The organism is Janthinobacterium sp. PC23-8 (assembly GCF_002250505.1).
In the GTDB taxonomy this organism is placed as follows: Bacteria; Pseudomonadota; Gammaproteobacteria; order Burkholderiales; family Burkholderiaceae_D; genus Janthinobacterium.
Window position 1 is genome coordinate 490,030 of record NZ_NJGY01000003.1, and the last position, 57,025, is coordinate 547,054.

Below are 57,025 nucleotides of genomic sequence, written 5' to 3' on the forward strand. Positions count from 1 at the left end.
GCTTGATCTGCATCTGGCGGTTCGTTTCGATCACATTCAACAGCAATTGCTTCATGGTGGCCGCGCGATCGAGCAGCACGGCTTCCTGCGGCATTTTTTGCGTCAGCAGCGACAAATGCATGGTCAGCGCCGTCAGGGAGGAGCCCAGGCTGTCATGCAACTGGCGCGACAGGGCGCGCCGTTGATTGTCCCAGCTGGAATTGATGTGTCCCAGCAATTCGCTGAGATCGGCGGCACGCGCCGCATCGGGGTGGGCCGCTTGCTTGCTCTGATCTGTGTGTGCGGACATGGCGCCCCATGAGTGTTAAAAGATTACGACCGGAATGACGGGATCATACATGAGGATCTCATTGCAGGGCGCATGGCAGGAAAATTTCTATCTTTCCGACAACTGTGATGGCTTGCGGTTAACAGCATGCCGCGCGGCATCCCTTGTACTGTGCGCCGTGCGTACGCTTGCGCACATACCAAGCCGGCGGCGCCTGCCATAGTAAGACGGTGCGCAAGCCATGCAGCAGATGCGGCAACTGCCGCTATTGCGGCTCGGGCGCAGGACCGGCCCCCACCAAACGAAAGGACATGCCATGAATATCGATACCATTGTTGATCAAGAACACTGTGCCAAAAGCTTCCGCGACATCGTCAACGCGCCGATCAGCGCCTTGCGTGGCGTCAGCGCCAAGGATGCCAAGGCCCTGACCGAGGCTTTCGGCGTGACGACGGTGCGTGAGCTGGCCAATCTCAATTTCGTCAAATGGGCCAGCGCGCTGGCCATCCTGGCCGACGAAGAAGGCATGACGGTCGAAGAAAAAGCCAAGGAAGAGCTGCTCGACGACGCCGTCGAAATGACCTTCCCGGCCAGCGACCCGATTTCCGTCGACGCCGGCATCACGCGCATCGAAGTGGCGCCTGAAAAGGTCAATGCGCACAGCGACCACCAGCATGCTGGCAAGCATGAGGAAACGGCCGGCAAGAAGGCCAGGTAAGCGGCGATGGCGCAATAAAAAAACCGGGATGCCGCTTGCTGTGCGGCATCCCGGTTTTTTCATGTGCAGCCAATGGGTTCAGGCGATCGAGGTGACGCCGTGCTTGCTCACCAGCGTCGCGGCCATGTCGTGCGGCGCGCAGCAATAGCGGTTCTTGCCGGAGCGCTTCGCTTCGTACAGCGCCGTGTCGGCAGCGCTCAGCAGCGCGTCGACGGTGGTGGCGTCGTCCGGATAGATGCTGATGCCGATGCTGGTTGACAGGCGCAAGGTCAGGTCGTTGATGAAATACGGCTCGGAAATGACTTCGATCAGCTTGGCGGCCGGTTCGTGCGCGTCGCCCTTGCCGGCCAGGTTGCCCAGCACGATGACGAACTCATCGCCGCCGATGCGCGCCACGGTGTCTTCCTTGCGCGAGGCGTTGACCAGGCGCGCAGCCACCAGTTTCAGGATCTCGTCGCCATACGCGTGGCCGTAGCTGTCGTTGATGGTCTTGAAACCATCGAGATCGAGGTACAGGATGGCCGACTTGCCGCGCACGCGCGCCGAATGCTGCAAGGTGTGTTCGATGCGGTCCTCCAGCAGGCGGCGGTTGGGCAGGCCGGTCAAGGGGTCGTGCAGCGCCAGTTCCTGCTGCTGCTTGCTGTAATGGGCCAGTTCCTTGTACAGCAGGCGCACTTCGAGCATGTTGTGGATGCGTTTGTGCACTTCCATCAGGTCGAAGGGTTTGCTGATGAAGTCGCGCGCGCCCGCTTCCAGGGCGGCGATCTTGAAACTCGGCTGCGCCGTCAGCGCCAGTACCGGCAGGTAGCCGCCCTGTTCGATTTCCTTCAGGCCCTTCATGACCTGGAAACCATTGAGTTCCGGCATCTGCAGGTCGAGCAGGATCAGGTCATAGCAGTGTTCGCGGTGCAGCGGACACACCTGTGCCGGGCGCAGGGTGGCGGTGACGTTGCTGTAGCCGGCGTCGCGCAGGATTTCAAGCATCAGGTCGACATTGTCGGGGGAGTCATCGACGACCAAAATCTTGGCTTTCAAAATCTCATCTTGGCTAGGCATGGGTGTTCCCGGTGAATTCTGTAAGGTCATCGCATGCATCGTCCGCAGCGACCGAGGCCAGCAGACGAACGCGACGATGGTAACCGCTCGCATCAAGACAGGGCGCACGACAGCGCAACGGGCCGGTTCAGCCTTGCCCGGCAAGCGGGCGCGCCTCTGCTTGTGGATAGCGGTGCTGGTACACCTCAGTGTAGCAAACCGCTTTGAAGTTGCTTGTAGGACAGTGCCGCGTCTGGAAGTAGGAAGTCGAAACCATATTCATGCATTTTTAATCTGCATTATTTGTTTCTTTTCATCACTCTCTGCGCCTTGTTTTTCTGCCTTTTCCGCCATGGTGCTGGTGCTCGGCGTGAGCAGCCGCGCCACTGCCGCCAGCAGCGCGGCCGGATCGAGTGGCTTGACCAGATAGCCCTGGAAGCCGCTGTCGAGCGCACGCTGGCGATCCTCGGGGCGGGCAAACGCCGTCAGGGCCAGTGCGGGCAGGTCGCCGCCCTGGTCAATGCCGCGTGCGCGCAGGCGTGCCAGCAAATCGAAGCCATCGACCTCGGGCATGCCGATGTCGCTTACCAGCACGTCGGGCCGGGCGCTGTCGAGCACGCGCAAGGCTTCCACCGCGCTGGCGGCGCTGGCCACGTCGGCATGGGCGTCGCGCAGGATGCGTTCGGCCAGTTCGCGCGCATCGGCCTCGTCGTCGACCACCAGCACCCTGACGCCGGCCAGGTCGCACGCTTCGATATCGGTATCGGCCGGGCGCCGGCCTGGTGCGAGGCTGTCGGCCGGCAGGCGCACGGTAAACGTGGCGCCCTGCATGTCGCCGGGGCTGCTGGCCGTGACGGTGCCGCCGTGCTGCTTCACCAGGTGCTTGACGATGGCCAGGCCCAGGCCCAGGCCGCCATGCTTGCGGGTGGTCGAGGCGTCCGCCTGGCGGAAGCGGTCGAAGACATGGGGCAGGAAGTCGGCGCGGATGCCCACGCCGTTGTCGGCGATGGTCAGCACCAGGCGCGTACCCTCGCGCGCCACGCCGAGATCGACCTGGCCGCCCTGCGGCGTAAACTTGAGCGCATTCGACAGCAGGTTCCAGATCACCTGCTGCATGCGGCCGGGGTCGCCCGTCATGGTGCCGGCGTTGGCGGCGATCTGCGTCTGCAAGGTGATGTGCTTGGCATCCAAGGCCGGACGCAAGCTGTCGATGGCCGAGGCGATTACGGTGGCCGGCACGATGGTCTGCATTTCCAGCATGACCTTGTCGGAGGTGATGCGGCTCATGTCGAGCAGGTCTTCGATCAAATGGGCCTGGGCACGGGCATTGCGCTCAATGCTGTTCAGGCCGCGGTGCAGGTCGGCCTGGTCGCGCGTGCCGCGCCGCAGCACCTGCGCCCAGCCCAGGATGGCCGACAGCGGCGTGCGCAATTCGTGCGACAGGGTGGTGAGGAATTCGTCTTTCAGCTGGTTTGTGCGTTCGGCCTCGGCGCGCGCCTCGCGTTCGCTCTCGAGCAGCACCTTGCGCTCTTCGGCGGCGCGCCGCGCCTCCACATACAGACGGGTGTTGTCGAGCGCGACGGCGGCCTGGGCGGCGATGGCCGCCACGATGCGTTCGCTGCGCTGGCTGAACATGCCCGGCTGCGCATGGCCGAGCAGCAGCCGGCCCAGCAACTGGCCCGAACGCGAGCGTACGGGCAGGCTCAGGCAGCTACGCAGCAGCGGCGCGCCGTCATCGCCGTCCTCCTTGCTGGCGTCGGGCGCGGTCTGCAAATCGTTGTGGCGCATGGCCGGGCCCACGCGCAGGTCCGAGGCGATCGCCGCAGCCTGGCGCGCCGTCACGCCGCTGACGGCTTGCGCCACCTTCAGCAAGGGTTCATCGCCCGCGACATCGGCCTCGTGTTCGGCGTCATAATAAAAGGCGCCGAAGCGCGCGCCGCTGATGCGGGTGGCGGCATTGACCGTCTCCTGCAACAAGGAGGGCAGGTCGAGCGTGCTGGCCAGGGTCGTGCCTGTGCTGTTGAGCAATTCAAGCACCCGCGTTTCATCGCGCAGCGCCTCTTCCACGTGCTTGACTTCATCGACGTCGGTGCTGGTGCCGAACCAGCGCAGCAGCTGCCCGCCGCGGTGCACGGGATTGGCGCGCGTGAGGAACCAGCGGTACTGGCCGTCGCTGCCGCGGATGGGAAATTCCATTTCGAACGGCGTGCCGTCGTGCAGGGCGGCTTTCCAGCCGGCCAGCATTTGCGGCAGATACCGTGGATCGTAAGCGATGTCCCAGCCTTTGCCGGCCATCTCCCCGGGCGTGGTGCCCGTGTAGTCGTGCCAGCGCTGGTTGTACCAGGCCATGGTGCCGTCGAAATTGGCGATCCAGGCCAGTTGCGGGATGGAATCGGCCAGCGCGCGCAAGTCTTCCTCGCTCTGGCGCAAGCTGTCTTCGGCGGCCTTGCGCTGGCTGATATCGTGGATATGGGTCGTGAGGCCGTCGGCGCTGGCAAAGATACGTACTTCCAGCCAGCGCTCCAGCGGCGCGTACAGCAACTCGAAACTGCAGCTTTGCCGCAGCGCCATGGCGCGCCGGTATTGTATTTCCAGCTCGGTGCCCAGCATGTCGGGACAGGCCAGCCACAGGTTGCTGCCGGCCAGGGCGCCGCCGCTGCCATTGCTGTGCCGGGGCGCCAGCATCTCGGCGCCACGCGCATTGATATAGCGGATATTCCAGTTGGCATCGAGCACGCTGAAGCCATCGGTAATGCCTTCGAGCACGGTCGCGATGCCGGAGTCCGACAGGCTCAGTGGTGCTGCGGGAGGAGGGGGCGGGTTTTGCTTGCGGTCATGCTTAACCATCGGACATCCTGCGTGCCAGGCCGCCACGTTGAGCGCCTTGCCTTGCCTTGCCGGCCAGGCGATGCGGGCTGCCGTCGTTGAGTTCAAATAAATCGGTCATGATGGAACGCCGCCATGGAATAGTGCAGTGCCAGTTGCGCGCCGCATCCTGATATCTGGCGCAAGCACGCCTGACAGTCATTGTAGCCCCAAGATCCGATTCCGCCCCACACGCTTGCTCTTGTCATATTTTCAAGGCTGTGGGCAGACCGTCAAGCCCTCTGGCGGCAAGATTTTCCGGGCCGCCGCCGCCGGCGCCGCAGATAGCACTGGACAGGGCGCGATGCAGTCCCTATAATCCCGCTTCTTTCGAGGCAGCAACTTCTCGAAGCACCGGCAGCCTTCCGTGACAGCGGAATACTGCGGTGCGAAGGCGTCAACTTTTCAGGTGAGAAAAGAGGCGGGACTTGCAGTGCGGTACTTTGCAAAACCCGGCTAAGCGATTGAAAAATCGAACTTTTCAAAGCGAAACGAATACGCTATAATGTTTGCCTGCGCGGCTGTAGCTCAGCTGGATAGAGTACTTGGCTACGAACCAAGGGGTCGTGGGTTCAATTCCTGCCAGCCGCACCAGAATTTCAAAAATCAGATCTTGTCTGGTTTTGCAGTAAAAAAGTTTCAAGCTTCGTGTGTGAAGTGCAATCAGTTTTGCGGCTGTAGCTCAGCTGGATAGAGTACTTGGCTACGAACCAAGGGGTCGTGGGTTCAATTCCTGCCAGCCGCACCAGTATTATTTCAAGCTTGATTCGTCAGGTTTTGATTGAAGGTTGTGACTTCATGCAGTATGGTGAAGAGTAAGTTTTGCGGCTGTAGCTCAGCTGGATAGAGTACTTGGCTACGAACCAAGGGGTCGTGGGTTCAATTCCTGCCAGCCGCACCAGAATATCGGGGATCAGATTGTATAATCTGATCCCCTTTTTCTATTGCCGCGCCGTTTATTTCCCTTCCTGTCGATACTGCTGGCGAAACGCACGCGGCGTCATGCGCTTGTCGGCGCGGAACTGGCGGTTGAAATGGGCCAGGTTGCGGTAGCCGGCTTCCTGGGCGATGGCGGCAATGCCGTGCGGGGTCTGGATCAGTTGCTGGCAAGCGCGGCCGATGCGCAGCCGCGCCAGATAGGTGCCGGGCGTACACAGCGCATGGCGCTTGAAAAAGCGGTGAAACGCGCCCAGCGACAGCGCCGCCCGCCGCGCCAGCTCCTCCAGCACGATCTGTTCCCGAAAATGCAGGTGCATGAAGTCGAGCACGGCCGCCATGCGCTGCTGCTGGCCATCGGCCGCGATCAGCTGCGGCGCGCCAGAGGCAAGTGGCCGCGCCTGCGCGTCGCCCGCCAGTTCCAGCAGCACATTGAGCAGCAGCGGCAGGCGCTGTGGCTGCGGCATCGCTTGCAGTTGCAATAGCAGGGCGGCGCTGCGCGCCGCCACTTCCGGCGTAAATTGCAGCGCCGGCCCGGCGCGCTGCGCCAGGTGCCGCAAACCATGCAGCTCGGGCAGCACGCTGGCCAGTTGCGCAATCCACTCCAGCGAAAACCACACCACCACCGCCAGCATCGGCCGCGTGTCGTCGATGCGTTCGCTGGCCGACCAGGTATGCGGCAGGTTCGGCCCCACCAGCACCAGGTCGCCCGGCTCGAAATCACCGAGATGGTCGCCGATATAGCGCTGGCCGCGCGCGTTGACCGTCAGGGTCAGCTCGAACTGCGGGTGGTAGTGCCAGAGAAACGGAATGGTGTCGAGCTCGCGCCACAGCAGGCCCCAGGACTGGCCGGCCGGGATCGTTACCTGCTCATATAAAGGTGTCATTGCAACGTTTTTTCTGGCGGGATAGTCACGATAGTATCAGTATTGGCCATTGCCGGCGCATCGGCGCAGGACTTTTCATCGCACAATCGGTCTCGCCACATCACCACATCACAACAGGAGACAGCGATGCAAGACCGCTACCACTATGGCGACGAGCGCCCGGGCAACCCTTCGGTGGCCTATCTCGAACAGGAGCAATTGCGCGATATTCAAAAACAGCTGCCGCTGCGCGTGCTGTCCGAGCGTGACTTTTTGCACTGGCAAACTTATGGCTACGTGATCGTCAAGGATGCCGTCAGCCCCGGGCAAGTGCAAGCCACCACGGATTTCCTGTGGCAATTCCAGGGCCTGGACCCGCATGACCGGGCCACCTGGAACCACGCTCAACTGCGCGACCATGCGATGAAGGAACTCAATGGTTCGGGCATGGTCGAGGCCTATCATAACCAGACCCTGTGGGATAACCGCCAGACCCGGCGCGTGTACGACGCCTTTGTCGATATCTGGGACCGTGAAGATTTGTGGGTGACCATTGACCGCGCCAACCTCAATACCCCGAACACTGGCAAGCGCCACTTCGGCGGCTTTATCCACTGGGATGCCGACACCACGCTGGAGCCCTTGCCCGTCAATGTGCAGGGCGTGCTGGCGCTGTCCGACACCTCGCCCGAGAGCGGCGGTTTTCAATGTTTTCCACAGTTGTTCCAGCATTTCATGGCTTGGCGCGAACAGGCGCCAAAAGACCGCAATCCGTGGCAGCCCGACCTGGACAGCGTGCCGTATCCGATGCAATTCATCGCCATGAAAAAGGGAGAATTGCTGATCTTCAACAGCCTGCTGGCGCACGGCATCCGCCCCAATACCTCGCTTGACCAGGTTCGCCTGGCGCAATATATTTCCTTCACTCCGGCCCAGGACAGCAATCAGGCCTTGCGCGACTGGCGCGTGCAAAGCTGGCGCGAGCGCAGCGCGCCGCAGGGTCATGCCTTTCCCGGCGACCCTCTGGAGCAGGAAAAGCTGCGCTACCCGCAAGCCGCATTGAGCGAACTGGGCGAAAAAATCCTCGGTGCGCGCACTTGGTAAACAACGTGCCTGACAGATAGACAATGTTCGACAAATGCAGGATCATGCTCCGACCTGCCATCGAACGAGGAAACGCATGAGTATCATTACCTGCATCGAAGACTTGCGCGTGCTGGCGCAACAGCGTGTGCCGCGCATGTTCTACGATTACGCCGATTCGGGCTCCTGGACCGAGTCGACTTACCGCGCCAATCAAAGCGACTTTGCCAGGATCAAATTTCGCCAGCGCGTCGCCGTCAACCTGGAAAACCGCAGCCTGGCGTCGACCATGGTCGGCCAGCACGTCAGCATGCCGGTGGCCCTGGCGCCCACGGGCCTGACGGGCATGCAGCATGCCGATGGCGAGATCCTGGCGGCGCAGGCGGCCGAACAGTTCGGCGTGCCGTTTACCCTGTCGACCATGAGCATCTGCTCGATCGAGGATGTGGCGGCCAACACCACAAAGCCGTTCTGGTTCCAGCTGTATGTGATGAAGGACCGCGAATTCATCAACCGCCTGATCGACCGCGCCAGAGCGGCCAAATGCGGCGCGCTGGTGCTGACGCTGGACTTGCAAGTGCTGGGCCAGCGCCACAAGGACTTGCGCAACGGCCTGTCGGCGCCGCCGAAACTGACCATTCCCAACATCCTCAACATGGCCACCAAGCCGCGCTGGGTGGCCGGCATGCTGGCAACCAGACGCCGCGGCTTCGGCAATATCGTCGGCCACGCCACCTCGGTGTCCGACATGTCGTCGCTGTCCGCGTGGACTCAGCAGCAGTTCGATCTGAGCCTGTCGTGGGCCGATTTGGAATGGGTCAAGCGGCGCTGGGGTGGCAAGCTCATCATCAAAGGCATCATGGATGCCGAAGACGCGCGCCTGGCGGTGGCCAGCGGCGCCGATGCGCTGATTGTTTCCAACCATGGCGGGCGCCAGCTCGACGGCGCGCAATCGTCGATCGCAGCCTTGCCGGCCATCGTTGACGCCGTCGGTTCGCACATTGAGGTGCATATGGACGGCGGCATCCGCTCGGGCCAGGATGTCCTGAAAGCGCTTGCCCTGGGCGCGCGCGGCGTGTATATCGGCCGGCCTTTCCTGTACGGCCTGGGCGCCATGGGCCGTCCCGGCGTGACCAAATGCCTGGACATCCTGCGCAACGAGCTGGACCTGACGATGGCTTTCTGTGGCCAGCGCGATGTGCAGCATGTCGACCAAAAGATTTTGTTGCCGGGGACGTTATAAGGCGGCGCCGGTATTTCCCGGTTGCCCTTGAAAGTAACAAGCACCAGACTTGAAATGGAGCCGCATGAGCTATACCAAAACGATGACCACCGCGCGCTTGCTGCTGCGCCCGCCGCAGCCGTCGGACGCGGCCGCGCTGCAGGCCATGCACGCCGATCCCGAAGTGATGCGCTACTTCAGCGAACCGCCGTGGCAGGACCCGCAACGCGCCGCGCGGCAAATCGCCGACGACAGCGCCGCCTTCGAAAAAGAAGAGTTCTTTCGCTTCGCCATCACTTTGACAGCAACCGGCGAGTACCTGGGCAGTTGCACCCTGCATGCCCTGCATGCGCAAAACCGCCGTGCCGAACTGGGCTACGCGCTGGCCCGCCCGCACTGGGGCCAGGGCTATATGCACGAAGCCTTGAGCGCGCTGCTGGAATACGCGTTTGTGGAACGCGACCTGAACCGCCTGGAAGCCGATATCGACCCTTTGAATCACGGCTCGGCCCATGCCCTGTTGCGCCTCGGTTTCAAGCAGGAGGGCTATCTGCCCGAGCGCTGGATCGTTGGCGGCCAGGTCAGCGATTCGGCGCTGTATGGCTTGCTGCGGCGCGAGTGGCAAGCGCGGCGCGCCGCAACGTGACACGGCTGAACCTCCTGCTGATCGAAGACCATGCCGGCATCGCCCGCCAGGTCGCCACTTTCTTCGACGGCCTGCACTGGCAGCTCGACCACGCCGCCACCGGTGCGCTGGGCGTGCAGCTGGCCACCGGCAATATCTATGACGTGGTGCTGCTGGACCTGAACCTGCCCGACATCGACGGTTTGCAGGTATGCCGCGCCATCAAGGCTGGCGCGCCCAGCAATGTGCCGATATTGATGTTGACGGCGCGCGACGCCTATGAAGACAAGGCGCGCGGTTTCCACGGTGGCGCCGACGACTACCTGACCAAGCCGTTCGACCTGCGCGAGCTGGCCCTGCGCTGCGAGGCGCTGGCGCGGCGCAGCCAGCTGCATGTACACCAGGAAATGCGCGTCGGGCCGCTATTGCTGCTGGCGCGCGAAGGCCGGGCCATGTATGGTGAAGTTCCACTGGCGCTGACGCACAGCGGTTTCAAAATCCTGCTGCTGCTGTGCCGCGAACATCCGCACGCCGTCTCGCGCTCGGCCTTGAGCGCGCACCTGTGGGGCAGCGAACCGCCTGACAGCGACGCCCTGAAGTCGCATATCTACGCGCTGCGCAAGCAGCTCGACGCGGCGGGCTGCACCGGCCTGCTGGTGACGATACCGCAGCTTGGCTACCGGCTGGCGATCGAGCTTGATAGCCGGGCAGGGCAGTGATGGTCACGACCATACGGCGCGGCCTGTTTGCGGCGCTGGCCGGCTTTGCCGTGCTGCTGTGCCTGTGCTACACGGGGCTGGCGGTGGTGATTTCCTATGTCACCGAAGACATGCTGGTGCAGCGGCTGCTCGAACGCGAGGCCGCTGCGATCCAGGCCCGCTGGCCGGCGGCAGCATCGGGCAACGACCTCATTACCGTCTACCGTCATTATGGCGACCTGCCCACCGCCGTGCGGCAACAATTATCGCCTTCGGCCCCGCGCGCCGAAGTATTTACCGGCACGGGCCAGCATTACCATGTGTTGGCGCTCGATCTGCGGCGCACTGGCGGGCCTGAACGCTGCTATCTGCTGGCCGACGTCGCACCCATCCTGGTGGTGTCGCGCCTGGTGCGCGAGGTCGGTGGCGTGCTGGCCGGCGTGGCGCTGGCGCTGGTGGGCCTGGCACTGCTGCTGGCCTGGCTGCTGGCGCGGCGCCTGGTGTTGCCGCTGCAAACACTGGCCCAGGAAGCGCACGCCTTGCTGCCCGGGCAGGCGCCGCAGTTCAGCGCGCACGACCGGCCGGACGAAATCGGCTTCCTGGCGCGGCGGCTGGAAAGCGCCTTTACCGGCTTGCAAACGGCCTTGCGGCGCGAACAGGCGTTTGCCCGCGATGTCAGCCACGAATTGCGCACGCCGCTGACCCTGATGCGCAATACGCTGGCGCTGGCCCCGGCGCGGCCGCTGCTCGCCGATGAGCAGGCCCAGCTGCGGCAGGGCGTCGCTGAGCTCGGCAATACCATCGAGTTGCTGTTTGCGCTGGCGCGCGCAGAACAGATCCCGTTTGAGACGGTGGAGTTGCGCGGCTGCCTCGAACAATCCCTGCTGCGCCTGCTCGAACAATATCGCTGGGACGCCAGTCTGCTGACGCTGGACTTGCCCGAGCGCTTGCCGGTGCATGGCCATCGCCAGTTGGTCTATCTGTTGCTCAATAACTGCCTGGCCAATGCTTTGTTTCACGGCGGCCCCGCCTGCCATTTGACGATTTCCTACGAGCATGGCTGCCTGATCATTCACAACACGGTGCCGGCCGGGCAGGCGACGCGCGTGCAGGGTTTTTCGCACGGACAACATCTGCTGCTGCGCCTGGCGCAGGCGATGCACTGGGATATCCGTTTTGATCCTGGCGCGGCGTACTACCGGGTCGCCATCACGCCGCTTGCGGCATAAAAGCCGGCCGATTTCACCGCGATTTCACCGCACGCTCCGTATGCTGGCCACATTCAATTGACGGAGAAAGCCATGAAAATCGTCGTGTCCCTGCTGTTACTGCTCGCCGCTTGCCTGCCGGCCGTGGCCCTGGCCCAGGTGCACACCCTGCAGCACAAGGACATCAAGCGCCGCTATATCGTCTATGTGCCGCCGGCCTACCACAGCGCGCCGCAGCAAGCGCTTCCTGTCGTGTTCAATTTCCATGGCGGCGGCATGAGCATGGCCGAGCAGATGCTGTACACGCAGATGAACCGCGCGGCCGACCGCCATGGCTTTATCGTAGTCTATCCGCAAGGCGTCAAGCAGGACTGGAACGTGGGTTTTGGCATGGACTACCTGACGGGCACGGACGATGTCGGCTTTACGCAAGCCGTGCTGGACAAGCTGAAACACGATTACCGCATCGACGGCCAGCGCGTCTACGCCACCGGCCTGTCGCGCGGCGGCTTCTTTGCCCTGCGCCTGGCGGCCGAGCTGCCACAACAGTTCGCCGCCGTGGCCTCGGTGGGCGCGACCATGCCCGAACCGGTGGTCAACCACCATGCCGATCCGCACAAGGTCGGCGTGCTGCTGATCCATGGCACGGCCGACCAGGTGGTGCTGTATCAAGGCAAGGCCGGCGACTACCTGTCCGCTGACGAAACCTGGCGCTACTGGGCCAGGGTCAATGGCATCACATCGGCCATGCCGCCGCCGCGCCTGCTGCCTGGCATGGCAGGTGACGACCTGAAGTTGAGCATGCTGGAGCAGGGCAGCGGCCAGCACAGCGTGGCCCTGATCGCCATCGACGGCGGCGGCCATACCTGGCCCGGTGCCGATGCTTTTAATATTGGCCTGCCGATCGGCAAGACCTCACGCAGCCTCGATGCCAATGAGGTGATGTGGGCGTTTTTCAGCAGGCATCGCGCAAACTAAATCAGCCCTTCCTCGCGCAAGGCTTGCTGCACCGCCGGCCGCGCCTGCATGCGCTGATACCATGCGCGCAGATGGTCGAGCTGGTCGAAGTGGATGTCGGCCTTGTAGTACGAGGTCAGCCATGGAGCCTGGCCCCAGCCCGTCAGCGCGAACAGGTAGGCGTCGGCTACGGTGAATTGTTCGCCCATCAGCCAGGGCTGGCCGGCCAGTTGCCGGTCGATCCAGGCATAGCGCTGTTCCAGCTTGGGCCTGGCCATCTCCACGTACTTGCCGGCCTGGGCAGCGTACAGCAGCGGAATGAATCCCTTGTGCACTTCGGTGGACAGGAAGTTCAGCCATTCCTGCAGGCGGTAGCGCTCGAAGCTGCCGTTGGGTGGCGCCAACCCGGCTTCCGGACGCAGGTCGGCCAGGTATTGCATGATGGCCGGCCCTTCGCGCAATACTCGTCCGTCACCTAGCGCCAAAGCCGGCACATAGCCGTGTGCGTTCACGTCGTAAAAGCTGGCGCCGTCGTCGCTCACGTGCCGTTTGTAATCGACCTTGACGAGGGTGGCGTCCAGGCCCAGTTCCCTGATGACGATATGGGTGGCCAGCGAGCAGCTGGCGGGGATATGGTACAACTTCATGATGGCTCCGGTAGTGGCGGGCTCCAGGTGAGCGCGCCTGGTTGCCCATTATAGGCATCAAGGATAAAAAAGGAAGAAGGCACTATAATGTAATGTAGGTACATTTTTTATACTTGATGCGAGCCGGTAGCCATGAAAGAAAGCGTGACGGGATGTTCGATCGAGGAAGCGATGCGTTTGCTGGGCGGGCGCTGGCGCCTGCTGCTGGTGTCCTACCTGATCGACGGTCCCAAACGTTTCAATGCGCTGCGGCGCGACGTGCCGCATATTTCGCAGCGCATGCTGACGCTGGACTTGCGCGCGCTGGAAGAAGCGGGCCTGGTGGCGCGCACGGTGTACCCGGAAGTGCCGGTGAAAGTGGAATACGCGCTGACGCAAGACGGCCAGCGCCTGCTGCCGGTGGTGGCTGTGATGAAGGAGTTCGGCTTGTGGCTCAAGGCCAGGGAGCAATGAGGCACACGCCGGGACGGTCACGCGTTATAGCGGTGCCTCCATCAACTGGTATTTTTTCACCACGCCGGCCCGGTTGAACAGTATCGACAGCTCTTTTTTGTTGTCCGCGCTGCTGAGCACCAGATTTACATAAGGCAAGGAGTCGACCAGCTTGGCCATGCCCAGCTGATACAGCCACACTTCATGGCCATCGGCATAGGAGGTGATGGCGGCCTTGCCGAACGCCGCTTCGATATCGGCCCTGGTCGACTTTCCCGGAATGATTTCCTGCGCCGCCAGCGCTGGCGTCAGTGCGGGCAGCTTGCCGTTGCCGCTCGAGGCACAGCCGCTCAAGGCTGCGGCCAAGACCGCAGCCAATGCCATCAAGGCCGCCAGGTGCGTGCCGCGCTTCATGGTTGCACCGCCAGCGCGGTAGTGTTCAGGTCATCGTCCATATAGTCGAAGCGCAGCAAGGTGTCGTCGCTCCAGCCCTTCTCGTAAAGCAGCTTGAACTTGACCGTGTAGACGCGCTCGCGCAGGTAAGGCCAGTCCTCATGGCTGGCCATCAGGGCCGAATCGGTGCCGTGCAACATTGCTGCCGGCAATACGCTGCGCCGCTGGCCGTCGATCAGGGTGACGCTGAACAAAGGCCGGTCGGCAAAATAAAACAGATTGATCGGCAAGCTGCGGCAGGGATCGGCCAGTTTGACCACCAGCATGTTGATCGGATGATGGACGTAGGCGAGCAGGTCGGCCGCCATGGCGACCTTGCATTCGAGCAGCAGGTCGCCCAGGCGGCGCGTGTCCTGCGGCAGGCCGGGACTGCGGATGTCGGCGCGCCAGGCCAGGCTTTTGTCCTTCCGGTTGGAACGCACGCTGGCATTGTCGCCGGCCGCACCGGCGTCCATCGGCAGCACAAACGTGTGGTCCGCCGCCAGCGCGATCGCTGCCTGCGTGTGCTCGCCCGCCAGCTGCAGCGCCAGGCTGTCCATGGCCACTCCGGCCCGGCGCGGCAGCACCTTGAAGCGCAATACGGCGCCTGGCGCCAAACCGTGCTGCTGTTCGAATACCTGCATGCCGGCCAGCATGTCGCGATACGATTTTTGATCGCGGTCGGTGGCCGCCCCCTGTACCTCGACCACCGGCATGCCGGGATCGGCCTGGCTTGCCGTCACGAACGAGAAACACAGCAGCAGCACCGGCATCCATCCGTATCTGATTGGGTCACGCATGTTTTCACCTTGTATGAAAAGGGCTGTCCAGGCCGGGGAAGTGGCAAGAAAATGGACTGCTGCCATTGTATTTGCCACAATCTTTGGCCAAGCTTAAGCTTGCCGGCCTTATACTTCTTGCATGCATATCCTGATCATAGAAGACGACCTTGACCTCGGCGCCGGCCTGCAGCAGGCGCTCAGGGTGGAAGGTGTCAGCAGCCAGTGGCTGCGCCGTATTGCCGATGTGCCGCTGCCGTCCTGCATCGAGGCCGACTGCGTGCTGCTCGACTTGTCGCTGCCCGATGGCGCCGGCCTGGACCTGCTGGCGCGCTGGCGCCGTGCCGGCGTCACCGTGCCCATCATTATCATGACGGCGCGCTCCGCGCTGGCCGATCGCCTGGCCGGCCTCGATGGCGGCGCCGACGATTTTGTCGTCAAGCCTTTCGATACCGCCGAACTGCTGTCGCGCTTGCGCGCCGTGCTGCGCCGCTATGCGCGCCAGGCCAGCGAGGTGTGGACCTTCGGCGCGCTGCAGATCGAGCCGCGCAGCTATGCGGCCAGGCTGGACGGGGTGGCGCTGGAATTGTCGCCGCGCGAGTTTCACCTGATGCTGGCGCTGGCGCGCGAGCCCGGCGTGGTGGTGCCCAAGGGGGTGCTGGCGCAGCGCCTCGCACCGTTGGGCGACGCGCTCGACTTTGGCGCGGTGGAAGTTCATATGTCCAACCTGCGGCGCAAGATCGGCGCCGGGCGCATCCGCACCGTGCGCGGCATCGGCTACCTGTTCAACGCATGAGGCGCCTGTTGCGGCCGACCCTGCTGCGTCCCACCCTGCTGCGTCCCACCCTGGTAAGGCGCGTGATGCTGGCCACGCTGCTCGCCTTCATGCTGGTGTGGCTGGTGCTGATGGGCCGGCAGCTCTACATGGCGACCGACACGCAGGCGCTGGACCAGAACCTGCACGAGCTGGGCAGCAGTTTGCTCGGCTCGATCGCGCCAGTCGACACGCCGGGCGAGGCGCGCGCGGTGGTCGCCGCCACGTCCACCCTGGTCAATGACAGCTACCGCAAGCTGCAGGCGCCCGGCGTGGTGCTGATGGAACTGGCCGATGCGCAGGGCCGGCGATTGTTCCTGTCGCCCGAAGCCGGGCAGGCCACCGTGCATGGCGTGGAAGGCACGATCAGCGATGGCCTCGCCAATGGCCGGCGTTTGCGCATTTATCGCGGCCACAGCGAACGCTGGACGCTGACGGTGGCCGTGCCCATGCTTGACCCCTGGTGGGTTGCGTCGACGATGACCGGCGGCCTGACCATGGACATGCTGATTGCCTTGCCGTTGGTGCTGCTGCCGCTGTGGCTTGCGGTGTCGCGTGGCCTGCGGCCGCTGCACAGATTATCGGCGCAGATCGGCGCGCGCGACGGCGACGATCTGTCGCCGCTCGGCGTCGCACCTCATTACGCCGAACTGCAGCCGCTCAGCAGCGCCCTCGATCACCTGCTGGCCCAGCTGCGCCACAAGGTCGAGCGCGAGCATGGCTTCGTGCAGGACGCCGCCCATGAGCTGCGCACGCCGCTGGCCGTGCTGTCGGCGCAGGCCCATGTGCTGGCCATGGCCGATGATGCGCCGCAGCGTGCGCAGGCCGGGCACAGCATGGCGCAGGCGATCGCCCGCGCCTCCCACCTGATACGCCAATTGCTCGACCTGGCGCAAATGGACCGCCAGGCCACGCTGACGCCGGCGCGGCAGGATGTGGCGCAGTTGCTGCGCCAGGAGCTCGCCACGCTGGCGCCGCTGGCCTTTGCGCGCGAGATCGACCTGTCGCTCGAGGCCCCCGACACGCTGTTTTATGCGCTCGACACGCAAGCCTTCCAGTCCATCGTCCACAACCTGGTCAACAACGCGCTGGCCTATGTGCCGCGACAGGGCCAGTTGCGGCTGGAATTGCTGGCGCTGGCTGACGGCTTGCAGCTGTCGGTGGCCGACGATGGTCCCGGCATTGCCGCTGACCAGCGCACACTGGTTTTCGAGCGTTTTTACCGCGGCAGCGGCCAGGCGGCGCCAGGCGCGGGCCTGGGCCTGGCCATCGTGCGCGAGGCTGCAAAGCGCTTGCACGGCACGGTGGTGCTGACGGACGGCATCGATGGCAGGGGCTGCTGTTTTACCGTGGCCATCGGCGCGGCTGGCTGACACCTCGGAGCTAAGGCATGGCAGCCTGCGGCGCCGCCAGCAAGCGTTCCACCGTCGATGGTGCTTCGCGCAAACGATATTTGCTGACGATGCCTTGCGGGTCGAACAGGATCGCCAGCTCCCGTTCGCTTGTCACGGCGTCAACGCCGCTGGCAAGCGGGCCGATGACAGGAAGCGCGCCCATGAACATGGGCAGGCCCACCTTGTAGCGATAGACCCAGATTTCGTGGCCGCTGCGAAAGCGCTCGATGGTTGGCGCGCCCAGGGCCTGGGTGACATCGGCCTTGTTGCTGGCGCCGACAGTCAGGGCCGCTTGCGCGGTGTGGGCGGTCAGTGGCCTGGCGCCACCGATGCCGAGCGAGGCGCAGCCGCTGCCGCCCAGAGCCAGGCCGGTGGCCAGCGCCAGAGCGGCCAGGGAGCGGGGCTTCATGACGCCGCCCCTGCCTGGGCCGGTGACGTGGACGGCACCTCATCGTCGATATATTCCAGTTCGACCAGGGTGTCGTCGGGCCAGCTGCTGTCCGAAATCTTCAGGGAATAAGTCCGCTCGCCCAGCAGCGGATAAAAATCGTAGAACAGATGAAAAATCGTCGGCACACTGTTTCCGTATAACCAGTTCGAAAGCAAACTCTGGCGACGTTGGCCATGGACCAGGGTCACATTGAACAAGGCGCGCTCGCCGTAGTACAGCCAGGCGCCAGGAAACACGGTACAGACATCGACGGCCGCATCGAGCACGTGATAGAGCGGCGGTTTGTAGCCGACCAGCAAAGTGGCTGCCCGGTCAATCTCGCATTCCAGACGCAGGTCGCCCAAGCGGCGTGTACTGGGCGGCAAGCCGGGCGTGCGCACGTCCGGCGCCCAGGCGAAACTGCGGGCGTGCCGGTTCGTCGTGACCTGGGCGTCGTCTTGCAGCGCTTGCGCATTGCGTGGCAGGGTAAAGGCCAGGTCGTCGTCCAGTACCAGCGGCAGCTTGTCGCCCTGGATCGCCAGCCTGGTGCCGGCCACCTTGACGCCGGGACGGCGCGGGTAGAGGCGAAACCGCAACTGCGCATCTGGCGCCAGGGCATGATAGCGTTCAAACGCGTCCATCCCCTTGAGCATGCGCCGGTACGGCTGCTCGTCCGGATCGGCGAGGCCATCGACCTGTACCACCGGCATCGGTGCATCAGGCGGCGGGGCCGGAGGCGTTGCCGGAGCGCCGTATGCCAGTGACACGGGAAACAGCGCCATCAGCCAGGTCATTTGTCTCGGCTTCATTGAATTATCCTTTGTTAAACGGATATTTTATTTTCAACGACCTGTGGCCTGGCTTAAGATGCGCTGCCTTATACGTGGGACATGCCTGTCGCCATCTTTTGCCGCTTCCCGCGCATGCGTCCGCCATGCTCGACAGGCTGGCGGCGCAGCCGCAGATGCTGCAGCGCGTGGTTTCACGCCACCACATTGACCGGCGTACCGTGCTCGAAGGCCTCCACATTCTCGATCAGCATGTCGGCCAGCAGCTGCATCGCCTCGCCGCTGGCCCAGGCCGTGTGTGGCGTCAGAATGAAGTTGGGCAGGCGCAATTGCAGCAGCGGGTTGTCGGCTTGCGGCGGTTCTTTTGACAGCACGTCGAAGCCGGCGCCGGCGATCACGCCTGTGGTGAGTGCTGTGGCCAGCGCCGCTTCGTCGACCAGGCCGCCGCGCGCCGTGTTGATCAAGAGGGCCGTCGGTTTCATGCTGGCCAGCTCCCTGGCGCCGATGATATTGCGCGTCTTGTCGCTCAAAGGCAGGTGCAGGCTGACGATGTCGGAGGTGGCCAGCAGTTCATCGAGCGACACTTCGATGACGCCTTCTTCCTTGATCGGCGAGCGTGTATGCACGGCCACCTCCATGCCGAAGGCGCGCGCCAGGTGGGCCACGGATTTGCCCAATGCACCGTAGCCGAGCAAGCCCAGACGGCTGCCGTTCAGGTCGCGGATCGGGTGGCCGAACAGGCAGAAACGCTCCGACGCCTGCCACAGGCCCGCTTCGATGTCTGCCCGGTAGGCGAGCAGCTGGCGGCGCAGCGCCAGCATCAAGGCCAGGGTATGTTCGGGCACGGTGGCGCGCGCGTAGTGGCGGATATTGGCGACGACAATGCCGCGCGCGCGGCAGGCCGGCAAGTCGATGATGTCGGTGCCGGTGGCGGCCACGGCGATCATTTTCAGGTCCGGCAGTTGCGCCAGCTCGGCTTCCCGCAGCGGCACTTTATTGGTGATGGCGATGCTGGCGCCGCGCAAGCGTTCCACGGTCTGCGCGCTGCCTCTGGTGTGCGCGTGCTCGCGCCATTCGTGGGCAAAGGCGGGCGGACGGACCCTGGCGATCAGGCTGTCGCGGTCGAGAAAAACGATGCGCTGTGGCGATGATGGTGGCGATTGCTGCGGTGCGGTCATGGCTGGGCCTCGGTCAGGGCGGCGCGCGCAGGAGCAATATTGATTCTCGTCTTCATTTGCGTGGCCGGGTGGTTGGTAAACATGTCGGCAACCCATTCGACAAACACGCGCACCTTGGCAGACAAGTGGCGGTTCGGCGGATAGATCACGTGGATCGGCAGCGGGTCGGATTCCCACTCCTTGAGCAATTCGACCATTTTGCCCTGTTCTATCAAGGGCGCAAGCATGAAATGCGTCATTTGCACGATGCCCAGGCCCGCCAGGCCGGCGGCGGAGTAGGCGTTCGAGTCGTTCAGGGCGATATTGCTGGGCATGGCGATCTGGATGCGCTCGCCGTTGCGCGTAAAATCCCACTCTAAGGTGCGGCCCGTCTTGGCCGAGAAAAAATTCACGCCGCGATGGCGCGACAACTCGTCCGGGTGCTGCGGCGTGCCGTAACGGGCCAGGTAGGCGGGCGAGGCGCAGGTGATGAAATGGAGCACGCCGACCCGGCGCGCGATCAGGTTCACGTCGCCCAGTTCGCCGCCGCGCACGGCGCAGTCCACGCCTTCCTCGACCAGGTCGACGGGGCGGTCGCTGCAACCGAGTTCGAGCACGATATCGGGATAGCGCGCGAAAAAATCGGGCAGGGCGGGGATCAACAGTTCGCTGGCCAGCGCCGTGGGCGCATCGACCCGCAGGCGCCCGCTGGGGTTCAGTCGCGTGCGCGACAGCGACTCTTCGGCTTCGCGCACGTCGGACAAGATGCGCACGCAGTGTTCGTAATAGGCGGCGCCGTCCGAGGTAATGCTGACGTGGCGCGTGGTGCGGTTCAGCAGTTTGACCGACAGGCTCGCTTCCAGCGACGAGATCAGGGTCGACACGGTTGCCTTGGGCAGTTGCATGTTTTCCGCCGCGCGCGTAAAGCCGCCCGCATCGACCACCTGGATGAACACTTCCATGGCTTGTAGCTTGTTCACTTGATTTCCTGACACTTTCCTTGGGATTGTTCTGAATTCTGAACAATCAATTCATCATTGCCTACTTTATCAGATTGTAGAACAAGTCTATAGTTGTTGTACTGCAGCATAAATACCACGTTGCAGGAACAGCAGTCACCAGTTACAGGAGAAACATCATGGGTCATCGGAATGGAAACTTTGCAGTGCTCGCGCTCTTGGTGAGCTCGCTTGCCCTGGCTTCGATGGTATTTACGGACGCTTACTCGCAGGCGGCGCAAGCCGAAGCGAGCGGCTACAGCGCCCTGACCCATGAAGTCGGCGGTACCTTGCTGTGCGTCAATGACGCTGGTCTCGACATGGCCGCAGCGCCGGTGGTGGCGCAATGAATGCGCCCGCCAGCACGGCCGGCCTGGCGCTTGCCGCGTCGCTGAAGATACGCGATATCGAAGTGCAGGGCGAACTGGGGCCGCTGGCGGCGCGCCTCTATACGGCCGGCGTGCCGGGTGCGAAAAAGTCCAGCCTGATCGTGTTCTTCCATGGCGGCGGCTTTGACGACGGCGACCTGGAAGACGCCGACGATTTCCTGCGCTGCCTGGTGTTGGGCAATGCCGATCAGGTGGTGCTGGCGTCGAATTACACGCTGGCCAGCGTGCGCCCGTTCCCGGCCGCCGTCGAAGACGCGCATGCCGTGCTGGTGTGGGCCAGGAAAAACAAGGCCAGGCTGGGCTGGAGCGGCAAGCAGATGCTGGTGTCGGGCATCGAGGCCGGCGCCAACCTGGCCGCCGTGTGCGCCATGATGTCGCGCGACCGCGGCGGCCCGGCGCTGGCCGGTCAGGTGCTGATCATGCCCATGCTCGACCCCGGCCTGTCGACCTGCTCGATGCGCTCGCTGCCCGCCTGCCCGGAACTGGTGGAAGTGGCCGATGCCTGCGCCGCCGCCTACCGCGGCTATCTGCCGAATGCTGCCGACCGCAGCCATCCGTATGCGTCGCCGCTGCAATCGAGCCGGCTTAAAAATTTGCCGCCGGCCCTGATCGTGTCGAGCGAAGACGACCCATTGCGCGACGAAGCTGAACAATACGGCAGCAAGCTGATTGCCTGCGGCATCAAGACTACCGTGCGGCGCATGCCTGCGGCGCCGCTGCAGGACGCTACCGCGCGCAATGAATGCGCGTGCAAGGTGCAAGTGCTCGGTGAAATCGCCAGCTTTGTCGCTGGCCTTGCCCAGGAGGCCACATCATGATACCGCCAGCCCGGTTGCACTAAAAAACTACACTTAACGGTTTACTTTTTAAATTCCGGTTGTTACACTGCTTAGTGTAGTTCCCTGAATGCCATTTTCGTCCGCGCTGTGCGTTCGCACCGCCGGCTTTGTCGACCCCGCCCGCTTTTATTACGCAGGCGGCCCCTTTATCTTTGACCGAGCGCCATCTAGCGCCATTGCAACTTTATTCACTTTGATCAGCTGGGTGGCTTCCTGTCGCCCATACCATTAGAAATTTTCATAAAACAGGGAAATAAAATGAAAAACGCTCAACAAATTTCTGTCCTGCTCAAACCGCTGGCCGCCTCGCTGGCCGTTGCCGGCCTGGTGGCGTTCAGCCTGGCCGGCTGCGATTCGGCCAACAGCAAGGTGCCCGACGCGCCTGCGGCCGGCGGCCCGCCCGTTTCGACCGCCGCCGTGATCGAAAAACAGATCACGGAAACCCAGGAGTTCTCGGGCCGCCTGGAAGCGATCGAGCGCGTGGAAATCCGCTCGCGCGTCGGCGGCTTCATCACCTCGGTGAACTTCAAGCCGGGCAGCGAAGTGAAAAAAGGCGACGTGCTGTTCGTCATCGATCCACGGCCGTTCCAGGCTGAAGTGTCGCGCGCCGAAGGCGCCGCCGCGTCGGCCCGCGCCAAGGCCGAACTGGCCAAGCTGGAATGGTCGCGCGCCGAAAAACTGCTGGCCGAAAAAGCCATCCCGCAGCGCGAGCTCGATGAAAAGGCCTCGGGCCTGAAAGAGCTCGACGCCAATGTGCGCGCCGCCCAGGCCTCGTATGAAGCGGCCAGGCTGAACCTGTCGTACACCCAGGTGCAAGCGCCGATCAGCGGCCGCGTCTCGAAGGCTGAAATCACGGTCGGCAACCTGATCGACGCCAGCGCCATCCTGACCTCCGTGGTATCGACCGAGCGCATCTACGCCAGCTTCGACGGCGACGAAGACACGTACCTGCGCGTGGCCGGCACGGCGCAAAAGGGCGCCCCCGTACTGGTCAAGGTGGGCCTGGCCAACGAGAGCGGTTTTCCGCATGAAGGCAAGCTCGAATTCGTCGACAACCAGCTCGACCCGGCCACCGGCAGCGTGCGCATGCGCGCCACCTTCGCCAATGCCGACCGCACCCTGGTGCCCGGCCTGTTCGCCCGCATTCAGCTCGATACCGGCAGCGGCGCGCAGGCGCAAGGCACGGCGCTGCTGATCAGCGACCGCGCCGTCGGTACCGACCAGAGCCGCAAGTATGTCTATGTGATCGGTGCCGACAACAAGGCCGAATACCGCGCCGTCAAGCTGGGCCCCAACGCCAATGGCCTGCGCGTGGTGCGCGAAGGCTTGAAAGCGGGCGAGAAGATCGTTGTCAACGGCCTGCAGCGCGTGCGCCCCGGCGCGCCCGTCACGCCGCAACTGGTGGCGATGGACTTCGACCCGACGGCGCCGGCCGCCGCAAAGCCGGCAGCAAAAGACGCCAAGGTTGCCGCCAGCGCGGAACCGAAATCGGCAACCACCTCCAAGGAATAAACCATGAACTTTTCACGCTTTTTCATCGACAAGCCGATCTTCGCGGCGGTGCTGTCGATCGTCATTTTCGTGGCCGGGATGCTGTCCATCTTCGGCCTGCCGATCTCGGAATACCCCGACGTCGTGCCGCCATCGGTGGTGGTGCGCGCGCAGTATCCGGGCGCCAATCCGAAAGTCATCGCCGAAACCGTCGCCGCCCCGTTGGAGGAGCAGATCAACGGCGTCGAGAACATGCTCTACATGTCCTCGCAAAACACGTCTGACGGTTCGATGATGCTGACCATCACCTTCAAGATCGGCACCAACGTCGAGCAGGCCGAGACCCAGGTGCAGAACCGCGTGCAGCGCGCCTTGCCGCGCCTGCCCGAAGAAGTGCGCCAGATCGGTGTCACCACCGTCAAGTCCTCGCCCAACCTGACCATGGTGGTGCACCTGGTCTCGCCCAACAAGCGCTATGACGACATGTACTTGCGTAACTACGCGGTGCTCAATATCAAGGACCAGCTGGCCCGCCTGCCCGGCATGGGCGACATCCAGATCTTCGGCGCTGGCGACTACGCCATGCGTATCTGGCTCGACCCGCAAAAAGTGGCGGCGCGCGGCATGACGGCCAATGATGTGGTGGTGGCGATTCGCGAGCAGAACGTGCAGGTGGCCGCCGGTGTGATCGGCGCCTCGCCGGCGAAAAACTCGCCGTTCCAGCTGACCGTCAACACCCAGGGCCGTTTGCAGTCGCCCGAGGAATTTGGCGCCATCATTGTGCGCACCAATAGCGACGGCGCGGTGACGCAGCTGAAAGACGTGGCGCGCGTGGAAATGGGCGCCAACAGCTACTCGCTGCGCTCCTTGCTGAACAATAATCCGGCCGTCGGCATGGGCATTTTCGAAGCGCCGAACGCCAATGCGCTGCAATTGTCGTCCGACGTGCGCGCCAAGATGGACGAGCTGAAAAAAGACTTCCCGCAAGGCGTGGAATACCGCATCGAGTACGACCCGACCCAGTTCGTGCGCTCGTCGATCGAGGCCGTGATCCATACGCTGCTGGAGGCCATTGCCCTGGTGGTGCTGGTGGTGATCATCTTCCTGCAAACCTGGCGCGCGTCCATCATTCCGCTCCTGGCCGTGCCGGTGTCGATTGTCGGTACCTTTGCCGTGATGCTGGGCTTTGGTTTTTCGATCAATACCCTGTCGCTGTTCGGCCTGGTGCTGGCCATCGGTATCGTCGTCGATGACGCCATCGTGGTGGTGGAAAACGTCGAGCGCAATATCGAGGAAGGGCTGTCGCCGCGCGACGCCACCATCCAGGCCATGAAAGAAGTCAGCGGCCCGATCGTCGCCATCGCCCTGGTGCTGTGCGCCGTGTTCGTGCCGATCGCCTTCGTGCCCGGCCTGTCGGGCGAGTTCTACCGCCAGTTCGCGCTGACCATCGCCATTTCGACCGTGATCTCGGCATTCAGCTCGCTGACCCTGGCGCCGGCCCTGTCGGCAGCCCTGTTGAAACCGCACGACGCGCCGAAAGACGCACTCACGCGCGGCATGGACAAGGTGTTTGGCCGTTTCTTCGCCTGGTTCAACCGCTTCTTCGGCCGTGCTTCGCACCGCTATGAAGCCGGCGTGAAGGGTGTGCTGGGCCGCAAGAGCGCCTCGCTGGGCGTGTATGCGCTGCTGGTGATCGCCGCCGTGTTCGTGTTCAAGGCCGTGCCGGCCGGTTTCGTGCCGGGCCAGGACAAGCAATACCTGGTCGGTTTTGCGCAGTTGCCCGACGCCGCCTCGCTGGACCGCACCGAAGACGTGGTGCGCCGCATGTCCGACGTCATCAAGTCGGTGCCTGGCGTGGAATCGACGATTGCCTTCCCGGGCCTGTCGATCAACGATTTCACCAATGCGCCGAACGCCGGCATCGTGTTCGCCACCCTGAAACCGTTCGACCAGCGCACCACGAAAGAGCTGTCCGGCGGCGCCATCGCAGCCGAGATCAACAAGCGCCTGGGCGGTATCCAGGACGCCTTCATCATGGTGTTCCCGCCGCCGCCGGTCAATGGCCTGGGCACCATCGGCGGCTTCAAGATGATGATCGAAGACCGCGGCAACCTCGGTTACGACGCGCTGTACAACGCCACCCAGGCGCTGGCCGCCAAGGCCTATCAGACGCCGGAACTGGCGGGCGTGTTCTCGGGTTACCAGATCAACGTGCCGCAGCTGTTCGCCGATGTCGACCGCGTCAAGGCCAAGCAATTGGGCGTGCCGCTGGCCACCATCTACCAGACCTTGCAGATCAACCTCGGTTCCTTGTATGTGAATGACTTCAACCAGTTTGGCCGTACCTACCAGGTGCGCGTGCAGGCCGATGCCGAGTTCCGTTCGCATGCGCAGGATATCGCGCAGCTGAAGGTGCGTAGCGACAAGGGCGAAATGATCCCGCTGTCGTCCCTGATGCGCGTGAAAGACAGCTATGGCCCGGACCGCGTGCAGCGCTACAACGCCTATGCCGCAGCCGATTTCAATGGCGGCCCGGCGCCGGGCGTGTCGAGCGGCCAGGCGCAAGCGGCGCTCGAACGCATCGCCAAGGAAGTGCTGCCGCAAGGGATTTCGTATGAATGGACCGAGCTGACCTACCAGGATATTTTGTCCGGTAACACGATGATTTATGTGTTCCCGCTGTGCGTGCTGCTGGTATTCCTGGTGCTGGCCGCCCAGTACGAAAGCTGGACCCTGCCGCTGGCCGTGATCCTGATCGTGCCGATGTCGATTCTGTGCGCACTGCTGGGCGTGAAACTGACCGGTGGCGACAACAACGTGTTTACCCAGATCGCGCTGTTCGTGCTGGTGGGGCTGGCATCAAAAAATGCGATTCTGATCGTCGAGTTTGCCCGCGAACTGGAAGAGCATGGCCGCACCGTTGTGCAAGCGGCGCTGGAAGCTTGCCGTTTGCGCCTGCGTCCGATCCTGATGACGTCGATCGCCTTCATCATGGGCGTGGTGCCGCTGGTGTTCTCGCACGGCGCCGGTTCCGAAATGCGCCATGCCATGGGCGTGGCGGTGTTTGCCGGCATGCTGGGCGTAACCTTCTTCGGCCTGTTCCTGACGCCCGTGTTTTATGTATTGCTGCGCACCCTGGCGCAGCGTTTCGAGAAAAAACCAGCCGCCGCCAAGCGCCCCGCCGCGCCGGCGCTGCACCTGGAAGGAGATGTATTGTGAAAAACCATCTGAAACCATTGTTCAAGCCAGTGCTCGGCGCGATGGCCGCCGCCATTCTGCTGGCAGCCTGTGCCGCGCCCGACTTCCAGCAGCCGCAGATCGCCACCCCGGCCGCCTTCAAGGAGTCGCAGGTTCCGGCGGTACAGACGGCGCTTGACGGCAGTCGCTGGACCCAGGCGCAAGTCAATTACGCCGAGCGCCAGGCGCGCGGCGAATGGTGGCTGGCGTTTAACGACAGCACCCTGACCGACCTGATTGCGCAAGCCACGCAAGCGAACGCCAACCTGGCCGTGGCGGCCGCCCGCGTCAGGCAGGCCAGGGCGATCGCCGGCATCGCCGAAGCGGACCGCATCCCGCAGGTGGGCGTCAATGTGGGCGGCCAGCGCAGCCGCGCATCGAATCTGTCGCTGGGCCTGCCCAACGGTACGCCGGTGGCAGCCACCAATGTCTACCAGGCCAACCTGACGGCCAGCTATGAGGTCGACCTGTTCGGCCGCGTGGCGGCCAATGTCAGCGCCTCGCGCAGCGATGCGCTGGCGGTCGAGGCGACCTACCGCTCGGTGCTGCTGTCCTTGCAGGCCGACGTGGCGCAGACCTACTTCCAGCTGCGCGCCCTGGATGCCGAACTGGCGACTCTGGACGAGACAGTGCGCCTGCGCGAAGAAAGCGTGCATGTGAACCAGCGCCGCTATGACCTGGGCGATATCGGCGAATTCGACCTGTCGCGGGCGCGCACCGAGCTGTCCACCGCGCGCGCCGAAGCGATCGGCCTGCAGCGCCAGCGCGCCACCGGCGAGCATGCGCTGGCGGTCCTGCTGGGCAAGCCGGCGGCCAGCTTCACGGCTGCCGCCAATCCGCTGCAGGACAGCGCCTTCCTGCCGGCGATCCCTGCCGGCATGCCGTCAACTTTGCTGGAACGCCGGCCCGATATCGCCTCGGCCCAGCGTGCCATGGAAGCGGCCAATGCCCGCATCGGCGTGGCCAAATCGGCCATGTTCCCGGCCCTGATGCTGAACGCCTCGGGTGGCGGCGCGGCCGATACGTTCTCGGACATCTTCAAGTGGAGCAGCCGCTCCTGGCTGCTGGGCGCCTTGATGTCGATGCCGATCATCGATGGCGGGCGCAACAAGGCGGCGGTGACGCGCAGCGAAGCGCAACTGGAAGAATCGGTGGGGACCTACCGCCAGAGCGTGCTGGTGGCATTTGCCGAAGTCGAGGACAACCTCGCTGGCCTGCGCATTTTGTCGGGCCAGACGCGGCAGATCGACGAAGCGGTGGTCTCGGCGCGCCGCTCGGCCGACCTGGCGCAGAAACTCTATGACGCCGGCCGTTCCAGCTACCTGGACCTGCTAGACGCGCAGCGCAACCTGTCGGCCATCGAACGCAGCGCCGTGCAACTGCGCGGCAACCGCGCCGTCACCACCGTGGCGCTGATCCGCTCCCTGGGCGGCGGCTGGGGCGAGCCGCCGCCGCAGGTGGCGGCGAACTGATGACCAGCTGATCCCGGCCCCGGCAAGGGCGTTTTTTCCGGAAACGGCGCATTGCATCGCAATGCGCCGTTTTTTTTAATGAAGTGCATCCGTGCGTGGTGGCCGCGCAGGTGCTGCTGCAATCCAAGCGCAGTGTTATGTAGCGAAAATGCTACTAATCAATTCCCTGTACAAGAATCACGATCTGATGATTGTCAAAAAAATGTTGTTTTGTTATGATTGTTTGTCACCATGACATCAATGCAGCAATCGGCTTGAACCTCGATAGCGCCACTACGCGCGACGATCAAATGTTGCGCGATGTCCCACTCGGCCTGATCCCCGCCACGTGAGGCGCTCTGATCGCATGCGGCGTCACCCGCTGCGATGCATGCAATACATTCTCGGCCCAAGCCTCGCTGTTAAAAACCAAAATAACCGCAGCAGAACCTACTTTGAATCGGAAAAAGCATGCAATCTGTCTTCAACAAGATGGGCGTAGCCAAGCGCCTCTACATTGGCTTTCTGCTGATCGCCGCCATTCTGATCACGCTGTTGACAGTGGCGTATCTGAATTTCTCCAAATTGAACCAGGCCAATCAATGGAACGAGCATACCTACCAGGTGTTGCAGTCTGTCGAGCAGATTGAACAGGGGCTGATCAATATGGAAACCGGCGCGCGCGGCTATGCGCTGAGCGGGAATCCCGATTCACTCGCGCCGTACAAGGATGGCGCCGCTCAGTTCAAGACCGCCGCCGCAAAAGTACAGTCACTGACCGCCGATAATACGCAGCAGCAGCAGCGTGTTCAGGCCTTGCAGGAGATGCAGGAGCGCTGGCACGCCACCGCTGCCGAACCCCTGCTGGCCTTGCGTGCGGCAGTCACTGCGGGCAGCGCGCAGATGGAGCAAGTGGTCGCCTTCGAGCAAGCGGCCAAAGGCAAGACGCTGATGGACCAGATGCGCACCAACCTGACGGCCATGAGCGGCGCCGAGCAGACCTTGCTGGTAGCGCGCGCCAGGGATGCCGCCACGCTGCAGGAGAGCACCCGCTGGACGCTGGTCGGTGGCGGCATGCTGTCGGTGGCGTTGTCGGTGGCGCTGTCGTTGTTGTTGGCGCGCATGGTGTTGCTGCCCTTGCGCGCGATCCTGGCCGCGACCGAGGATCTGCGCTGCGGTGAAGGCGACCTGACCTATCGCCTGCCGTCGCTGAGCGCCGAATTCGGCGAGATCGCCGCCTCGCTCAATGGCTTTATCAAAAAGCTGCACGATATCATCGACGAGGTGCGCAATGGCACGCAGGGCATCGCCTCGTCCAGCCAGCAGATCGCCAGCGGCAACCTGGACCTGTCGGCGCGCACCGAGCAGCAGGCCAGCTCCCTGGAAGAAACCGCCTCCTCGATGGAGGAACTGACCTCGACCGTCAAACAAAATGCGGACCATGCGCGCCAGGCGATGGAAATGTCGGTCAACGCCGCCAATGTCGCCGTCAAGGGCAGCACGGTGGTGGCCGAAGTCGTCACCACCATGGGTGCCATTGACGATTCGGCGAAAAAAATCGCCGACATTATCGGTGTCATCGATGGTATCGCTTTCCAGACCAATATCCTGGCGCTGAATGCGGCCGTCGAAGCGGCGCGCGCCGGCGAGCAGGGGCGCGGCTTTGCCGTCGTCGCCACCGAGGTGCGCAATCTGGCGCATCGCTCCGCCACCGCTGCCAGGGAAATCAAGGAGCTGATCGGCGACTCGGTCGAGAAGGTTGCGCTCGGCAGCAGGCTGGTGGTGGTTGCCGGCGATACGATGGAGCAGATCGTCGGCAACGTGCGCAGCGTCAGCGAACTGATGACGGCGATCAGTGCCGCCATTGCCGAGCAGGAGGCGGGCATCTCGCAAATCAACCAGGCGGTCACCGAAATGGATGACGTGACGCAGCAAAACGCGGCGCTGGTGGAAGAGGCCGCAGCGGCGTCGCAATCGATGCAGTCGCAGGCGGCGCAACTGGCTGAGCTGGTCGGTGTTTTCAAGGTGAGCGGTGCGGCCCGGTCGGCAACCGTCGCCCCAGCGCGCAAACCGCTGCCCGTGCCGCTGCTGGCGTGACAAGGGCGCCCAGCAAATTCCCGGCGTCATGCAAGCAGGCCCGTTGACGCTGCTGTGAGCTGTTTTTACTCCGCCGCCAGCAGCGCTTTCAGGATATCTTCCGAGCGCCGCTGGCCATACGGCTTGCCGTAAGCGCGCGACGCCACCGCCACCACCATGCGGCGCGCGGGAATCACGTAGATCTTGTTGCCGCCATTGCCGGAGGCAAAAGACACCGTGATGGTTTCAGCGCCAAGCTGGTAGCTTTTGCCGTACCAGAAATAGCCATAGTGATCGGCATAACGGTCCACCTCGCCGATTGCCACGCGCGGCGCCAGCGCCGCCTCGAGCCAGCTGGCCGCGATCACACGCCGTCCGCCGGCCATGCCCTGGTCGAGCACCAGTTGCCCGATGGCCGCCATGTCGCGCGCGCGCAAGGACAGGTTGCCCTGTCCCTTGGCGTGGCCTGCCACGTCGCGGCCCCACTGCCAGCGCGTGATGCCCAGCGGCGCAAACAGCGCGCTGCCGGCAAAGGTGTCCAGATCGACGCCGCTGGCGCGCTCCACCACGCGCCCCGCGATATACGCGCCCAGCGAGTTGTAGCGGTACAGCGTGCCCGCCGGACCGGCGGCCGGCACGCCGCGCACGAACGCTGTTGGATCAAGCGCTTCGTCCAACTTGTCTTCATTGCCCGGCGAGGCCGCATCTTCGTCAAATGCGGCCAGGCCCGAGCGCATCGTCAGCAGGTCGTCCAGCACCGCGTTGCCGGCAGGGCTGCCGGCCACCTCAGGCCAGTACCGGCCGACCGTCCCGTTGACCGCCAGTTTGCCCTGCGCCACCGCCGCGCCCACCAGCAGCGCCGTAACGCTCTTGCCGGCCGAGCGCATGTCGTGCAGGCCGTCTTGCACCTGGCCGTTGTAATACCGCTGCGCTACCACCGCGCCATCGCGCAGCACCACCACGGCGCGCAGGTCGCCGTGGCCGTCGGCATCCTGCTGCTGCAGCACCTGTTCCAGCGTGGCGGCAAGGGCGCAAGGACTGTAAACGGCGGTAATCAATAACAGGCAGGCGGGCAAGCGGTGCATGGCAATCTTTCGTTGCAAGGTTAGGTCGCACAGTGTCGTGTATTTGCGCGTACTTGCGCAGCAAAGTTGGACTGAATGGCGCAATGGTGTCCTTCAAACGCAAAAAAGACAGCCTGAGCTGTCTTTTGATGTGATGCGCCAGCTGATTATTTTGCGGCGGCTGGCGCTGCTGGCGCGGCTTCCACTGCTTTTTCGTCAGCTTTTGCCTTGGCCTTGTTGGCCTTGTGATGGGCCTTGGCTTTCTTGACCTTGGCGTCGGCCTTGGCGCCGGCGACATCGGCTTTGGCATCGGCGGCGACGACCGCTTCTTTCGCGTCGGCTTTCACGACGGCCTTGGTTTCCTTGGCCTGGGCCTTGGCCACTTCCTTGGTATGGGTCGCTTCGGCTTTGGCAGGTGCTGGCGCAGGTGCTGGTGCAGCAGGCGTCTGGGCAAAAGCGGCGGTGGCGAAGACGGTAGCGATCAGGGCGGCGATGGTGTTTTTCATGTCAGTTCCTCAGTATGTAAGATTCGATGTCGGTACGGTAGTGCGTTGCTGGTGATTACTTGGCCGGTGCCGCTTCGGCAGTGGCCGAGGCCAGTTTTTCATCGGCCTTGGCCTTGGCTTTCTTGGCCTTGTGATGTGCCTTGGCCTTGGTGGTGGCGGCATCGGCCTTGGCATTTGCCACATCGGTCTTGGCGCCCATTTCGGCCTTGGTCTCTTTCGCATCGGCTTTCACGACGGCGGCGGTTTCCTTGGTATCGGCCTTGACGACGGCGTTGGTGTGGGCCGCTTCAACTTTGGCTTGCGCCTTGGCGGGTACTGAGGCGGCTGGAGTCTGGGCAAAAGCTGCGGTAGCGAACAGGCCGGCGATCAGGGTAGCAATTACTTTTTTCATGGTGCAGTCCTCAGTGGTGGTTTGTCTTTGGTGCCGGGATGATTCCCGTGTCACTGAGGAGAAAAACGCGGCCCGGCGCCTGGCCGTTGACGAGCATTACAAACGCTTACAACTGGATCGTTTTTACCAGGCGCGCGCGGCGCTTGCGCAGCCAGATGATCAGGCCCGTCGCGCTCAGCATGGCCACCATCAGCCCCATGGCGGAAATCAGGATGCGCCCCGGCAGGCCGATGATGCGGCCCGAGTGCAGCGGGAACTGCGATTGCAGGAAGATGTCACCGGCACTGCCGGTACCGGGAATCACGCCGCCGGCGGGGCTGCCGTCGCGGCCGTCGAAATACAGCCACGCATTGCCCAGGCCGCCGTCGCCGTGGTCATTGTCCGCTTCAAAGAAGCCCACGCCATACAGGCCATAGCCGGACGAATAAAATACGCCGCCGGCCGGCAGGGTCCAGCCCCGTCTGGTCGCCTCGGTTTTGGCCAGCGCCACCACCTGCTCGCGCGTGAGCAGCGGTTCGACCGGTTTTTCCGGCGGCTGCGGCGTACGGCTGTCAAACGCGTTCGGACTCAAGGTAGAAAATTTTGCCACCAGTGGCCGCATGACTTGCGTCGGCAGATTCATCGAGATGGATGTCACGGCCAGTATCAGCAGCAGCAGCCAGACCCACACGCCGCCCGAGCGGTGCAGGTCGAAGTTCAGCCGGTGGCCTTTTTCCCGCCAACGGAAGGCCAGCGACTTGCGCCAGCTGCGCAGATTTGGAAAAGACAGGTACAGCGCAATGAAACAGTCGACAAACCACACGATGCCGATCATCCCCATGAACCAGACGCCCAGCTCGATGCCCCGGGCATCGGGGATATGCATGGTGTAATGGAGCTTGTATAAAAACGGCAGCAGGTTTTCGCGCGCCAGCGATACTTCGCCCCACTGGCGCGTGCCTTGCAGCTTGCCGGTGACGGGATCGACGGCCAGCTGGTTGAAGCCCAGGGCATATGGCTTGCCGCTGGCCGGGTCCAGCCGGCCTTCGACTGACATCAGCGCCGCATGGCCTGGTTCGAGTGCGGTGAGCGTGTAATTGACGCGCAGGCGCGCATCGTTCGCCTCGACCTGGCGCGCCAGCTGCAGGCCGTTTTTTGTCCCCGCGCGGTGCTTGCCGCTGGCCGCCTGGAACAGTTGCGGATTGAGCCAGGCATCGAGTTCGTGGTCCCACGAAATCACGGCACCCGTCAGCCCGGAGATAAACAGGAACAGCGCCAGCGCCAGCCCGAACCAGCGGTGCAGCAGTACCAGCGGTGTACGCAAGCGCATGGCCTAGTACTTCCAGCTCAGGGTGGCGCTGCCATTGCGACCGGCCGCGTACAGCGACTGGGTCCAGTACAGGCTGGTCAGGTGCTTCTTGTCCGTCACATTGTTCAGGTTCAGCGCCAGGCTGACGTTGTTCGTCAGCTCGTAGTCGGCCATCAGGCCCAGTTGCGCATACGCGCCCTGGCGCAGCGTGACCGCGTCTGCGACCTTCAGGTCGATAGCGTCCTGCCAGGTCAGGCTGGCGCCCACCTTCAGCTTCGGTACGGCCGCTACCCGCCAGGTGGTCGACGCATGGAACTGTTTGCGCGGAATAAAGGTGCGCGCGTCGCCGCCGTCGTTGCCCGTGATGCGCAGCTGCGCATAGCCGGCGTTGACCTGCCAGCCCCTGGCCAGTTCGCCCGACGCCTCCAGTTCAATACCTTTCGATTCCGAATCGACGCCCTTGTAGACGGTCTTGAAGGTGGCGGTGGTGCCGGCCGCTTCGGCCAGGTTCTGCTGGCGACTCTTGAAGACGGCGCCCGACAGATTCAGGCGGCCGTCGAACAGTTCGCCTTTCACGCCCAGTTCCATGCTCTTGCCGGTGGCCGCGTCCAGTGTCTGGCCGTTGGCGTCGGTGTCGCTTTGCGGATTGAAAATTTCCGTGTAGCTGCCGTAGGCCGACACATGGCCGTTGAGCTCGACCACCAGGCCGACATATGGCGTGGTGTCGCTTTGCGACTTGGACTTGGCGACGCCATAGGACGCACCCGTGCCGTCGACCCTGGCGCGATTGACGCCGGCCAGCAGCCTGGTGTTGTCGGCCAGGTTGAATCGGGCGGCGACAAAGGCGTTCTTGCGCCTGTCGCTGTAGGCGCTGCCGTCGGTCGAGGCGTCGAAGGCGGGCAGCGGGTAGGAGCCGTCGAAGGCGCTGCCGTTCGGCAACGCCGTGCCGATGCCCTGGCCATACCAGGACACGTCATGCAGGCGCGACTTGGACCAGCTGGCGCCGAAGGTCAGGTCGTGCTGGCGGCCGCCCAGGGCGAATTTGCCGGTGGCCGACATGTCGGCCAGGCTTTGTTCATTGCTCGAATTGTATCTGGACGGGTAGCTGAAAAGCCCGTCGCCGGTGGCGCGGTCCGGCGTACCGTACACATAGAACAGCTGCGAATCCGAGTTGGCCCTGGTGTAGGTGAGGGTCGACTTCATGCTCCAGTCGGCGTTGAAGCGGTATGCCAGTTCGGCGAACGTGCTGTTCGTTTGTGTGTTCCAGCGCGACCAGTCGGCCGAGGTGGAGGTCGAAATCGGGTAATTGGTCTGCGTGCCGTCCGTGTAATACATCGGCAGCGCGCCCCACATGCCGCCCCTGGCCCTGGTTTTCTGGTACGTGTGGCCAAGCGTGAGGGTGGTGTCGTTCGTCAGCCTGGCTGCCACCACCGCATAGGCGATGTCTTTTGATGGCGAGTAGCGGTCCAGATAGGAATCGCCTTGCTGGTGCGCGGCGACGAAACGAGCCGCCACCTTGCCGTCGGCGCTCAAGGGGGTTGACACGTCGGCGTCGAGGCGGCGGCTGTTCCACGAACCGGCGGTGAGCGCCGCCGACGCGGCCAGGCCCTCGACGGGGCGCTTGCGCACGAAGTTGATGGTGGCCGAAGGATTGCCGGTAGAGGAAATCAGGCCATTGGCGCCGCGCACCACGTCGACGCGGTCGTAGATGGCGGTATCGAGGTCGCCCATCACATTGCCGAAGATGAAGGGGACGCCTACGCCGTCGTACTGGAAGTTGGTGATGTCGTAGCCGCGCGCCGTGTAGTAGGTGCGGTCCGTTTCCACCGACTCCACCGTCACGCCCGTGGTTTGCGCCAGCACCTTGTTGACATTGTCTAGCCGGAAGTCATCCATCTGCGCCCGCGTGACGACCGACACCGATTGCGGCGTTTCGCGCAGCGACAGATTGAGCTTGCTGGCCGAGTCACTCTTGCGTGCCGTGTAGGAATCTTCATGGGCGCCGGTGACGGTGATGGTCGGCATGGTGTTGTCGTCGGCCGCTGCCGGAGCATCGCCGGCCTGGGCCAGGCCGGCTCCTAGGGCCAGCGAGATGGCCAGGGCCAGGGGGCGCAGCGGCAGTGTGCGAGGGTGGGATGGAAGAGGGCGGGCTGGCACGGAAACGGCTCCTGAAACTTGAATGATAATGATAATAATTCGCAATTATAGTATGCTGCGCAGTGCAAGGCAATTGCCATTTATTTGCCCTCTTCGCGAGCCTTGACGTGACGCTGATGCCCGTTATCGCCGCACTCATGTCCAATTGGCCCGCGCTGGTCGCATCGTCGCCTGATACCCTGTGCAGCGCGCTAGAATAAGCGTTCCAGCCATGACCAGCCCCGCCATGCACGCTTCCTTCGCTCCCTTGCCAGACCCCGTTGCAAACGATCCGCGCCTGGTGCGCCTGTATCTGAAGCAGACACTGCTGCGTTTTTGCGGCGGCCTGTGCCTGCTGCCGATGGCGATCGTGGCCGCTGGCATGGTGATGCTGATACGGTACCCGCCCATCGGCGACGGTCGGCACTGGTGGCAACTGACCTTGCCAGTGCTGCCCGGGCTGCTGGCGCCGCTGCTGGGCGTCAACGGCATGGTGCGCCAGCAGCTGCGCGCCTTTGCCGACGAGGGCGTCGTGTTGACCGAGGAGCTGATCTCGGCGAGGGTCACGCGCGAGTTGACGTCGCCCTTCGATATCTTTACCACTTTTGACCTGTGCGCCGAAGCCTTGTCGGGGCTGGCCACCGGCCAGGCGCTGGGGCTGGCGGGGCCACCCGCGTTTGCCCATGATCCTTTCGACCGTATCATCTTGCTGGGGCGCGCGCGGCCGTTCCGCCTGTTCGGCGCGACCGAAGTGCGCCTGTTCGTGGCACCGGGAGAGGGCGTCCATGGCGTACGGATACGCGTGCGTCGCATCGTCAGCGGCGACTTCCTGGCGATGCAAAAGGGTGGCGCCCTGCGCGCGGTGGAAGCGGTCACGGCGCAGTTGCAAGCGGGCCTGGCGCGGCGCAGGGAGGCGCTCTATGCCAGGGCGCGGGGGCAGGCGGCCGAGCGCGCCGCGCTGCAGGCGAAGCTGTTGGCGCTGCAGGCGCAGGTCGAGCCGCATTTTCTGTTCAACACGCTGGCCAACCTGAAGTATCTGATGCGCACCGAACCCGCTGCCGCGCTGACCATGCTCGATCACCTGACCGACTATCTGCATAGCGCCTTGCCGGACTTGCGCGCCGTATCGTCGACGGTGGGGCGCGAACTCGACCTGGCGCAGGCCTACTTGTCCATCATGCAGATCCGCATGGGCAAGCGCCTGCGCTTTGCCATCGAGGCCAGCGACACCGTGCGGGCGCTGCCAATGCCGCCGGCCATGCTGATCTCGCTGCTTGAAAACGCCGTCAAGCATGGCCTAGAAGGCTGGCCGCATCCGGGCACGGTGCGCATCGAGGCGTGTCTGGAAGAGGGCATGCTGGCGCTGCGCGTGCAGGACGACGGCGCCGGTTTTGGCGGCAGCGCGGCGCAAGGCGCGGGCCTGGGGCTGTCGAATATCCACACAAGGCTGGCCTTGCTGTATGGCGGCGCAGCCAGCCTGGCGGTGGCGGAGGGCGAGGCGGGCGGCGTCAGCGCTTGTCTGCACCTGCCATTGGCCATGCCAGCAGCACGGGCGGGCGCATGATGGCGCGCGCCGTGATCGTCGAAGACGAACCGCTGCTGCGTGCCGAATTGCGCGACCAGTTGCAGTTGCTATGGCCGCAGCTGCAACTGGTGGGCGAAGCGGCCGATGGTGTCTGCGCCCTGGCGCTGATCGCCGCGCAGCAGCCCGATATCATTTTTCTCGACATCCAGATGCCGGGCTTGAACGGCCTGGAGCTTGCGCCCCATCTGCCCGGACACTGCCAGCTGGTGTTCGTCACGGCCCATGCGCAGCATGCGCTGGCGGCGTTTGATGCGGGCGCCATCGACTACCTGCTCAAGCCGCTGGCCACCGGCCGGCTGCTGCGGACGATCCGGCGCTTGCAGGAACGCGGGCCATCGGCTGCGCGGCCGCCGGCCGACTTGCTGCGGCAGGTACTGGCGCCGCCGCCGGCCAGCCTGAAATGGATCAAGGCGTCGACTGGCAACACGGTGCGCCTGATGCTGGTCGACGAGATCGATTATTTTCAGGCCGATGGAAAATATACGCGGGTGGTGGGCAGGAATGGCGAGGGCTTGATAAGGCTGAGCTTGAAAGAGCTGCTGGCGCAACTCGATGCGGCGCAGTTTGCGCAGGTGCATCGCAGCAGCATCGTCAACCTGCATGCGGTCGAGCGCATCGACCGGGATGGCTCTGCGATGCTGTTGTACCTCAAGGAGGGACGCGGCAGCTTGCCTGTCAGCGAGGTGTACAGCAGGCAGTTCCGGCAGATGTAGCATACAAATATGGCGCACATAGGCGAAAAGACAGCCTCGGCTGTCTTTTCGTGTGCGGGAAACGCAGGACGATTATTTGGCGGCAGGCGCTTCGGCCATGGCGGAAGCTTTTTCTTCTGCAGCCTTGGCCTTGGCTTTCTTGGCCTTGTGATGGGCTTTGGCCTTGGTGGCGCCGGCATCGGCCTTGGCGCTGGCAACATCAGCCTTGGCGTCGGCAACCTTGGAAGCTTCCTTGGCATCGGCCTTGACCACTGCCTTGGTTTCCTTGGCTTCGGCTTTCGTCACTTCCTTGGTTTGCTTGGCTTCGGCCTTGGCTGCTGCTGGAGCGGCTGGGGTCTGGGCAAAGGCTGCGGTAGCGAACAAGCCAGCGATGATGGTAGCAATAACTTTTTTCATGGTGCAGTTCCTCAAGGAGTGGGTGATGTGCAGAAGATGTTTCCCCTGTCACTGAGCCAAAAACGCGCTCGGCGGCAACTCGGTTGACAGCCAATTACAAACACTTACAACTGGCGGTGGTGCTGCGGGTTTTGTTAGCTGGCGTACCGCGCCCGGCCTTCGCCCGGCCTAGACTGGGGCATCGCCACAGCATGGGTCCGCCATGAAAGACGCCCTGAACACCTATCAAGCCAAGCGCAACTTCGCCATCACGCCCGAGCCCGCCGGTGGCGACGAGGCGCAAGGCGGGCAATTGAGCTTTGTGATCCAGAAACACTGGGCCAGCCGCCTGCACTACGATTTCCGGCTGGAACTTGATGGCACCATGAAAAGCTGGGCCGTGCCGAAAGGACCAAGCTATGACAGCCGCGACAAGCGCATGGCGGTGCAGGTCGAGGACCACCCGATCGCGTATGCCAGCTTCGAAGGCACCATCCCGGAAAAACAATATGGCGCCGGCAAGGTCATAATCTGGGACAAGGGCACCTGGCAGCCGCAGCCGGCCACGCCCGATGCGCGCCAGGCGCTGGCGGACGGCAACCTGAAATTTACCTTGCACGGCCACAAGATGCACGGCAACTGGGTGCTGGTGCGCATGAAGGGCAAGGGCGAAAAGCAGCCGGCCTGGCTGTTGATCAAGGAAAAGGACGACTATACGCGGCCTGCGCTCGAATACTCGGTGGTCGATGAATTGCCCGACAGCGTGAAAAACAAGCCCATGCCCAAGCGCAAGAAGGCTGTGGCCCACAAGGCGCCGCCCGCCAGTACGCTGCCGGCCACCCTGACGCCGCAACTGGCGACCCTGGTCGAGGCGCCACCGACAGATGCCCAAGACTGGATTTTTGAACTCAAGTTCGACGGCTACCGCATCATGGCCCGCAGCGATGGCAAACACCTCGCGCTCATCACGCGCAACGGCAAGGACTGGACTCATAAACTGTCCAGACTGCATCAGGCTTTGGAAAAGCTGGGCTTGCCTCCAGGCTGGTATGACGGCGAGATCGTCGTCAATGGCAGGGATGGCCAACCGAGTTTCGGCGCCTTGCAGCAGGCGTTCGACAAGGACAACACCAGTGATATCGTCTATTACCTGTTCGATGTGCCGTATTTCGATGGCCATGACCTGCGCGGCCAGCCGGTGGAAGCGCGCCGCGCATTGCTGCGGCAATTGCTGCAGCAACTGCCAAAGTCGCCACTGCTGCGTTTCAGCGAAGAACTTGATGCGACGCCGACGAAACTGCTGGCGCAGGCATGCAAGCTGGGCCTGGAGGGCGTGATCGGCAAGCGGCGCGGTTCGCGCTATACGGCGCGCCGCTCGAAGGAATGGATCAAGCTCAAGTGTGGCCTGCGCCAGGAGTTCGTCATCGGCGGCTTTACCGAGCCGCAGGGTGCACGCAGCGGCATCGGTTCCTTGCTGTTGGGCACGCATGACGAGGACGGCAAGCTGCATTACGCGGGCAATGTGGGTAGCGGCTTTGACCAGGACGCCTTGCGCGATTTGCGCCGCCAGCTTGATGCGTTGCGGGTCGATGCCAGCCCGTATGCGGGCAAGGCAGGCGGCGTGCGCCGGCCGATCTGGGTCAAGCCCACCCTGGTGGCCGAGGTCAGCTTTGCCCAGTGGACCAGCGCCGGCGCCGTCCGCCATGCCGTGTTCCACGGCCTGCGCACGGACAAGCCGGCCTCCATCATCGTGCGCGAGCGGCCGCAAGCGGTGAAACCGAACAAGGAGCGCTCCATGCCTGCCGACAAGCCCTCCGCCAGCATCGTGCCGGCCAGCCTGAAGATTACCCACCCGGACCGCGTGATCGACAAGGACAGCGGCGCCACCAAGATCGAGCTGGTGCGCTACTACGCGCTGGTCGGCAAGCTGATGCTGGTGCATCTGCGCGCCCGCCCCGTGTCGCTGGTACGCGCGCCTGCCGGCGTCGGCGGCGAGCTGTTTTTCCAGAAACATGCGGAAGTGTCAAAAATGCCGGGCGTAAAGCAGCTTGCTGAAAAACTGGACCCGGACCATCCGCCGATGCTGGAAGTGGCCAGTGCGCAAGGCCTGCTGTCGGCGGCGCAGTGGAACGTGGTGGAATTTCATACGCAAAACGCGCTGGACACCGCCTACGACACGCCGAACCGCATGGTGTTCGACTTGGACCCTGGCAAGGGCGTGGGCTGGGCGGCGATCCAGGAGTCGGCGGTGCTGCTGCGCGCCTTTTTGACCGAGCTGGGCTTGCCTGCCTTTCTGAAAACCAGTGGTGGCAAGGGCTTGCATGTGGTGGTGCCGATCCGGCCGACACACGACTGGGATACCGTCAAAGCCTTCTCGCAAGCCATCGTCGCGCATATGGCCGAGCTGATTCCGCAACGCTTTGTCGTCAAAAGCGGGCCGGCCAACCGGGTCGGCAAGATTTTTATCGACTACCTGCGCAACGGCCGCGGCGCCACCACGGTAGCGGCCTGGTCGGTGCGCACGCGGCCTGGCCTCGGCATTTCCGTGCCCCTGGCGTGGGAGGAGCTCGACAAGCTGAAGGCGGCCGATCAGTGGACGGTGGCCAATGTGCACAGCCGGCTGGACGTGGGCAATACGCCGTGGGACGGCTATGCGCGCAGTGCGAAGGGGATAGCTGCGGCGATGAAAAAGCTGGGGTTTGAAACACAGAAATAACGATCAGGCTGCCTTGCGTTTCGCCGCCGGCTTGCGGGCCGGTTTGACCGGTGCTTTCTTCCCCAGGCTCTGCTGCAACAAGGTCACCAGATCGATCACATTGTCCGGCTTTTCCTCTTCCACGGCATCGGGTTCCGGTGCGGTAATGGTCCTGGTCTGCCTGGCCTTGATTTTTTTCTTCACCAGCGCCAGCACGTCGTCGCGATAGGTGTCGTGGTATTGCTCGGGCTGCCATTGCTCGCTCATGCCTTCGACCAGGGACAGCGCCATCTTCAGTTCCTTGTCGGAAATGCCGGCCGTCTTCAGCGTGCTGCCAGGCAAGTCGAGGTCGTCCATTTCCCGGAGCTCGTCGGCGAAGCGCAAGGTGTTGAGCACGATGGCCTTGTCGATGCACACCAGCGCGCACAGGTGCTGGCGCGTGCGGATCACCACGTTGGCGATGCCGATCTTGCCCGACTTGCGCAAGGTTTCGCGCAGCAGGGCGTAGACTTTTTCGCCACCCTTGCCGGGCAGCAAATAATACGGGTGCTCGTAATAGGTCAGCGGCACGTCACCGGCATCGACGAAGGTCAGGATGTCGATGGTTTGGGTGGCCTTGACGTTGGCGCGTTTCAAGTCTTCGTCCGACAGCACCACGTATTCGTCGGGTTTGTATTCATAGCCCTTGATAATGTCGTCCCACGCGACTTCCTTGCCCGTCTGCTTGTTGTAGCGCTTGAAGCCGATCGGCGCAAAGTCGCGCCGGTCCAGCATGGACAGGTCGAGTTCGTGATCTTTGCTGCCCGAAATCAGCTCGACGGGGATATGCACGAGGCCGAAGCTGATCGCACCCTTCCACAACGCTCGCTGCATGGGCTCTCCTATTCGCCCACGCTGCCGGTCACGGGCAGCACGATGCCGGTGATGTAGCTGGAGCAGGCGGGCGAGGCCAGGAACACATAGGCCGGCGACAATTCCTCGGGCTGGGCCGGGCGGTGCATGTCGGTGTCCTGGCCGAATTTGGTGATCTCATCGGCGGACTTGTCGGCCGGATTCAAGGGCGTCCAGACCGGGCCGGGCGCGATCGCGTTGACGCGGATGCCCTTTTCCAGCAGGTTGCCGGCCAGCGCTATCGTGAACGCGTGAATCGCGCCCTTGGTGGTGGAATAGTCGAGCAGGTTTTTCGAGCCTTTCAGGCCCGTCACCGACCCCGTGTTGATAATCGACGCGCCTTTTTTCAGATGCGGCAGCACCGCCTTGGCCATATGGAAGTAACCGTAGACATTGGTTTTCATGGTGAGATCGAAACGCTCTTCGGACAGGTCGAGCAGGGACTCGGCATGCTCCTGGAAGGCGGCGTTATTGACCAGCACATCGATATGGTTGAACTTGGCCATGACCTGGCTGATGGCTTCCTGGCAGAAACGCTGCTCGCGCACGTCGCCGGGGATCAACAGGCAGCTCTGGCCTTCCGCTTCCACGTAGCGCCTGGTTTCGTTGGCGTCTTCGTGTTCGTTCAGATAGATGATGGCCACGTCGGCGCCTTCGCGCGCAAACAGCACGGCCACGGCGCGGCCGATGCCCGAGTCGCCGCCCGTGATGATGGCGACCATGCCGGCCAGCTTGCCGCTACCGCAATAGTCGGGCGCCAGAAAACGCGGCTTCAATTGCATGCGCGCTTCACTGCCCGGTTTGTCCAGGTGCTGGGCGGGCAGGGGCGGGGCGGGCTGGCTGCGCTGGCCGGTCTGCACGGCGTCCTTGCTTTCCTCGCTGGCGGGTCTGGCGGCGTCGCGCGCATCCTGTTCCTGCTGGATGCCGCGCTGCAGATTGCCGGCCGATTGGTTCAGATTGTCGCTCATGCTGGCCTCCATGATAGTCAGTCTCCAGTATTGGGGTAGCTGCCTTGCAACACGGTGCGCTTGCTAACAGAGTGGAAAAATCCGTCACAAAGTTATATGATGACTGTCATTATTGCAGGAGGCGACATGAAAGTGAGCAGGGAACAGGCGGCGCTGAACCGCGAGCGCATCGTCGAGGTCGCCGCAAAATTGTTCCGCGAAAAAGGCTACGACGGCATCGGCGTGGCCGACCTGATGAAAAACGCGGGCCTGACGCATGGCGGCTTTTATGGCCATTTTGCGTCCAAGGAAGATCTGATGATCGAGGCCAGCGAGCTGGCGCTGAAAAAGTCGCTGGCCGGCTGGCAGGGCAAGACCTTGCCGCAGCTTCTGGATTCCTACCTGACAACCCGCCACCGTGATGCCCCGGGCAACGGTTGCCCGGCCGCCGCCATGGGCGCGGACGTGGCGCGCATGCGGCCCGGCGCCCAGCCGGCCTTTACGCAAGCGACGCGCCAGCAGTTCGAGCTGCTGGCCGGCTTGCTGCCGGACGGCACGCCGGAACAGCGGCGCCAGCAGGCAATCGCCACTTTTTCCGCCATGGTGGGCGCCATGGTGCTGGCGCGCACCGTCGATGACGAGGCGCTGTCGGCCGAAATCCTTGCCGCTGTCAGGGCGCAACTGCTGACTTGATGGGCTTGCTTGCCTGCCTGCCCCTGTCAGTCGGCCTCGGCGCATGATAGGCTTCGGTTTTCAGATTTTGGGATCGCATCATGCTGCACTGGCTCAGGCATTACCGGCGTCCTCTGTTGGCGGGGGACATTACCGCCGGTATCGTGGTGGCCATGATGATGGTGCCGCAAGGCATGGCCTACGCGCTGGTGGCCGGCCTGCCGCCCGTGGTCGGCATCTATGCCAGCATCTTGCCGCCGGTGCTGTATGCCTTGTTCGGCAGCAGCATGACCCAATCGGTGGGGCCGATGGCCATCGTCTCGCTGATGACGGCCGCTGCCCTGGCGCCGCTGGCCGATCCCGGTTCTACCCTGTATATCGTGCTGGCCGCGCAACTGGCCTTTATCAGCGGCGTCGTGCTGCTGCTATGCGGCGTGCTGCGCCTGGGCTTTATGGCGAACTTTTTGTCGCGCCCGGTGATCAGCGGCTTCAGCAATGGCGCCTCCATCCTCATCATCTGGGGCCAGGTCACGCCTTTGCTGGGCGCCACCTGGCCGCACTGGCACGGCCCCAGCATGGCGCTGGGCCTGGTCAGCCTGGCGTGCCTGTGGCTGGCCAGACGCTACCTGTCGCGCTTGCTGCAGCGCTGCGGCCTGGGCAAGACGGCCGCCGAGGTCGGTGCGCGCCTGGCGCCGATGCTGCTCGTCATCACCGGCATTGTGCTGGTGACCTATGGCGGCCTGGACCGCATGGGCGTGCAAGTGACGGGTCATGTGCCGAACGGCTTGCCCGGCCTGAACCTGGCCACCTCCGGCGCCCACTGGCGCACCCTGCTGTCGCCGGCGCTGCTGATCGCCTTTATCATTTTCCTGATGAGCATGTCGGCGGCCCAGACCCTGGCGCAAAAGCGCGGCGAAAAGTTGCATACCAACCGCGAATTGCTGGGCCTGGGCGCGGCCAACGTGGCCAGCGCCTTGTCGGGCGGCTTTCCCGTCACGGGCTCGATTTCGCGTTCGGCCGTCAACTTCCAGGCCGGCGCCAACACCCCGCTGGCCAGCATCATCACGGCGGGCCTGCTGGCGCTGGCGCTGGTGGCGCCCACCGGCTGGCTGGCGCTGTTGCCGCTGCCCGTGCTGGCGGCCACCATCATCTTTGCGGTGGCCAACCTGATCGACTGGGATACCCTGCGCATGGCCTGGCGCTACGATCGCAGCGATGCGCTGGCGCTGCTGGCCACCACGGCCGGCGTGCTGGTGCTGGGTGTGGAGGCGGGCGTGGTGATCGGCGTGCTCTTGTCGATGGGCACCCTGATCTGGCGCGCCAGCCGGCCCCATATCGCCGTGCTGGGCCGTATCCCCAACAGCGAGCACTTCCGTAACATCGAGCGCTACGAAGCGCACACCGTGCCCGACCTGCTGTTGCTGCGCATCGACGCCGGCCTGTTCTTCGGCAATGTCGAAGCCGTCACCGAGCGCATCGAAGACGAGCTGCGCGGCCACCCGACGGCGCGCCACCTGCTGCTGGTGCTGTCGGCCGTCAACCAGATCGACAGCACGGCCCTGTTTGGCCTGATCGAACTGAACAGCTCCCTGGCCAAGCGCGGCATCAGCCTGAACCTGGCCGAAGTCAAAGGCCCCGTGATGGACCGCCTGCGCCAGAGCAGCCTGCTGAAAGAGCTGAGCGGCAAGCTCTACCTGAGCACGGCGCTGGCGACGGCGGACCTGAGCGCAGGCAAGGCATGATGATGGAATTGAATGTGCACGGCGAAGCCGTCGCCATCGCCTCGCTGCAGGATTTGCAGCAAGCGCTTGCCCGCGCGCAGTCGCTGGTGCAATGCGAATTGTGGCTGACCATGGCCGAGGATGCCGAGCAGGGGCCTGCCCTGTGCCTGCTGAAGAATGGCGGCAGCGCCTGGCTGATGTATCTTTCCGGCCAGGACGATGCCAGTTTTCACTCGCTGGGCGACGAGGAGGAAAAGGGCGATTGCAGCTACTGGCTGGCCAACGGTCAGGTCGATGCGTATCCGGCCGCCTGGTGTATCGACATGGCGCTGTGCCATCAGGCGCTGGCTGCATTTTTCAAGAGCAACGGCGCCAGGCCCGAAGCGGTCGCATGGCAGCGAGATTGATGGCTGTCAGCTGAAAGGCAATACCTTTTCCAGCGCCACGCTGGCCAGCATCAGGCCTATGGGATGCGCACAAGCCGCTTCCTGCACGGCCACAGTACGCAGCGCCCGGAGCTTGTCGATATCAAGTGGCAGGGCGGGGCGCAGTTCGGTCATGGGTATTGTCCAGAAAAAAATCGATGCTGGCAGCAAGGTTTTATCTTGCAAACGGGACAAACTCTGCGATGATCCATCCTTACTGCGCGGGTTTGTCCGGGTCGATATAGTAGGACCCTGGCGGCGCGCCCGGTACCTTGACGCGGAATTTCAGGCTGGAAAGGAGTTTGTCCCACAGGGCGATGGCTTCGTCATCGGTGAGCGAGGCGGCTTCAGCCGCGCCTACTCTGTTGTGTGCCACTTTGCTATACAGCTTGGCTTCCAGGACAGACGGGTTGGCTATATTCTTGGGCTTGCCGACCAGTGCCCATTCAAAATCATGTACGCCATCGGGGCGCCGGATCAGTGATTCTTCGCCCTTCCAATGTTGCACAGTGCGCTTGCCTTCACGCAACAAGTTACGCTTGGGGTAAGTTTCCCCCTGTATGTCCTTGGCACCTTGTATGCGATTGAGCAAGGATAATTCTCCACGCAGTCGCTTCTCAAATTCCTCCGGGGGATAGTCGCCGTATGCATCCTTGTTGGAACTGACCGAAAAAGTTATATCAGGAATGCTAGGGAAATAAATGCCGACATTGTCAATCTCTTGCTTTTTATATAAATTTTCTGCCAAGAATCCGTGTTCTACGCAAATTCCGGGATCCGAAGGAACTTCCTCAGTATCCCGTAAGCGTATGTTATTGGCGAGTTTTAGTTGTCGGTCAGCAATTTCTTCTTCTTTTTCTCCCTTCATTATACTTACAGCATCTCCTGCAATAAATGTAAAATCTCCTTTTGTAATATAGGTTTTAAAAAATAGAAATTTCATTTCTTTACCATGGATGCTGGTGTAGTAGCGTAATTGCCAGCTATTTACAATTGGGCCTTCTTTGTTGTAAGTAATTTCCGCGGTTTTATTTTTAAAGAATATTTCTTCTATATCTTTTTTTATTTTAATATGTAAATCATAAAATAATATTTTTTCAACATCAATGGTGTGGGTGCCAATAATTAGTTTTGACTCCGCTGGCACTTCCAAGGCATAGCGACCAAAGCATAGTAATTTTGTTTTTGAAAAAATATTAATTAATCGGCCATTTAACTTTATATTTCCAGTCACTACTTCCTCCTTGGGTGTGGTGTTTTGTGTGCAACTGTTTATGATGAAAAGTAGGAAAATTATTATAATATATCTTGTTGGGATAATTTTCATTTTTTATCCCAATCAGCCAGTTTTGCGATTTTAACTATGGAGTAGAGCATTGATGCAAGTACATTTTTATCCAAGTAGCTGTCCTGATGTTCGTAGCCAGTACCTGCTTCTACGCCATGGCGAAAAATTTTCCCGGTAACGTGACGAGCCGATTGCACTGCAGGCACCGTTTCATCTCCACTCTCTTTTGCAGGCTGCAATTTAAGTTTTAATATATGCGGTCCCGCTTTGACCTTTAGAATTCCTTTTGCGTCGTCGCTGATTAGAGTCCATTTTTCTGCGGGAGGAGGGGTAAATTTCTTGAAAAAGTCTATCAATCCTCCACCCATGCCGTCAGTAACTTTGAAAATAACCTCGCCATAAGATAGGTGCTTTCTTGATTCGCAGTAACTGGCATATGTTATTTTGTGGAAATATTTTTCAATAGACTGTGAAAATGCAAAAGCATCCTTTTGTCTCTGAATAACATTTTCTATTCCACCTCCATTTTCATTGGAAATATTTGCAGGGTTTACCCACAGTGGGTTGATAAGGCGCCACCAATTATTTTCCGGTTTCAGATAAATGCTATCGAGTGCATTTTTCCCTTCTTGCGGCCAGCTCCATAAAATCTGATCGTTATTGTCAACAACTTTGAGCCAATGTGCTCCGTAGGCGATGCCCGGCATCATTTCCAATGCAGCCGGTGCATTCGCTACCATTGCGGTCGCATGCTCTCCGTCAATACCTAGAACTTGTGCGGTCTTCTTGTTGAACGGTCCGGATTTTTCCAGAAAACCGAAACGCATGCGTTTATAGGCGCTTGCTGCTCCTATCGATGGCATGACGTTATGATAAATCCCCAGTACTTTTATTTCCTTGTCGTTGACAAGATTTCCATAATTTGGATGCATCAAGGCGCGGGCAAGCAGGCCTCCCATACTATGCGTGACGAGGATGATTTCGTCGCATTTGAATCCACATTCGACATAACCTTTGATAAGGCCCCGTATTCGTTCAGCGATGACGCCAGCGGACACAGCATTGCTCTGCAAGAAGTTGTAACCCATGGCATGCACCGGGTACCAGCAAGGAGAGATTTTTTTCAGGTCAGCCTCGGTAATTGCTGCGCCATTTGTGGCACCAAAAGCAGTGGGAGCTTGTATCAGTAGTTCTGAAATTTCAGGATACGGCCCTTGACTCTTCTTGGTGTTCATAGTTTTTGCCTGCCAGTGGGGGAGCACATTATTTTTTCTAACAATGTTATTCATGAAAAATTCTGCCGTCTTGAGCATTTCACCATAAGCTCCAATGAAAAGTATCTCGCTCCAACCGCGCCAACGTGCAATTTGTGCAGGAGTTTCACGCAAGTTCAGAGGCAAGTCGGTATCCAATACGCCGGGCATTTTATACGTTGAATTTTCTTTGCGTTTTTTAGCGCTTACCGCAATAAGAGGTGGCACACCTGCAAAATCATTTGGAATGTTGGTATGGCGAAGATCGAAAAGTCCGGTAAGACTGCCACTGGGATCAAATCTTCCTTTATTTGTGCTGTAAATATAATATTCCACCTCGGTTTCATTCGGGTCAAGAGCGAGTTGCCGGTCTCTTGGCGATGCATTTTTATACCATCCTCCTATGTTATAACCTTCGACGACGCTCCATTTTCCGGCGGCAGTCATCATGTCATCGGGCCGCCAGGAAATGTTATCGGTCTTATCCAGATATTTTTGACGCGTTTTGCTCATTCTTAAATTGCTGCCCATAACCCCTGGCAAAAAAATTATAGGAATTATTTTTTTGGGTGGAAGGGTCACGTCATGACGCACCGTATCTTTTATCTCCGTCAGATTCACCGTATATTCCGCCCAGCCGCCGACAGTCTGATGAAACTCACCCTGATGATTGCCATGCTCATTCAGGTCGTTATCGTCGCTCATGGCAATTCTCCCTTGTAACGTATCGTGTAGCTGTCCATGCCTTCTCCTTTTTGTACGGGCGTCTGTCCATCGGCGGTACTGGTGTCGCTGATTTTGTTGCCGTCGTCACGTATCAGCTCGAAAGCGATATTGGCTGCCGGCTTGCCGTCGACCTCCAGCAAACGGATGGCTTGATCAAAACTGGCATGGGGCCTTTCATTGAACTCCTGCGACACACTCTTGGCCGCCAGGGTTTCCAGATTGCCGTTGAATAGCACCGGCGATGAGGTAAAAAACTGCACCTTGTCGCTGATTTCCAGCATGTGGTTGGCGCCGTGCAAGCGGATGCCTTTCTTGCCTTTGATATTGACCCAGTCCGCTTCGCTGATCAGTGACAGCACTTTGCGGGCGATCACGTCGACTTCGTCGTTGTGGGCTTCGATGGCGATCTTGCCGGAGGCGGCGATCAGTTTCATGCCGGCCTTGTGGGCAAACAGGCGCAGGCTGTGGGCCACGCTGACGAACAGGCTGTGGCCGCTGGCCAGCGCGATATCCTTGCCGCTGGTCAGCGCCACATGGTCGCTGGCGGCCAAGTGGATGGATGCCGCGCTGGACAATTCGATGCCGGCCGGGCTGGCCATGACCAGGTGCGGTTCGGCCAGTTCCGGGAAATTCTCTCCGCTGCCCTTGATGGCGGCGTTTTGCTGCTTGATGGCGTCGGCCACGGCGCCCTGCCCGCCGGCGCTGTCCTGGGCACCGGCGTCGACGGCCATGTCGGCCAGGCCTTTCTGAACTTCCCTGGCTTGCGCCAGCCGGGCCAGGGTGTCGTCGAGCTGCTTGACCGATGCGGCGCCGTTTGGCGTTTCGGTACTGATCAGCATGCCTTTGCCGGCGCGCAGCGCGCCCCAGGCGTTGGTTGCCAGCTCAAAGCCGCTGCCGCGCGCTTCCTTGCGGCCGGCATGGTCGTCGATGCGGGCGATATTGCCGAGTGACAGGCGGCTGTCCTGGTGGCTGCTGCGCAGCTGGGCCTGGATCGCTTGCCGCGTATCGTCGAGCACCAGGTGATTGGCGCTGGTGGCGCCGAGCTCGCGGCTGCGCAGGCCGGACAGGGCGCGTTGCTGCGGCAGTTGCCAGGGTGGTGGATTGGCGCCGTTGTACACCACGCCGGTCACGATGGGGTGGTCGATATTGCCGTTTTGGAATTGCACCACCACTTCCTGGCCCACGCGGGGCAGGGCGATCTGGCCCATTTGCGCGCCGGCCATCGGCATCATGACCCTGATCCATGGCGAGCTGCGCTCGTTGAATTGGCCCAGGTGGTCCCAGTGGAACTGCAGGCGGACGCGGCCCAGCGCGTCGGTGTGGATTTCTTCCCCCGCTGGCCCGACCACCAGCGCCGTCTGCACCCCCGCTACGATGCAAGGCACGCTGTTGTAGCCCGGACCCGGCCGCCAGCGCTGGTCCTTGCGCACGCAAACGAAGCGGTTCTCATAATGAGAGGGAGCATCCTTGCCGTTTTGATAGTTGTTGCTGGCGACATGCTCGACCGACACGATCAGATATTCGCGCGCCTTGACGTCGTCGCCACGCGGCTCGCCCCTTCGGTACTGCCTTTCCCGCCCGCTGAAATGGCCGGCCAGGGTAAAGCAGCGGCCCGCCTGCGCCTGGCGCTGGTTGCCGGCCGCCTCGAAATACTGGCGCAGGCGGTCGCTTTCCTCCATGCGGCGCCGGGCCAGCCGTTCGCCGTCATCGCTGTCCCGGTAGCCGTAGGCGCCCGTGTCCTGATACAGCTCATGGGCTGGCACGTCGCCCTGGCGGTTCAGGGAATGGCTGGTCGCGCGCTGCGGCTGCGGGTTTTTATAGTCGAAGCTGGCCACGGTCAGCAGGCCGGAGCCAAGCTGGCGCACGGCCTGCCATTGCTGGACGCCGTCGTCTTCCATGGAGCCGGACCCGGCATGGAAATGCATGGCCCCTTCGGATTGGCCATCGATCGGCTCGGCCAGGGTGCTGTTGTCCGCCAGCCAGAGCGTATGGCCGTCAAGGCGATGCTCATACCAGTAGTGCAAGCCCAGCGCCTCCCAGCGCCGGTGCAGATGGTTGTAGTCGGTTTCGTTATGCTGGTTGGCCACGGACAGTTGCGGATCGTCGCCTTGCAAACAGGTCTTCCAGTCGCGCTGCAGGTAGTGCGCAAACGTGGCTTCCGTCAACTGCATCACACTTTGACCATGGAACGAGACATTATCCTGGCGCAGCCTGGCAAACGCCAGCCACGGCTGCAATACCATGCGGTACCAGGCAAAGCCGCCATCGGCGCGCAGCAGGCGAAATTCCCCCACATAGCCGTTGAAATAACGCAAGCTGCCGTCGTCGCGCACCATGCTGATGGTCGCCATGCATCCCATCATGGCCTTGAGGGCGACATGGGCGTCGTCGGACAGCAGCTCGACTTCAAAGCGAAAGTCGCGCGACAGCTCTTCCTTCGCTTGCATGGAATTGACCAGCAGTACCGTATCGGCGGGACCGTCGCCGTGCGGAAAGTCGAGGCGCAGCAAGCGCCGCTCCTGCGAGGCCGGTCCGAAAGCGGACAGTGCCGCCAATATGCTTGCGTTCATGGCGCGCTTCCTATAAAGACGTGATCAGCTTTGCGCCACAGGCGGTCTTGTCGCCATCGTAGGCATAAGGCTGGCCCTGGTGCCTGGCGCCGGCGCCATCGGCTTGAATGGGAAAGCTGCCCTTGCATTTGGGGCAGACCGTCATGTCGCCGGCCAGCGCCGCCGTCACACCCATGACGGTGGTGCTTGAGGATGCGCTGCTGACCGTGCCGCCATGATCGGTCTTGTCGCCCAGGCGTATCACGCCGCGTCCCTGGTGTTTCATATCGTCCTCGCCTCGCTCAGCAGATAGCGCACCTGGCCTTGCCTGGTTGGCAGGAAAGCTTTTCATCCCGCCAGCCTGCACCAGTACCGGTGTGATGCTCTCATTACTGCGCGGGCTTATCTGGATCGATATAGTACGAACCGGGCGGCGCGCCCGGTACCTTGACGCGGAATTTCAGGCTGGAAAGGAGTTTGTCCCACAGGGCGATGGCTTCGTCATCGGTGAGCGAGGCGGCTTTGGCTGCGCCTACTGTATTGTGGGCAACCTTGGTGTACATATGAGCCACCAGCACAGATGGATACGCGACATCGCGTGGCTTGCCGACTAAGGTCCATTCGAAGTCGTGCGCGCCATCGGTGCGTCGTATCAGTGACTCTTCACCTTGCCAATGTTGCACTTGTCGTTTGCCTTCACGCAGCAAGGTGCGGCTGGGATAATTCTTTCCTTGTCTTCTTTTGGCTATATCAATACGTCCCAATAGGGATAACTCATTGTGCATTTTTTCATATAATTCACTTGGATAATCCATATATGCATTTTTATTTGAACTCACTGAAAATGTAACGTCAGGAAAACTGGGAAAGTAAAGTCCTGCATCAATCATTTCTTGTTCATCATAGTTACCTTCCTTGATAAAGCCGTAAGGGATGCAATTTCCCGGTTCAGTCGGTATCTCGCCTTCCTCGCGCAAACGCAAACTATTTGCACGAACTGCTTGTTTGGCAGCGGCATCTATCCTGGTTTTTCCTTTAAGTGTTGAATCTCCTATAGTAAATGTGATATTTCCTTTGGTGATATACGTGTCGAAATATACATCGTTTTCCGCTTTAGCATATTTATCATCAAAATATTGAACCTGCCAGCTGCCTTCAAGCGGACCAGGCCCGTTATAGATAATTTCCGAAGTGGTATTTTTGATTTTTATTTTTTCAATATCTTCTTGGATTTGTTTGTGTCGCCCTGATATTCCATTGGTTATTATCCCAATCATCGATGGAAATGATGTGTCCCCAAAAATCAATTCTGCTTCTTGCGGTACTCTAAGAGTATAGCGTCCAAAACATGTCATTTTCGTTTTCAGAAAGAGCACTTCAAGACGTTTACTAAGAATAATATTTTTCGGCACGGTATTTTCCTCGATCGCGCTTCGCGCTTTGCAGGGATGAAATAATCCAAACACTGCAATGGCAGTGAAAAGAACTAATTTTTGATTTTTTTGAATGCCCATGATCAGGACCACTTTGCGGTTTTTGCGATTTGTATAATGGAATATAGCATTGAGGCAAGTACATTCGGATTCGAATAGCTATCTTGGTGCCCGTAATCAGTCCCTGCTTTCATCCCATGAACAAATAATTTTTCCTTTTTGAAACATTTTTCCAAATTGTTTGAGGGGACTGTATCGTCGCCAGCAGCGCTCGCTGGCATTAGGCTTAATCGCAATTTTCGAGGGCCGACTTGAACAACAAGCTGATTCTTGGCGTTGTCTTCCAATAACCTCCATTTTTCAGGGGAAGGTACATTGGCGTTTCCCTTAGGCTCTGGAAGCCCGCTGTTAAGTCCCTCGATAACTTTGAATACGACATTGCCATAACTTAAGCGTTGCGGTGATGCACCGTAGCTTGCATAAGTAAGGGAGTGAAAAGTATCTTTTATTGATTCCAAAAAATCAAACGCATTTTTGAGTCTTCGATTAACTCTGTTCATACCTCCACCATTTTTTTCTTCTGTATTTGCCGGATTTATCCAATCTGGATTTATCAACCTCCACCACGCATTAGGTGGCTGCAAATAAATGGCATCCAATGCCGTAGCACCCTCGCGCGGCCAGCTCCACAGTTCTTTGTCTTGCTGATCCACTACCCTGAGCCATTTTTCACCGTAGGCTACGCCGGGCATCATCTCCAGCGGCGCCGGGGCATTTGCCAGAATGGCAGTCGCATGAATGCCATTGATGCCAAGTACCTCTGCCTCGTATTCACCCGCAGTCGTGTCTTTTTCCTGAAAGCCGAAGCGCATGCGCTTGTATGCTCCCGCAGCGCCGATGGCTGGCATAACGCTGTGATAAACCCCAAGTATTGTCAGATCCTTGTCGTTGACTATTTTTCCATAGTCAGGATGTATCAAGGCACGCGCCAGCAGGCCACCCATGCTGTGCGTGACCAGAATGACCTCATGACATTGGAAACCCCGCTCGCGATAACCTTTGACCAGTCCTCTCAGGCGTTTGGCAATGGTCACGGCAGTAGCGCCATTGCTCTGCACAAAGTTGTAGCCCATCGCATGAACGGGATACCAGCATGCCGCGATTTTTTTCAAGTCATCTTCGGTTATCGGGTTGCCTGATACACCGCCAAACGTAGAAGGATCTTTCATCGCCGACGCACCCAAGCCGCTGGTCCCGCGCCAGACAGGATGCAGCTTTCCGCCTAATATCATGTTGTTCATGTGCTTTTCGGTGTGTTGCAGCATCGAGCCATAAGCACCATCAAACAGTACTTCGCTCCAGCCGCGCCATCGCGCCACGTGCGCTGGAGTTGCGAACGATTGCGGTTTTCCTTGTACAGGGCGGCTGCCGGGGTTGATTCTGTTCGAGCCCATCAGGGGCGGAATCGGGGTCAGACTGTCGGGAACATTTTGATGCCGTAAATCGGAAGCCATTGTTTCTGGTCCCTCCGCGTCAAATCGCCCATTGTTTTCTGTGTAATGGTAGTACTCGACTTCTGTTTCGTTGGGGTCAAATACCAACTGACGTTGTTGAGGCGTGGCCTCTCTGAACCATCCGCCCAAACCAGTTCCTGCGGCAACATCTGCCATTCCTCCCACCCCCATCAAGTCGTCCGGTCGCCATGATCGATTGTCCGGGCGCTCCAGTTTTTTCTGACGTGCCTTGGACATACGCAGATTACTACCCATTACTCCAGGCAGAAAAATAATTGGAATAACTTTACCTGGCGGCTTTGCGACTTCATGGCGAGCCGTATCGCTGGTCCTGGTCATCTGTACCGCATACTCAGCCCATCCACCCACGCCCTGTGTAAATTGCCTCGGATGATTGCCGCGCTTGTTCAGTTCATCGTTGTCACTCATGGCAGTTCTCCCTTGTATCGAATCACGTAGCTATCCATGCCAGTGGATTTTTGTAATGTCGTCGAGCCGTCGGCACCGCTTTTGCCTGACTGGTTGCCATCCTCGCGCAGGATCTCGAAATCGATGCCGACGGCTGGCGTATCGTCCGCTTTCATCAGCAACACTTCCTGATCAAAGCTGCTGCTTGGCCGCTCATTGAACTCCTGCGACACACTCTTCGGTGCAAGGGTTTCCAGATTGCCGTTGAATAGCACCGGCGATGAGGTAAAAAACTGCACCTTGTCGCTGATTTCCAGCATGTGGTTGGCGCCGTGCAAGCGGATGCCTTTCTTGCCTTTGATATTGACCCAGTCCGCTTCGCTGATGAGTGACAGCACTTTGCGGGCGATCACGTCGACTTCGTCGTTGTGGGCTTCGATGGCGATCTTGCCGGAGGCGGCGATCAGTTTCATGCCGGCCTTGTGGGCAAACAGGCGCAGGCTGTGGGCCACGCTGGCGAACAGGCTGTGGCCGCTGGCCAGCGCGATATCCTGGCCGCTGGTCAGCGCCACATGGTCGCTGGCGGCCAAGTGGATGGATGCCGCGCTGGACAATTCGATGCCGGCCGGGCTGGCCATGACCAGGTGCGGTTCGGCCAGTTCCGGGAAATTCTCTCCGCTGCCCTTGATGGCGGCGTTTTGCTGCTTGATGGCGTCGGCCACGGCGCCTTGCCCGCCGGCGCTGTCCTGGGCACCGGCGTCGACGGCCATGTCGGCCAGGGCTTTCTGAACTTCCCTGGCTTGCGCCAGCCGGGCCAGGGTGTCGTCGAGCTGCTTGACCGATGCGGCGCCGTTTGGCGTTTCGGTACTGATCAGCATGCCTTTGCCGGCGCGCAGCGCGCCCCAGGCGTTGGTTGCCAGCTCAAAGCCGCTGCCGCGCGCTTCCTTGCGGCCGGCATGGTCGTCGATGCGGGCGATATTGCCGAGTGACAGGCGGCTGTCCTGGTGGCTGCTGCGCAGCTGGGCCTGGATCGCTTGCCGCGTATCGTCGAGCACCAGGTGATTGGCGCTGGTGGCGCCGAGCTCGCGGCTGCGCAGGCCGGACAGGGCGCGTTGCTGCGGCAGTTGCCAGGGTGGTGGATTGGCGCCGTTGTACACCACGCCGGTCACGATGGGGTGGTCGATATTGCCGTTTTGGAATTGCACCACCACTTCCTGGCCCACGCGGGGCAGGGCGATCTGGCCCATTTGCGCGCCGGCCATCGGCATCATGACCCTGATCCATGGCGAGCTGCGCTCGTTGAATTGGCCCAGGTGGTCCCAGTGGAACTGCAGGCGGACGCGGCCCAGCGCGTCGGTGTGGATTTCTTCCCCCGCTGGCCCGACCACCAGCGCCGTCTGCACCCCCGCTACGATGCAAGGCACGCTGTTGTAGCCCGGACCCGGCCGCCAGCGCTGGTCCTTGCGCACGCAAACGAAGCGGTTCTCATAATGAGAGGGAGCATCCTTGCCGTTTTGATAGTTGTTGCTGGCGACATGCTCGACCGACACGATCAGATATTCGCGCGCCTTGACGTCGTCGCCACGCGGCTCGCCCCTTCGGTACTGCCTTTCCCGCCCGCTGAAATGGCCGGCCAGGGTAAAGCAGCGGCCCGCCTGCGCCTGGCGCTGGTTGCCGGCCGCCTCGAAATACTGGCGCAGGCGGTCGCTTTCCTCCATGCGGCGCCGGGCCAGCCGTTCGCCGTCATCGCTGTCCCGGTAGCCGTAGGCGCCCGTGTCCTGATACAGCTCATGGGCTGGCACGTCGCCCTGGCGGTTCAGGGAATGGCTGGTCGCGCGCTGCGGCTGCGGGTTTTTATAGTCGAAGCTGGCCACGGTCAGCAGGCCGGAGCCAAGCTGGCGCACGGCCTGCCATTGCTGGACGCCGTCGTCTTCCATGGAGCCGGACCCGGCATGGAAATGCATGGCCCCTTCGGATTGGCCATCGATCGGCTCGGCCAGGGTGCTGTTGTCCGCCAGCCAGAGCGTATGGCCGTCAAGGCGATGCTCATACCAGTAGTGCAAGCCCAGCGCCTCCCAGCGCCGGTGCAGATGGTTGTAGTCGGTTTCGTTATGCTGGTTGGCCACGGACAGTTGCGGATCGTCGCCTTGCAAACAGGTCTTCCAGTCGCGCTGCAGGTAGTGCGCAAACGTGGCTTCCGTCAACTGCATCACACTTTGACCATGGAACGAGACATTATCCTGGCGCAGCCTGGCAAACGCCAGCCACGGCTGCAATACCATGCGGTACCAGGCAAAGCCGCCTTCGGCGCGCAGCAGGCGAAATTCCCCCACGTAGCCGTTGAAATAACGCAAGCTGCCATCGTCGCGCACCATGCTGATGGTCGCCATGCATCCCATCATGGCCTTGAGGGCGACATGGGCGTCGTCGGACAGCAGCTCGACTTCAAAGCGAAAGTCGCGCGACAGCTCTTCCTTCGCTTGCATGGAATTGACCAGCAGCACGGTATCGGCGGGACCGTCGCCGTGCGGAAAGTCGAGGCGCAGCAAGCGCCGCTCCTGCGAGGCCGGTCCGAAAGCGGACAGTGCCGCCAATATGCTTGCGTTCATG

The 57,025-nt window shown here is 61.7% G+C and carries 49 protein-coding genes and 3 tRNA genes (1 of these 52 cut by a window edge); 25 read left to right on the plus strand and 27 right to left on the minus strand.

Going from position 1 to position 57,025, the window contains the following annotated elements:
- Positions 1–289, minus strand: the start of a protein-coding gene (locus CD932_RS21735; RefSeq protein ID WP_094444871.1) for a sensor histidine kinase. 422 nt of this gene lie to the left of the window's left edge; the window shows 289 of its 711 coding nt (coding positions 1–289); the start codon lies at positions 287–289; the stop codon falls past the left edge of the window.
- A 295-nt stretch (positions 290–584) separates the two neighbouring features.
- On the opposite strand from CD932_RS21735, the gene CD932_RS21740 reads away from it, so the two are divergent.
- Positions 585–986 (plus strand): hypothetical protein, encoded by a 402-nt coding sequence (locus CD932_RS21740; RefSeq protein WP_094444872.1) that lies wholly within the window; start codon positions 585–587, stop codon positions 984–986.
- A gap of 78 nt (positions 987–1,064) precedes the next feature.
- Here CD932_RS21740 and CD932_RS21745 read toward each other — a convergent pair whose 3' ends face one another.
- Together CD932_RS21745 and CD932_RS21750 are read right to left on the minus strand one after the other, a co-directional pair.
- Positions 1,065–2,042 (minus strand): diguanylate cyclase, encoded by a 978-nt coding sequence (locus CD932_RS21745; RefSeq protein ID WP_094444873.1) that lies wholly within the window; start codon positions 2,040–2,042, stop codon positions 1,065–1,067.
- A gap of 258 nt (positions 2,043–2,300) precedes the next feature.
- Positions 2,301–4,868, minus strand: coding sequence for an ATP-binding protein (locus CD932_RS21750; protein WP_094444874.1), 2,568 nt, complete (start codon positions 4,866–4,868; stop codon positions 2,301–2,303).
- 535 nt (positions 4,869–5,403) lie between these two features.
- Here CD932_RS21750 and CD932_RS21755 point away from each other — a divergent pair.
- The 3 genes from CD932_RS21755 to CD932_RS21765 all read left to right on the plus strand — a co-directional run bounded on the left by CD932_RS21755 (position 5,404) and on the right by CD932_RS21765 (position 5,787).
- Positions 5,404–5,480 (plus strand) — tRNA-Arg (locus CD932_RS21755).
- 77 nt (positions 5,481–5,557) lie between these two features.
- Positions 5,558–5,634, plus strand: a tRNA-Arg gene (locus CD932_RS21760).
- Positions 5,635–5,710: 76 nt separating this feature from the next.
- Positions 5,711–5,787, plus strand: a tRNA-Arg gene (locus tag CD932_RS21765).
- 55 nt (positions 5,788–5,842) lie between these two features.
- Here the strand turns inward: CD932_RS21765 and CD932_RS21770 are convergent.
- Positions 5,843–6,709 (minus strand): AraC family transcriptional regulator, encoded by an 867-nt coding sequence (locus CD932_RS21770; protein WP_094444875.1) that lies wholly within the window; start codon positions 6,707–6,709, stop codon positions 5,843–5,845.
- Between the two features lie 126 nt (positions 6,710–6,835).
- Between CD932_RS21770 and CD932_RS21775 the strand changes: the two genes are divergently transcribed.
- From CD932_RS21775 to CD932_RS21800, 6 genes are all read left to right on the plus strand, one after another.
- Entirely contained in the window at positions 6,836–7,792 is a 957-nt protein-coding gene (locus CD932_RS21775) for a phytanoyl-CoA dioxygenase family protein (protein ID WP_094444876.1), read from the plus strand.
- Between the two features lie 76 nt (positions 7,793–7,868).
- On the plus strand, positions 7,869–9,014 hold the full coding sequence (locus CD932_RS21780) for an alpha-hydroxy acid oxidase (RefSeq protein ID WP_094444877.1): 1,146 nt from the start codon (positions 7,869–7,871) through the stop codon (positions 9,012–9,014).
- Between the two features lie 64 nt (positions 9,015–9,078).
- On the plus strand, positions 9,079–9,639 hold the full coding sequence (locus tag CD932_RS21785) for a GNAT family N-acetyltransferase (protein WP_094444878.1): 561 nt from the start codon (positions 9,079–9,081) through the stop codon (positions 9,637–9,639).
- Positions 9,636–10,337, plus strand: coding sequence for a response regulator transcription factor (locus CD932_RS21790; protein WP_094445316.1), 702 nt, complete (start codon positions 9,636–9,638; stop codon positions 10,335–10,337). Before CD932_RS21785 ends, CD932_RS21790 begins: the two co-directional genes overlap by 4 nt.
- Complete coding sequence (locus CD932_RS21795) at positions 10,337–11,545, plus strand: HAMP domain-containing sensor histidine kinase (protein ID WP_094444879.1); 1,209 nt, start codon at positions 10,337–10,339, stop codon at positions 11,543–11,545. Before CD932_RS21790 ends, CD932_RS21795 begins: the two co-directional genes overlap by 1 nt.
- Positions 11,546–11,617: 72 nt before the next feature.
- The gene (locus CD932_RS21800) at positions 11,618–12,502 is read left to right on the plus strand and encodes a PHB depolymerase family esterase (protein WP_094444880.1); all 885 of its coding nucleotides are present in this window, start codon (positions 11,618–11,620) and stop codon (positions 12,500–12,502) included.
- Here the strand turns inward: CD932_RS21800 and gstA are convergent.
- Entirely contained in the window at positions 12,499–13,128 is a 630-nt protein-coding gene (gene gstA, locus CD932_RS21805) for a glutathione transferase GstA (protein WP_094444881.1), read from the minus strand. The two genes, CD932_RS21800 and gstA, sit on opposite strands and share 4 nt — an antisense overlap.
- A gap of 132 nt (positions 13,129–13,260) precedes the next feature.
- Here gstA and CD932_RS21810 point away from each other — a divergent pair, with 132 nt between their 5' ends.
- Positions 13,261–13,581, plus strand: coding sequence for a helix-turn-helix domain-containing protein (locus CD932_RS21810; protein WP_094444882.1), 321 nt, complete (start codon positions 13,261–13,263; stop codon positions 13,579–13,581).
- A 24-nt stretch (positions 13,582–13,605) separates the two neighbouring features.
- On the opposite strand, the gene CD932_RS21815 is transcribed toward CD932_RS21810, so the two are convergent.
- Together CD932_RS21815 and CD932_RS21820 are read right to left on the minus strand one after the other, a co-directional pair.
- Positions 13,606–13,974, minus strand: coding sequence for a hypothetical protein (locus tag CD932_RS21815; protein ID WP_094444883.1), 369 nt, complete (start codon positions 13,972–13,974; stop codon positions 13,606–13,608).
- Positions 13,971–14,792 (minus strand): hypothetical protein, encoded by an 822-nt coding sequence (locus CD932_RS21820; protein WP_141213336.1) that lies wholly within the window; start codon positions 14,790–14,792, stop codon positions 13,971–13,973. The genes CD932_RS21815 and CD932_RS21820 overlap by 4 nt, the downstream gene beginning before the upstream one ends.
- Positions 14,793–14,913: 121 nt before the next feature.
- Between CD932_RS21820 and CD932_RS21825 the strand changes: the two genes are divergently transcribed.
- Together CD932_RS21825 and CD932_RS21830 are read left to right on the plus strand one after the other, a co-directional pair.
- A complete protein-coding gene (locus tag CD932_RS21825; protein WP_094444885.1) occupies positions 14,914–15,567 on the plus strand; it encodes a response regulator transcription factor in 654 nt (217 codons plus the stop codon).
- Positions 15,564–16,958, plus strand: coding sequence for a HAMP domain-containing sensor histidine kinase (locus CD932_RS21830; RefSeq protein WP_094444886.1), 1,395 nt, complete (start codon positions 15,564–15,566; stop codon positions 16,956–16,958). The genes CD932_RS21825 and CD932_RS21830 overlap by 4 nt, the downstream gene beginning before the upstream one ends.
- 10 nt (positions 16,959–16,968) lie before the next feature.
- Here the strand turns inward: CD932_RS21830 and CD932_RS21835 are convergent, their stop codons facing one another.
- From CD932_RS21835 to CD932_RS21850, 4 genes are all read right to left on the minus strand, one after another.
- Entirely contained in the window at positions 16,969–17,388 is a 420-nt protein-coding gene (locus tag CD932_RS21835; RefSeq protein WP_094444887.1) for a hypothetical protein, read from the minus strand.
- A complete protein-coding gene (locus CD932_RS21840) occupies positions 17,385–18,218 on the minus strand; it encodes a hypothetical protein (protein ID WP_141213337.1) in 834 nt (277 codons plus the stop codon). Before CD932_RS21840 ends, CD932_RS21835 begins: the two co-directional genes overlap by 4 nt.
- A 173-nt stretch (positions 18,219–18,391) precedes the next feature.
- Positions 18,392–19,375 carry a D-2-hydroxyacid dehydrogenase gene (locus CD932_RS21845; RefSeq protein WP_094444889.1) on the minus strand — a complete coding sequence of 328 codons (984 nt, stop codon included), beginning with the start codon at positions 19,373–19,375 and terminating at the stop codon, positions 18,392–18,394.
- Positions 19,372–20,334 (minus strand): LysR family transcriptional regulator, encoded by a 963-nt coding sequence (locus CD932_RS21850; RefSeq protein WP_094444890.1) that lies wholly within the window; start codon positions 20,332–20,334, stop codon positions 19,372–19,374. The genes CD932_RS21845 and CD932_RS21850 overlap by 4 nt, the downstream gene beginning before the upstream one ends.
- A gap of 185 nt (positions 20,335–20,519) precedes the next feature.
- On the opposite strand from CD932_RS21850, the gene CD932_RS21855 reads away from it, so the two are divergent.
- From CD932_RS21855 to CD932_RS29695, 6 genes are all read left to right on the plus strand, one after another.
- On the plus strand, positions 20,520–20,702 hold the full coding sequence (locus tag CD932_RS21855) for a hypothetical protein (protein WP_254926708.1): 183 nt from the start codon (positions 20,520–20,522) through the stop codon (positions 20,700–20,702).
- A complete protein-coding gene (locus tag CD932_RS21860) occupies positions 20,699–21,559 on the plus strand; it encodes an alpha/beta hydrolase (RefSeq protein WP_094444892.1) in 861 nt (286 codons plus the stop codon). Before CD932_RS21855 ends, CD932_RS21860 begins: the two co-directional genes overlap by 4 nt.
- Positions 21,560–21,838: 279 nt before the next feature.
- A complete protein-coding gene (locus CD932_RS21865; RefSeq protein WP_094444893.1) occupies positions 21,839–23,092 on the plus strand; it encodes an efflux RND transporter periplasmic adaptor subunit in 1,254 nt (417 codons plus the stop codon).
- Between the two features lie 3 nt (positions 23,093–23,095).
- The gene (locus tag CD932_RS21870; RefSeq protein WP_094444894.1) at positions 23,096–26,290 is read left to right on the plus strand and encodes an efflux RND transporter permease subunit; all 3,195 of its coding nucleotides are present in this window, start codon (positions 23,096–23,098) and stop codon (positions 26,288–26,290) included.
- 41 nt (positions 26,291–26,331) lie between these two features.
- Positions 26,332–27,780: an efflux transporter outer membrane subunit gene (locus CD932_RS21875; protein WP_094445317.1), complete on the plus strand. Its 1,449-nt coding sequence runs from the start codon at positions 26,332–26,334 to the stop codon at positions 27,778–27,780.
- A gap of 450 nt (positions 27,781–28,230) precedes the next feature.
- Positions 28,231–29,856 carry a methyl-accepting chemotaxis protein gene (locus CD932_RS29695; RefSeq protein WP_217907342.1) on the plus strand — a complete coding sequence of 542 codons (1,626 nt, stop codon included), beginning with the start codon at positions 28,231–28,233 and terminating at the stop codon, positions 29,854–29,856.
- A 65-nt stretch (positions 29,857–29,921) separates the two neighbouring features.
- Here the strand turns inward: CD932_RS29695 and CD932_RS21885 are convergent, their stop codons facing one another.
- The 5 genes from CD932_RS21885 to CD932_RS21905 form a co-directional block, all read right to left on the minus strand.
- Positions 29,922–30,920: a serine hydrolase gene (locus CD932_RS21885; protein WP_094444895.1), complete on the minus strand. Its 999-nt coding sequence runs from the start codon at positions 30,918–30,920 to the stop codon at positions 29,922–29,924.
- Positions 30,921–31,066: 146 nt separating this feature from the next.
- Positions 31,067–31,405 (minus strand): hypothetical protein, encoded by a 339-nt coding sequence (locus CD932_RS21890; protein ID WP_094444896.1) that lies wholly within the window; start codon positions 31,403–31,405, stop codon positions 31,067–31,069.
- Positions 31,406–31,460: 55 nt separating this feature from the next.
- A complete protein-coding gene (locus CD932_RS21895) occupies positions 31,461–31,796 on the minus strand; it encodes a hypothetical protein (RefSeq protein ID WP_094444897.1) in 336 nt (111 codons plus the stop codon).
- A gap of 106 nt (positions 31,797–31,902) precedes the next feature.
- Positions 31,903–33,099, minus strand: coding sequence for a PepSY domain-containing protein (locus CD932_RS21900; protein WP_094445319.1), 1,197 nt, complete (start codon positions 33,097–33,099; stop codon positions 31,903–31,905).
- A gap of 9 nt (positions 33,100–33,108) precedes the next feature.
- A complete protein-coding gene (locus CD932_RS21905; RefSeq protein WP_254926709.1) occupies positions 33,109–35,241 on the minus strand; it encodes a TonB-dependent siderophore receptor in 2,133 nt (710 codons plus the stop codon).
- A gap of 211 nt (positions 35,242–35,452) precedes the next feature.
- Between CD932_RS21905 and CD932_RS21910 the strand changes: the two genes are divergently transcribed.
- Both CD932_RS21910 and CD932_RS21915 read left to right on the plus strand, forming a co-directional pair.
- On the plus strand, positions 35,453–36,784 hold the full coding sequence (locus CD932_RS21910) for a sensor histidine kinase (protein ID WP_094444899.1): 1,332 nt from the start codon (positions 35,453–35,455) through the stop codon (positions 36,782–36,784).
- The gene (locus tag CD932_RS21915) at positions 36,736–37,518 is read left to right on the plus strand and encodes a LytTR family DNA-binding domain-containing protein (RefSeq protein WP_254926710.1); all 783 of its coding nucleotides are present in this window, start codon (positions 36,736–36,738) and stop codon (positions 37,516–37,518) included. Before CD932_RS21910 ends, CD932_RS21915 begins: the two co-directional genes overlap by 49 nt.
- 72 nt (positions 37,519–37,590) lie before the next feature.
- Here the strand turns inward: CD932_RS21915 and CD932_RS21920 are convergent, their stop codons facing one another.
- A complete protein-coding gene (locus CD932_RS21920) occupies positions 37,591–37,914 on the minus strand; it encodes a hypothetical protein (protein WP_094444900.1) in 324 nt (107 codons plus the stop codon).
- A 202-nt stretch (positions 37,915–38,116) separates the two neighbouring features.
- Between CD932_RS21920 and ligD the strand changes: the two genes are divergently transcribed.
- Positions 38,117–40,609 carry a DNA ligase D gene (ligD, locus tag CD932_RS21925; protein WP_094444901.1) on the plus strand — a complete coding sequence of 831 codons (2,493 nt, stop codon included), beginning with the start codon at positions 38,117–38,119 and terminating at the stop codon, positions 40,607–40,609.
- 3 nt (positions 40,610–40,612) lie between these two features.
- On the opposite strand, the gene CD932_RS21930 is transcribed toward ligD, so the two are convergent.
- On the minus strand, positions 40,613–41,461 hold the full coding sequence (locus CD932_RS21930; protein WP_094444902.1) for a Ku protein: 849 nt from the start codon (positions 41,459–41,461) through the stop codon (positions 40,613–40,615).
- Positions 41,462–41,469: 8 nt separating this feature from the next.
- On the minus strand, positions 41,470–42,447 hold the full coding sequence (locus tag CD932_RS21935) for an SDR family oxidoreductase (protein WP_094445321.1): 978 nt from the start codon (positions 42,445–42,447) through the stop codon (positions 41,470–41,472).
- Positions 42,448–42,573: 126 nt separating this feature from the next.
- Between CD932_RS21935 and CD932_RS21940 the strand changes: the two genes are divergently transcribed.
- From CD932_RS21940 to CD932_RS21950, 3 genes are all read left to right on the plus strand, one after another.
- The gene (locus tag CD932_RS21940) at positions 42,574–43,119 is read left to right on the plus strand and encodes a TetR/AcrR family transcriptional regulator (protein WP_094444903.1); all 546 of its coding nucleotides are present in this window, start codon (positions 42,574–42,576) and stop codon (positions 43,117–43,119) included.
- Positions 43,120–43,199: 80 nt separating this feature from the next.
- Positions 43,200–44,840 carry a SulP family inorganic anion transporter gene (locus tag CD932_RS21945; protein ID WP_094444904.1) on the plus strand — a complete coding sequence of 547 codons (1,641 nt, stop codon included), beginning with the start codon at positions 43,200–43,202 and terminating at the stop codon, positions 44,838–44,840.
- Positions 44,837–45,226: an Imm1 family immunity protein gene (locus tag CD932_RS21950; protein ID WP_094444905.1), complete on the plus strand. Its 390-nt coding sequence runs from the start codon at positions 44,837–44,839 to the stop codon at positions 45,224–45,226. The genes CD932_RS21945 and CD932_RS21950 overlap by 4 nt, the downstream gene beginning before the upstream one ends.
- A 6-nt stretch (positions 45,227–45,232) precedes the next feature.
- Here the strand turns inward: CD932_RS21950 and CD932_RS29005 are convergent, their stop codons facing one another.
- From CD932_RS29005 to CD932_RS21985, 8 genes are all read right to left on the minus strand, one after another.
- On the minus strand, positions 45,233–45,379 hold the full coding sequence (locus CD932_RS29005) for a hypothetical protein (RefSeq protein WP_176461087.1): 147 nt from the start codon (positions 45,377–45,379) through the stop codon (positions 45,233–45,235).
- 79 nt (positions 45,380–45,458) lie between these two features.
- Positions 45,459–46,571, minus strand: coding sequence for a T6SS immunity protein Tli4 family protein (locus CD932_RS29010; protein ID WP_254926711.1), 1,113 nt, complete (start codon positions 46,569–46,571; stop codon positions 45,459–45,461).
- Entirely contained in the window at positions 46,568–48,490 is a 1,923-nt protein-coding gene (locus tag CD932_RS21960) for a triacylglycerol lipase (RefSeq protein ID WP_094444906.1), read from the minus strand. Before CD932_RS21960 ends, CD932_RS29010 begins: the two co-directional genes overlap by 4 nt.
- Positions 48,487–51,081 (minus strand): type VI secretion system Vgr family protein, encoded by a 2,595-nt coding sequence (locus tag CD932_RS21965; RefSeq protein WP_094444907.1) that lies wholly within the window; start codon positions 51,079–51,081, stop codon positions 48,487–48,489. Before CD932_RS21965 ends, CD932_RS21960 begins: the two co-directional genes overlap by 4 nt.
- A gap of 10 nt (positions 51,082–51,091) precedes the next feature.
- On the minus strand, positions 51,092–51,346 hold the full coding sequence (locus CD932_RS21970; RefSeq protein ID WP_094444908.1) for a PAAR domain-containing protein: 255 nt from the start codon (positions 51,344–51,346) through the stop codon (positions 51,092–51,094).
- 103 nt (positions 51,347–51,449) lie between these two features.
- A complete protein-coding gene (locus tag CD932_RS29015) occupies positions 51,450–52,574 on the minus strand; it encodes a T6SS immunity protein Tli4 family protein (RefSeq protein WP_254926712.1) in 1,125 nt (374 codons plus the stop codon).
- A gap of 2 nt (positions 52,575–52,576) precedes the next feature.
- Positions 52,577–54,436, minus strand: a complete 1,860-nt coding sequence (locus CD932_RS21980) for a triacylglycerol lipase (protein ID WP_094444910.1) — start codon at positions 54,434–54,436, stop codon at positions 52,577–52,579.
- Positions 54,433–57,024, minus strand: a complete 2,592-nt coding sequence (locus tag CD932_RS21985) for a type VI secretion system Vgr family protein (RefSeq protein WP_094444911.1) — start codon at positions 57,022–57,024, stop codon at positions 54,433–54,435. The genes CD932_RS21980 and CD932_RS21985 overlap by 4 nt, the downstream gene beginning before the upstream one ends.
- Position 57,025 lies beyond the last annotated feature (1 nt).

Excerpts from the sequence above, each read along its gene's own strand:
- CD932_RS21740 (WP_094444872.1), top strand. The coding sequence starts at position 585 with ATGAATATCGATACCATTGTTGATCAAGAACACTGTGCCAAAAGCTTC.
- CD932_RS21745 (WP_094444873.1), bottom strand. The coding sequence starts at position 2,042 with ATGCCTAGCCAAGATGAGATTTTGAAAGCCAAGATTTTGGTCGTCGAT.
- CD932_RS21750 (WP_094444874.1), bottom strand. The coding sequence starts at position 4,868 with ATGGTTAAGCATGACCGCAAGCAAAACCCGCCCCCTCCTCCCGCAGCA.
- CD932_RS21770 (WP_094444875.1), bottom strand. The coding sequence starts at position 6,709 with ATGACACCTTTATATGAGCAGGTAACGATCCCGGCCGGCCAGTCCTGG.
- CD932_RS21775 (WP_094444876.1), top strand. The coding sequence starts at position 6,836 with ATGCAAGACCGCTACCACTATGGCGACGAGCGCCCGGGCAACCCTTCG.
- CD932_RS21780 (WP_094444877.1), top strand. The coding sequence starts at position 7,869 with ATGAGTATCATTACCTGCATCGAAGACTTGCGCGTGCTGGCGCAACAG.
- CD932_RS21785 (WP_094444878.1), top strand. The coding sequence starts at position 9,079 with ATGAGCTATACCAAAACGATGACCACCGCGCGCTTGCTGCTGCGCCCG.
- CD932_RS21795 (WP_094444879.1), top strand. The coding sequence starts at position 10,337 with ATGGTCACGACCATACGGCGCGGCCTGTTTGCGGCGCTGGCCGGCTTT.
- CD932_RS21800 (WP_094444880.1), top strand. The coding sequence starts at position 11,618 with ATGAAAATCGTCGTGTCCCTGCTGTTACTGCTCGCCGCTTGCCTGCCG.
- gstA (WP_094444881.1), bottom strand. The coding sequence starts at position 13,128 with ATGAAGTTGTACCATATCCCCGCCAGCTGCTCGCTGGCCACCCATATC.
- CD932_RS21810 (WP_094444882.1), top strand. The coding sequence starts at position 13,261 with ATGAAAGAAAGCGTGACGGGATGTTCGATCGAGGAAGCGATGCGTTTG.
- CD932_RS21815 (WP_094444883.1), bottom strand. The coding sequence starts at position 13,974 with ATGAAGCGCGGCACGCACCTGGCGGCCTTGATGGCATTGGCTGCGGTC.
- CD932_RS21820 (WP_141213336.1), bottom strand. The coding sequence starts at position 14,792 with ATGCGTGACCCAATCAGATACGGATGGATGCCGGTGCTGCTGCTGTGT.
- CD932_RS21825 (WP_094444885.1), top strand. The coding sequence starts at position 14,914 with ATGCATATCCTGATCATAGAAGACGACCTTGACCTCGGCGCCGGCCTG.
- CD932_RS21830 (WP_094444886.1), top strand. The coding sequence starts at position 15,564 with ATGAGGCGCCTGTTGCGGCCGACCCTGCTGCGTCCCACCCTGCTGCGT.
- CD932_RS21835 (WP_094444887.1), bottom strand. The coding sequence starts at position 17,388 with ATGAAGCCCCGCTCCCTGGCCGCTCTGGCGCTGGCCACCGGCCTGGCT.
- CD932_RS21840 (WP_141213337.1), bottom strand. The coding sequence starts at position 18,218 with ATGAAGCCGAGACAAATGACCTGGCTGATGGCGCTGTTTCCCGTGTCA.
- CD932_RS21845 (WP_094444889.1), bottom strand. The coding sequence starts at position 19,375 with ATGACCGCACCGCAGCAATCGCCACCATCATCGCCACAGCGCATCGTT.
- CD932_RS21860 (WP_094444892.1), top strand. The coding sequence starts at position 20,699 with ATGAATGCGCCCGCCAGCACGGCCGGCCTGGCGCTTGCCGCGTCGCTG.
- CD932_RS21865 (WP_094444893.1), top strand. The coding sequence starts at position 21,839 with ATGAAAAACGCTCAACAAATTTCTGTCCTGCTCAAACCGCTGGCCGCC.
- CD932_RS21870 (WP_094444894.1), top strand. The coding sequence starts at position 23,096 with ATGAACTTTTCACGCTTTTTCATCGACAAGCCGATCTTCGCGGCGGTG.
- CD932_RS21875 (WP_094445317.1), top strand. The coding sequence starts at position 26,332 with ATGGCCGCCGCCATTCTGCTGGCAGCCTGTGCCGCGCCCGACTTCCAG.
- CD932_RS29695 (WP_217907342.1), top strand. The coding sequence starts at position 28,231 with ATGCAATCTGTCTTCAACAAGATGGGCGTAGCCAAGCGCCTCTACATT.
- CD932_RS21885 (WP_094444895.1), bottom strand. The coding sequence starts at position 30,920 with ATGCACCGCTTGCCCGCCTGCCTGTTATTGATTACCGCCGTTTACAGT.
- CD932_RS21890 (WP_094444896.1), bottom strand. The coding sequence starts at position 31,405 with ATGAAAAACACCATCGCCGCCCTGATCGCTACCGTCTTCGCCACCGCC.
- CD932_RS21895 (WP_094444897.1), bottom strand. The coding sequence starts at position 31,796 with ATGAAAAAAGTAATTGCTACCCTGATCGCCGGCCTGTTCGCTACCGCA.
- CD932_RS21910 (WP_094444899.1), top strand. The coding sequence starts at position 35,453 with ATGACCAGCCCCGCCATGCACGCTTCCTTCGCTCCCTTGCCAGACCCC.
- CD932_RS21920 (WP_094444900.1), bottom strand. The coding sequence starts at position 37,914 with ATGAAAAAAGTTATTGCTACCATCATCGCTGGCTTGTTCGCTACCGCA.
- ligD (WP_094444901.1), top strand. The coding sequence starts at position 38,117 with ATGAAAGACGCCCTGAACACCTATCAAGCCAAGCGCAACTTCGCCATC.
- CD932_RS21930 (WP_094444902.1), bottom strand. The coding sequence starts at position 41,461 with ATGCAGCGAGCGTTGTGGAAGGGTGCGATCAGCTTCGGCCTCGTGCAT.
- CD932_RS21935 (WP_094445321.1), bottom strand. The coding sequence starts at position 42,447 with ATGAGCGACAATCTGAACCAATCGGCCGGCAATCTGCAGCGCGGCATC.
- CD932_RS21940 (WP_094444903.1), top strand. The coding sequence starts at position 42,574 with ATGAAAGTGAGCAGGGAACAGGCGGCGCTGAACCGCGAGCGCATCGTC.
- CD932_RS21945 (WP_094444904.1), top strand. The coding sequence starts at position 43,200 with ATGCTGCACTGGCTCAGGCATTACCGGCGTCCTCTGTTGGCGGGGGAC.
- CD932_RS21950 (WP_094444905.1), top strand. The coding sequence starts at position 44,837 with ATGATGATGGAATTGAATGTGCACGGCGAAGCCGTCGCCATCGCCTCG.
- CD932_RS29005 (WP_176461087.1), bottom strand. The coding sequence starts at position 45,379 with ATGACCGAACTGCGCCCCGCCCTGCCACTTGATATCGACAAGCTCCGG.
- CD932_RS29010 (WP_254926711.1), bottom strand. The coding sequence starts at position 46,571 with ATGAAAATTATCCCAACAAGATATATTATAATAATTTTCCTACTTTTC.
- CD932_RS21960 (WP_094444906.1), bottom strand. The coding sequence starts at position 48,490 with ATGAGCGACGATAACGACCTGAATGAGCATGGCAATCATCAGGGTGAG.
- CD932_RS21965 (WP_094444907.1), bottom strand. The coding sequence starts at position 51,081 with ATGAACGCAAGCATATTGGCGGCACTGTCCGCTTTCGGACCGGCCTCG.
- CD932_RS21970 (WP_094444908.1), bottom strand. The coding sequence starts at position 51,346 with ATGAAACACCAGGGACGCGGCGTGATACGCCTGGGCGACAAGACCGAT.
- CD932_RS29015 (WP_254926712.1), bottom strand. The coding sequence starts at position 52,574 with ATGGGCATTCAAAAAAATCAAAAATTAGTTCTTTTCACTGCCATTGCA.
- CD932_RS21980 (WP_094444910.1), bottom strand. The coding sequence starts at position 54,436 with ATGAGTGACAACGATGAACTGAACAAGCGCGGCAATCATCCGAGGCAA.
- CD932_RS21985 (WP_094444911.1), bottom strand. The coding sequence starts at position 57,024 with ATGAACGCAAGCATATTGGCGGCACTGTCCGCTTTCGGACCGGCCTCG.